Genomic DNA, 55,357 nt, shown 5'->3' with positions numbered 1-55,357 from the left:
ACCACCTGGCGGCGCTGGTGCATGAAGCAGGAGTATTTCTCCAGAGAGCTGGAGACCAGCCTGCGGCCCCATCATTATGAGGCCGTGACCGCACCGATCCGGTCATGGATCTTCACCGACGACCCCATCGCCACGCCCAGCACGGCGCGCGACCTGTTGAGCGTCTACCCCAACGCCGCGTCTGACATGAACGTCCATGCACCCGGCGATTTCGGCGCTCGCCGCATCGGCCACGAAGGCGCCTTCCGCAAGGGGATGGAGCCGTTGTGGGATCAGATTTTCCACTGGCTGGACGATGGCGGGGTCTGAGCGGGCGCCTATATCCAAGACCCCCTCCCTAACAGAGCACTCCCCATGCCCTATTCGTCATCCTTCTCCGGCCAGCCGACCGTGACCGCATCGGGCGTTGAGATTCCGTTGCTCGGCTTCGGCACCTGGCAGCTGGAGGGCGACGACGCCCGCCGCATGGTGCGCGAGGCCCTGCGCATCGGCTATCGCCACATCGACACCGCCTGGATCTACAAGAACGAGAAGGCGGTCGGCGACGGCATCGCCGACGCCGTGGCCGAAGGGATCGTCACGCGCGACGACATCTTCGTCACCACCAAGATCTGGGTCGATCATTTCTCGCACGACGCCCTGCTGCGTCAGGCCGAGGAATCGGCGATCAACCTGGGCCTGACGCCGGACCTGCTGCTGCTGCACTGGCCCAAGCCGACGCCGGCTCTGGCGGAGACCATCGGCGCCCTGAACGCGGCGCTGGCGACCGGCTTCACCAAGAACATCGGCCTGTCGAACTTCCCCTCCGCCCTGTTCCGAGAGGCCGCCGCCCTGTCGTCCGCGCCGCTGATCACCAATCAGATCGAATATCACCCCTATCTGTCGCAGAAGACGCTGATCGAGACGGCGCGCGAGCTGGACTCGTCCATCACCGCCTGGTCGCCTCTGGCCCAGGGCAAGATCGCCGACGACGCCGTGATCGGCGAGATCGCAAAGACGCACGGCAAGACCAACGGCCAGATCACCCTGCGCTGGATCATCCAGCAGGGCGTCATCGCCATTCCGCGCACGGCCAAGGAAAGCCGCGCGGCCGAGAATTTCGGCCTGTTCGACTTTGAGCTTTCCGCCGACGACATGGCGCGGATCAGCGCCCTGTCCCGCCCCGACGGCCGCATCGGCGACTGGCTGGACGAAGCGTTCCAATGGGATCAGGATGCCTGAGCCATTCGGGCGCCTGCGCACAGGAGGACGTCATGGGTTCGGTTCTTGGATTTCCGGGGGTTGATCCCGTCGACGCCGTTGTCGGCGCCCGCATCCGCCGCTGGCGCGACCAGCGCGGCGTGACCTTCGATGATCTGGCCGCCGCCATCGACCTGACGCCCGAGGCCCTGCGTCGGGTCGAGGCAGGGCGCGAGCATCTGGATTCCGCACAGTTGGACGCAGCGACCCGCGCCCTTCGCCTGCCGGTGTGGGCGCTGGTGTCCGACGCCCCGGCCTATTGATGGCGGCAAGACCTTATCGCGCGCTGTTCGCCGTGGTCGGCTGGGGCGCGCTGGGCCTGCAGTATGCGGTGCTGATGAGCGGCGGCTTTACGGCCGACCCTGCCGCCCTGACTCTGCGCTTCTTCAGCTTCTTCACCATATTGACCAACCTGCTGGCGGCGCTGGCCCTGACGGGTCCGGCGCTGGCGCCCGACAGCGCCCTGGGCCGTTGGAGCCGCAGCGAAGGCGTGCGCGCCGCCGTCGCCATGTACATCGTCGTGGTCGGCGTCGTTTATCATCTGCTGCTGGCGGGCAGCTGGAACCCGCAAGGGTGGCAGAAGATCGCCGACATCCTGTTGCACACCGTCATGCCGCTGGCCTTCGTCGGCGACTGGCTGCTGTTCACGGCCAAGGGGCGGCTGCGCTGGATCGACGCCGTCAAATGGCTGATCTTTCCGCTGCTCTACGGCGTCTGGACGCTGGCGCACGGGGCGGTGACCGGCTGGTGGCCCTATTGGTTCGTCGACATGGATCAGCTGGGCGCGGCGCGGGTGACGGCGAACCTTACGGGGCTGCTGGGCATCTTCCTGCTGCTGGGTCTGATCGTCGTGGCGATTGATCGCACGCTGGGACGGCGTGACAGACGGCGCGCAGCCGCCTAAGCGTCAGCGCATGGCCTACAAGTCCCTGCGCGATTTTCTTGCGACCCTCGAAGCCGATGGCGAACTGGTCCGCGTGTCGGAGCCCGTCTCCACCCATCTGGAGATGACCGAGATCCAGACCCGGCTGCTGCGCAACGGCGGCCCGGCGGTCCTGTTCGAGAAGCCGGTCATGCCCAACGGCACGATCAGCCCCATCCCCTGCCTCGCCAATCTGTTCGGCACGGTGAAGCGTGTCGCCATGGGCGTGACGCTTGAGGGCAAGCAGCGCACCACGGCGGGCGAGTTGCGCGAGGTCGGCGAACTGCTGGCCTTCCTGCGCAATCCGACGCCGCCGCGCGGTCTCGGCGACGCGATGGAGATGCTGCCGCTGGCCCAGACCGTCATGTCCATGCGGCCCAGGACGGTGAAGAAGGCCCCGGTGCAGGAGGTGGTGCTGAAGGGCGATCAGATCGACCTGACCGCCCTGCCCATTCAGGGCTGCTGGCCGGGCGAGCCCGCGCCGCTGATCACCTGGGGTCTGGTGGTGACCAAGGGGCCGTCGGACGAGCGCGAGGACGACTTCAACCTGGGCATCTATCGGATGCAGGTGCTGGGCAAGGACAAGGCCATCATGCGCTGGCTGGCCCACCGCGGCGGCGCCCAGCACTACGCCCGGCACAAGAAGGCGGGCAAGCGCGAGCCCCTGCCCTGCGCCGTCGTGCTCGGCGCCGATCCGGGCACCATCCTGGCCGCCGTGACGCCGGTGCCGGAGACCCTGTCGGAGTATCAGTTCGCGGGCCTGATGCGCGGCTCCAAGGCCGAGCTGGTCCCGTGCAAGACCGTGCCTCTGATGGTGCCGGCCCAGGCCGAGATCGTGCTGGAAGGCCACGTCCTGCTGGACGAGTTCGAGGACGAAGGCCCCTACGGCGACCACACCGGCTACTACAACTCGGTCGAGAAGTTCCCGGTCTTCCAGGTGACAGCCATCACCATGCGCAAGGACCCCATCTATCTGACCACCTTCACCGGCCGCCCGCCGGATGAGCCGTCGGTGCTGGGCGAGGCGCTGAACGAGGTCTTCATCCCCCTGATCCGCCAGCAGTTCCCCGAGATCACCGACTTCTGGCTGCCGCCCGAGGGGTGCAGCTACCGCATCGCCGTGGTGTCGATGAAGAAGGCCTATCCCGGCCACGCCAAGCGCGTGATGATGGGCTGCTGGAGCTATCTGCGCCAGTTCATGTACACCAAGTGGATCATCGTCGTGGACGACGACATCAACGCCCGCGACTGGAAGGACGTCATGTGGGCCGTCTCGACCAAGATGGACCCGGCGCGCGACATCACCGTCATCGAGAACACCCCCATCGACTACCTCGACTTCGCCTCTCCCGAGAGCGGGCTTGGCTCCAAGATCGGTCTGGACGCCACCGACAAGTGGGAGCCGGAAACCAGGCGCGAATGGGGCGAGGAAATCCGCATGGAGCAGGACGTCATCGAACGTATCTCCGAGAAGTGGGCCTCGCTTGGCCTGCCCGGCGACGGCGCACCGATCTGGAAGGGCTGACGCGGTTTCTGTGCACGAACAGCAAAAACTCGTCTCATGAGAGAACCCTGACGGCTGATCGGCGTTAAGAAGCCCGGCCGAAAGGAACAGCGGCGCTTGGGGCGCGCTGATCGGCTCAGGGGATTTCAGATGATTTCACGCACCAGCGCCAGCGCTGTCACGCTCATGCTCGCCGCCGCGCTCAGCCTGTCCGCCTGTGGCGACAGCAAGGGCAACGACGGCAATCCGGCGCCCAAGTCGGTCGCCCAGGCGGCCGGAAATGAGGCGACTCAGGAGAAGATGAGCCTCTACATCGACGCCTTCAACGCGCTGATCCACGATCACTGGGGCGTGTCGAAGAAGTTCGAGGAATATCAGAAGCTGAACATCCCGGCCGCCTCGGCCTCGGCGAACCTCTACTTCCCCGAGAATATCTCCCACCTTGAGCGTGCGATCGCCAAGCTGAAGGAAGGCCGGGCGCTGAACGGCGGCAATCAGGGCAAGAAGGCGGACGAAGCCGCCGACAAGCTGATCCCGCAGTTGGAGGCCCTGCTGGCCCAGTGGCAGGCGCTCGACCCCTATTTCGAATCGCGCGCCTATCGCGACGACTCCCTGGCCAAGGCCAAGGAAGCCCACCCCGCCCTGATGCAGGCCTATCAGGGCAGCGTCGCCGGGATCGAACAGCTCGACGTCGCCCTGAGCGAGTACCAGCGCGCCAGCAATGCAGCCAAGCTGGAAGTCATGCGCAAGGGCGGCCACACTGCCGAAGCCAGCCTGCTGGACGCCATGCAGAAGGCCGACCTGTTCACCAATGCGGTGATGGAAGACAACAGGGCCGAGGCCGACGCCCAGTTGCCCGCGATGGAAGCCGCCATCACCGCCCTGCGCGAAGAACAGGCCAAGCTGCCGTCGGACAACAGCAACAAGTCCTACCTGTCCAGCATCGCCGACAACCTCAGCGGCATGGTCGGCGCCTATCGCGACTTCAAGCAATCCAATTCGGAAAGCTACCGCGAGTCCGTCATCGACCGCTACAACAGCGCCATCGGCAACATGAACCGCGTGGAACTGCCCGCCTGACGACCGGGCGTCCGGCCGTCACGCGCGGCCGGACGCGCTTCTCGCGAACAGGCGCCGGCCAGTCGAAAAGGCGCGCCAGACGGGGTTGCCATACGGCAGTGATCCGATCACGAAGGGTCAGCCTTGACCGTTCGGTTACAGCCGCCGTCGCCGCCCTGCCTGTTTCGCGAGTTCCGCCATGTCGACCCTGTCCGCCTTCGCTCCCAACGCCGCACCGACATGGAACGGCGCCCGCCGCGCCCTGCTGGCGCTGGGCGGCGCCATCGCCCTTTGCACGGTCGCCCTGCCCGGCGCCTCCGCCGCCCGGACCGAGGCGCCGGCCGCCGTGTCCGCTGCGTCCAGCGTCGACATCGCCGTCGCCTCTCCGTTTGAACTGGCCGAAACGTCAAAGGCCATGTGGGCGCGCGGCGACCGGCTGCAGGCGGCCTTCTGGTTCTATGTCTTCCAGATCCGCACCGCCCCCTGGGCCGAGGCGCAACCGGACCTGCTGCCCCTGCGCGGCTCGATCAACGACAGCCTGGGCCGCACGGTCAATGAATGGCTGGCCTCGGACATCGAGGCCTGGGAAGATCTGGCCGAACGCGCCATCGCCTATGAGGCCGCGCAACCGCTGTCGAGCGAACGGCCCGAAGGTCTGAACGCCGCCGACTGGCAGGAGCGGGTCGAGCGCGGCCGCGCCACCTATGCCCGCGATTTCCGTCAGGTCTTCGCCAGTTTCGACGCCGGCGACATCGCCGCCATGCGCCGCGAGCACGACCTGCCCGTCGGCCCGCTGGACCAGCCCGGCGCCCCGCTGGACCCCAGCTGGCGCTGACGCCTCGGCTCGCGTTTCCCCGCTAAGATTCTTCTAAGACAATCGTCGTTATGTCTGGGGGAAGACGGGGGAAATTTGAGCCATGCGCGCCATTCGAAACATGTCGGTCGCCGGAAAAATGCTTCTGGCGGGCGGCGCCGTAACCGGCATTCTGCTGCTGATCGCCGCCTTTGCGGTATCTCAATATACACGGACGGTCGCGCGCGGCCTGTCGCATGACTACGCCCAGGCCCTGAGCCAGAGCGCCGTCGCCAGCGTCGACGGCCAGATCGCCGAGGCCTCCGCCGTCGCCCGCACCCTGGCCGACGCCGTGGGTCAGGCCCACGCCTCGGGCATCCGCGACCGCTCGGCCGTCATGGCCATGCTGAAACCCGCCGCCACCGCGACGCCCCTGGTCATGGGCAGCTGGTTCATGGCCTCGCCGGACGCCTTCGACGGACGCGACGCCGAAATGGCCGGGCGCACCGCCACCGGCTCGAACACCGAGGGCCGCTTCCTGCCCTATTGGGTCAATGAGGCCGGAAAGATCACCCTGCAGCCGCTGGATACCGGCTCGGACTACGATCAGGCCTATTTCACCCAACCCACCCGGACCGGCAAACCCGCCATCATCGAACCCTACGCCTACGATGTCGGCGGCAAGTCCGTGCTGATGACCTCCATCGCCTATCCGGTCATGTCGGGCGGAAAGATGATCGGCGTGGCGGGACTGGATCTGGCGCTGGACGACATCTCGACCCTGTTGGGAGGAATGAAGCCGTTCGGATCAGGCCGGACCATGCTGCTGACCAGCGCGGGGAACTGGGCGTCTCACCCCGACGCCGCCCTGCGCACCAAACCCTATGCCGAAGCCGGGGCCGAGGCTGTCCGCACGGTTCTGACCGGCGGCAAGCCGGCCCAGTTGAACGACCTGCGCGACCTGTCGGGGCAGAAGATCGAACGGCTGGTCGCTCCGGTTCCGCTAACGGGTCTGGGCGCGACCTGGGGGCTGGTGACCGACATTCCCACCGCCGCCATCAACGGCCCCTCGGACCGGCTGGCCATCGCCATGATGGTCGGCGGACTGGTGATCCTGGCCATGGTTCTGGCCTGTCTGTTCGTGGCCAGCGACCGTGTGGTGCGCCGTCCGCTGGCGCGGCTGACCGCTTCGGTCAACACCCTGAATCAGGGCCGCTATGACGTCGCCGTTCAGGGCGTGGACAGCGGCGACGAGGTCGGCGGCATCGCCCGCGCTCTGGACGGCTTCCGTCACGATCTGGCCGAAACCGTGCGCCTGCGCGCCGAACAGGAAGAAAGCCGCGCCGCCGCCGAGACGGAGCGTCAGCGCAACGACGTCATCCGCCGCACGGCCGAGGAAGAACAGCGCCTCGTCGTCGCCTCTCTGGGCGAAGGGCTGGAGCGCCTGTCGAGCGGCGATCTGACCTATCGTCTGCGCGCCGAATTCCCCGCCGACTACCGCAAGCTGCGTCAGGACTTCAACGCCGCCATGCAGCAGTTGGAAGAGACGATGACCGTCATCATCGGCAGCGCCGCCGGCATCCGCTCGACCACGTCCGAGATCAGTCAGGCGTCCGACGACCTGTCGCGCCGCACAGAGCAGCAGGCCGCCAGCCTCGAGGAAACAGCCGCCGCACTGGAGCAGGTGACGACCACCATCCGCCACGCCTCGGATGGCGCCGAGCGCGCCCGCGACATCGTCGAGACGACCCGCGGCAACGCTGAACGCAGCGGCGCCGTGGTGCAGGAAACGGTCGCCGCCATGACCGCCATCGAACAGTCGTCCAGCCAGATCGCCCAGATCACCGGCGTCATCGATGAAATCGCCTTCCAGACCAATCTTCTGGCGCTGAACGCGGGCGTCGAGGCGGCGCGCGCAGGCGACGCCGGGCGCGGCTTCGCCGTCGTGGCCTCTGAAGTGCGCGCCCTCGCCCAGCGCTCAGGCGAGGCGGCCAAGGAAATCCGCGCCCTGATCGGCGCCAGCACCGAACGGGTCAATCAAGGCGTCCGTCTGGTCGACGACACCGGCGGCGCCCTGGCGCGCATCATCAACGAAGTCACGGAAATCAGCGGTCTGGTGTCGGATATCGCCGCCTCGGCCCGCGAACAGGCGGTCGGTCTGGGCCAGATCAACGTCGCCGTCGCCCAGATGGACCAGATGACCCAGCAGAACGCCGCCATGGTCGAGGAATCCACCGCCGCCGCCCACGCCCTGGCGCAGGAAACCGCCAGCCTGGGCGAGCTGATGGCCCGTTTCCGCACCGGCGACGCCGCCGTGGCCGCGCCTGCGCCTGCGACCCGCCCAGAGGCGTCCTCCGCCCCAGTCGTGGCCCTGAAGACCGTCGGCGGACGCGGCGTCTCCAACGCCGTCGTCGCCGACGACTGGGAGGAATTCTAAACGGGGCGGGACAAAGGCCGGACAGGTGCGGGCTTGCCAGCGGGCGCTGATCGGCTCACGAAGCCTGATGCGCTCAGCCCTAGCCATCGCCGTCGCCGCGGCCCTAGTCTCGAGTCCCGCCATGTCCCAGTCGCCGTCCGCCCTGCCCAACACCGCCCCGTGGGATCAGGCCTTCCTGCCGCCCGCCCCGGCGTGGAACGGCGCCAGCCGCGCCCTGCTGCGGGGCGCCTCTGATCCGTGGGTCACGGGGTTCGAGGCCGATGCGGCGCATGACTTCTCCCCCGACTACGCCGACACCCGCGCCTGGTTCGACAAACTGGACGCCGCCAGCGATCTGATCCGCATCGAACAGTTCGGAACCTCGCCGGAAGGCCGCCCGATCTATGCGGTGATCGCGTCCAAGGACGGCGCGGCCTTCGATCCGTCCAAGCCCGTTCTGCTGGCTCAGGCGGGCATCCATCCGGGCGAGATCGACGGCAAGGACGCGGGCATGATGCTGCTGCGCGACATCGCCTTCTATGGAAAAGACAGCCTGCTGGACCGCGCCAACCTGATCCTGGTCCCGATCCTCAGCGTCGACGGGCATGAACGCGCGGGCGCCTATTCCCGTCCCAACCAGCGCGGGCCGCGCATTCAGGGCTGGCGCCACACGGCGACAAACCAGAACCTGAACCGCGACTTCATGAAGCTGGATCAGGCCGAGATGCAGGCCGTCATGGGCCTGATTCACAAGTATCAGCCGGACCTCTACGTCGACATCCACGTCACCGACGGCATCGATTATCAATACGACGTCACCTTCGGCTACAACGGCGAGGACGGCGTCTGGAGCCGCAGCCCGGCCATCGCCTCATGGCTGGACGCCGCCTTCAAGCCCGCCATGTATGAGGCGCTGGAGGCTCAGGGCCACATCCCCGGCGAACTGGTCTTCGCCATCGACGACCGCGATCCGAAGAAGGGTCTGAACGACGGCGGCCTGGGCGAGCGCTATTCCAACGGCTGGGGCTCGGCGGCCCACGTCCCGACCATCCTGATCGAGAACCACAGCCTGAAGCCGCACGAACAGCGGGTGCTGGGCACCTATGTCTTCCTCGAAGAGGCGCTGAAGCTGCTGGCCGAAAAATCGGGTGATCTGCGCGCCGCCATCGCCGCCGACCGCGCCCTGCGTCCCGCCGAACTGCCCGCCAATTTCGACAGCAACACGACGCCCTCTCACACCCGCCCCTTCAAGGGCATCCGCTATGAGACGTTCGACAGCGCCGCCTCGGGCCGCCCCGAAATCCGCTGGCTGGGCCAGCCGGACCCCGAACTGTGGCAGATGCCCTTCTACGGTTCCCACCCCACGCTGACGCTGAAGCGACCGACCGCCTATTGGGTGCCGTCCTACCGTCAGGACGTGATCGAGCGCCTGCGCGTCCACGGCGTGCAGATGGAGACGCTGAACGCCCCGCGCAGCGTCGCCGTCGACATGCTGCGTCTGGTCGATCCCAAGGTGTCGGGCCGCACCAATGAAGGCCATGTGCCGATCTCGGTCAGCGACGTCCGGCCCGAGGCCCACGACTGGACCTTCCCCATCGGCTCCGTCCGCGTGTTCACCGATCAGCCGATGGGCGACGTCGCCATCCTGCTGCTGGAGCCGCAGTCGAATGAGAGTTTCTTCGCCTGGGGCCTGTTCCCCGAGGTGCTGAACCGCGTCGAATACATCGAGGCCTACGCCATCGCGCCTCTGGCCGAAAAGATGCTGGCCGCCGATCCCGCGCTGAAGGCCGCGTTCGAGGCCAAGCTGGCCGCCGATCCCGCCTTCGCCGCCGACGGCGATGCGCGTCTGGCCTGGTTCTATGAGCGCACGCCCTTCTACGATCAGCGCTATCGCCTCTATCCGGTGGGGCGCGAAAATTGACCCTGATCCCGACCATTCAGGCCGCCGCCCTGTGGGGCGGGCTGCTGATCCTGCTGCTGATCGTCCTGTCGGGCGTGGTGGTGCGGCGGCGCCGTCAGCATCTGGTCGAGTTCGGCGACGGGGGCGTGCGCGAACTGGTCTGCGCCAGCCGCGCCTTCTCCAATGCGACCGAATACATCCCCGCCGGGATGTGCGGCCTGATCCTGCTGGCCTTCCTCGGCGCCCCGGCCATGCTGATCCATGCGGTCGGCGGGATGCTGTTCGCGGGGCGCGTGATCCATGCGCTGGGCCTGCTGTTCCAGGACGGACCGTCGCTGGGCCGGTCGATCGGCATGATCCTGACCTGGCTGTCGCTGCTGGTCGCCGCGCTGAGCCTGATCGCCTGGTCCATCCTTTAACCCTCTCCCATCAGGAGAGGGCGACAACGGTTGCAGCCAGCCCTTCCGTCCGCCATATCGGGGCATGTCCGATAAGACGCCCTCCCCCGACATCCTGAACGATCTGATCTCCGCCGCGCTGAAGGCCGGCGCCGACGCGGCCGAGGCCGTGTCCGCCCATCGCGCCTCCCTGTCCGTCGGCGTGCGCAACGGCGCGCTGGAAGACGTCGAGCGTGAAGAGGCCCGCGATCTGGGCCTGCGCGTCTTCATCGGGCGGCGTCAGGCGACGGTGTCCGCCTCCGACCTGTCCGACGCGACCCGCGCCCGTCTGGTCGAGCGCGCCGTGGCGATGGCCAAGCTGGCGCCCGAAGATCCCTATGCGTCCCTCGCGCCGCAGGACCGACTGGCCGGTGCGCCGCACGCGGACCTGGACCTCTATGACCCCGCTGAACGCTCGGCCGAGGCGCTGGAAGCCGCCGCCGCCGAAGCCGAGGGCGCCGCCCTGGCCGTATCGGGCGTGTCCAAGTCCGAAGGCGGCCACGCCTCATGGTCGGCCAGCGAGTGGCGCCTCGTCACCTCGCACGGTTTCGACGGCCGCCATCGCGGCAGCGCCTTCTCGCTGGGCGTCGGCGTCATCGCCGAGAAGGACGGCGCCATGGAGCGCGGCGGCGAAAGCCGCGCCGTGCGCCACCTGTCCGACCTGCCGGACGCCGCCTCCATCGGCCTGAAGGCGGGCGAGCGCGCCGTCGCCCGCGTCGGCCCGCGCAAGATCGCCTCGACCACCGCCCCCGTCATCTTCGAGAACCGCGTCGCGACCCAGGTGCTGTCGCCGCTGCTGGGCGCCATTTCCGGCCCGTCGATCGCGCGCGGCAGCTCCTTCCTGAAGGACAAGCTGAACAAGGCGGTCCTGCCGACCGGCGTCGACCTGATCGACGATCCCTTCCGCCCGCGCGACCTCGGCTCCACCCCCTTCGACGACGAGGGCGTGGCCGTCGAACGGCGCGAGATCGTCAGGGACGGTGTCCTGACCACCTGGCTGCTGAACACCGCCTCGGCCGCGCAGCTGGGCCTGCAGACCACCGGCCACGCCTCGCGCGGGCTGGCGGGACCGTCGGGCGTCTCGACCCACAACCTGCATCTGGCGCCGGGCGAAGGCGATCTGGACGCCCTGATGGCGCAGGCCGGGACGGGCCTGCTGATCACCTCCATGTTCGGCCCCTCGCTGAACGGCAACACCGGCGACTGGTCGGCGGGCGTGTCCGGCTTCTGGTTCGAGAACGGCCAGCGCGCCTATCCGGTCAGCGAAGTCACCGTGGCGGGCAACCTGATCGACCTCTACGCCCGCCTGCAGCGTGCGGGCGACCTGGAGTTCCGCGGATCGTTCAACAGCCCCTCCCTGCTGTTCGACAAGGTGGCGATCGCGGGCAAATGAGCGACTACAGCGCCGACCTCGACCTGATCCGCGACGCGGCGCTGGCCGCCGGTCGGCTGGCGCTCGAACACCGCGAGGCCGGGCTGAAGGTCTGGTCAAAGGACGGCGGCTCGCCCGTCACCAGCGCCGATCTGGCGGTGGACCAGCTGTTGCGCGACGCGCTGCTGACCGCCCGGCCCGACTATGGCTGGCTGTCCGAGGAGACGGCCGACAGCACGGATCGCCTGTCGAAGAAGCGCATCTTCGTCGTCGATCCGATCGACGGCACCGTCGCCTTCATGAAGAACAAGCCGTGGTGGTGCGTGCCCATCGCCGTGGTCGAGGACGGCCGCCCTGTCGCCGCCGTCATCCACGCCCCGATGATGGACGAGGTGTTCGAGGCCACGCTGGGCGGCGGCGCCCGTCTTCAGGGGCGCCCCATCAGCGCATCCGACACCGACGATCTGGAAGACGCCGAACTTCTGGCCGACGCCCGGCTGATCGAGGCGCGCGAATGGGACGAGCCCTGGCCGCCGATGCGCTTTTCCAAGCGCAACGCCCTGGCCTATCGCATGGCGCTGGTGGCGGCTGGCGCCTTCGATGCGGCCATCGCCATCAGCCCCAAATGGGACTGGGACGTCTGCGCCGGATGCCTGATCGCCGAAGAGGCTGGCGCCCGGGTCAGTGACCATATGGGCCGTCCGTGGCGCTTTAATCGCCCCGATCCGCGTCAAACCAGCCTGATATGCGCCGCACCGGCCCTTCACCCGTTGATCGTGAGGCGCACAGCGCCTATCCCGCTGGCCATCTGATATTCCTCCCGCAATGGATCCCCTCTCCATGGCCGACCTTCACGACCCCCAACTGCTTCACCTCGTCATCGGCGGCGAGATGCGCCACCCCGCCGAGCCCGTCTTCCGCGACCTGTCGCAGGTCGAGTTCGTCGGCGCCTTCGGTAGCTATGACGAAGCCAAGAAGGCGTGGAAAGCCCGCGCCCAGGCGACCGTCGACAACGCCCACATGCGCTATTTCATCCTGCACGCGCACAAGCTGATCGATCCGCGCACCGACGCCTGATCGTCCGATCACGGCATAATATATCGCCGTTCAGGAACCGCAGGGGCGGCTGATGCGCTTTCGTATCAGTCGCCTTTATCTTGAACAGGATCAGCCATGCTGCCGACGTTCATCGTCCTGCTTCTGGTGGTTGTCGCCGTCTTCGCCATCGTCTGGGTGGTGCGCAAGGGACCGACGCACGTCGCCCGCCCCGGCCATGATCGTGACGCCTCATGGCATGATCCGATGACCTCATCCGACCGGAAGCCCGGACCTTGACCCTTTTCGGCCAGACGATCGACGCCCAGCAGTTGTTCAGCCTGATCTCGCTGATCGCCATGCTGGGGCTGTGGCTGGCCGTCCTGTCGCGCCAGCGTCGCCACGCCCGCGACCTGAAACGCTGGAAACAGGAACAGGCCGCACGCGAAGCCGCCCAGTCCGCGCCTGAACCCTCCGCGCCTGAACCCGGCCCCGGAACCGGCCCCTGGGGCTGAACCGTCCTATTCGCGTTTCAGCAGCCGGTCGACGATCAGCCTGCCCCACCAGCCGGATTTGAATTCCTCACGGATCGCCCGAGGATCATAGGCGTCGCTCTCGACCCAGTCCTCAAAGCTGACGCCCGTCGGCTCGATCTCGTCGACGTATTTTTCCAGCGTATAGTCCAGCACGCCGGTCATGCCCTCGCGGCTGTGCAGGGTGCGCTTGCTCAACTCCGACATGGCCGCCGAAATCGGCTCGCCCAGATGGAAGTGGCGATAGAAGACCGCCATCATCCCCGCCCGGTCAGCCCCTGACTTGCAATGGATCAGGACCGGATACTCCATCGTCTGGAACAGGGCCTTTGCCCGGCGCACCCGGTCCTTGTCGGGCGCATCGCGTGAATCCAGCGGCGCATCGATCAGCGTCAGGCCCAGCCGCTCGCAGGCGTCCTTCTCCAGCCAGTAATAGGCCTCGTCCCTCTCGCCGCGCAGATTGACGACCGTTTTGATCCCCTGCCGCTTCCACCAGGCCAGTTGGCGCGGCGAGGGCTGATTGGTCCGCACCAGGTCCGGGCCCAGCCAGTGGGCGTTGGTGAAGGCCGTGCGCAGGAAGGCGTGATCTGTCCAGAAATAGGACCAATACGCCTTGAAACGGCCGAACGGCGTGGTCAGATCGTAACGCACCATGACGGCGGGATAGCGCCGTTTGTCCCCGGCGTCACGCGTCCGGCGCCGTCCCGGCTGCGTGGGGCCGCTTGACTTGCCGCCCCAGCCGTTCGACCGAAGACCGATGACTGTTCCCGCACTCCACGACGACGCCCGCGAGCCGCTGCGGCCCCTGCTCGCCCGCATCTGGCGGGAATATCTGTCGAGGCGCAAACCGGCCTTCTTCAGTTCCATGCTTCTGGCGGCCGTGTCAGGCGGCCTGACGGCCCTGCTGCTGAAGTTCCTGGAACCGGCCATCGACCTGTTGTTCGGCCAGCACACAGGGCCGGTGACGATCTGGAACACCGTCACCCTTCCGGCGGACAAGGTGCTGATCGCCATCCCCCTGTTCATCATCGTCGTGGCGGTGATCCGGTCGCTGGCCATGGCCGGTCAGGCGGCGCTGGTGAACCGGCTGGGCCACGGCATCGTCGGCGACATCCAGAAACAACTCTTCTCAGGCATGATCCGGGCTGACCTGTCGCGTCTGCGCAGCCAGCATTCGGGGACCTTCGTCTCCTCCGTCCTGTTCGACGCCAATCTGGTGCGCGAGGCCTTCACCTCGGGCGTGGTCAACTACACCCAGAACGCCCTGATGCTGTTGGGCGTCATCGTCGCCATGGGCTTCATCGACCTGCCGCTGACGCTGATCGTCCTTTTGGGCGTGCCGCTGGTCAGCTGGATCATCGGCCGCTTCGGCAAGAAGTCGCGCAAGGCCGCCCACGGCGCCATGGTCGAGACCGAGGCCCTGTCCAGCGCCCTGATGGAAAACCTCGACGGCGTCCGCGTCATCAAGATCGAGAACCGCGAAACGGCCGAGGAAGCCCGCGTCTCCACCGTCATCGACCGCCGCCAGCGTCACATCATCAAGGGCGCCGACAGCCGCGCCTTCGCCGGCCCGGCCAGCGACATCGTCGCCTACGCCATCGTCGCCGCCGTCATGGCCTATGCGGGCTGGAACGCCAGTCAGGGGCGGATGACGGTCGGCGCCTTCGCCTCCTTCATCGGCATGTTGCTGCTGGCCGGTCAGGCCCTGCGTCAGGTGACGAACCTGACCACGGTGCTCAGCGAGGGCTTCGCCGCTGCGCGCCGCCTGTTCGCCGCCCTGGATATCGAGCCGGAAATCCGCGAGGCCAACGACGCCGCCGTCGTCGCCCCCGGCCCCGTCACCATCGCCCTGGATCACGTCAGCTTCGCCTATCACGCGGGCGAGGACGGCGCCGCCCCGACCCTGTCGGACGTCAGCCTGCACGTCGGGCCAGGTGAGACGATCGCGCTTGTCGGCCCGTCCGGCGGCGGCAAGTCGACCATCCTCAGCCTGCTGCCGCGCTTCTATGACGTGACGGCGGGCCGGGTGACGCTGAACGGCCGCGACATCCGCGAGCTGAGCCTGCCTTCCTTACGTGACCACATCGGACTGGTGACGCAGGAGCCCTTCCTGTTCGACGACACCATCGCCGCCAACATCGCCTATGGCCGCCCCGGCGCCTCGGCCGAAGACATCGTGGCCGCCGCCCGCGCCGCCGCCGCCCATGACTTCATCGCCGCCCTGCCCGAGGGCTATGCGACCCGCGTGGGCGAGGCCGGAATGCGTCTGTCCGGCGGCCAGCGCCAGCGCATCGCCATCGCCCGCGCCTTCCTGAAGGACGCCCCCATCCTGTTGCTGGACGAAGCCACCAGCGCGCTGGACACCGAGAGCGAGGCTGTCGTGCAGGCGGCGCTGGAGCGGCTGATGGACGGCCGCGCCACCCTGATGATCGCCCACCGCCTGTCGACGGTGAAGAACGCCGACCGCATCTATGTCATCGACGGCGGCCGCGTGGTCGAGGAAGGCGCCCACGACGCCCTTGTCGCGCGCGGCGGCCTCTATGCCCGTCTGGCCCGCCAACAGTCGCTGGACGGCGATCAAGCTGGCGATCAGGCCAATGATCAGACAGCCGCCCTGCCCGGCTTCAACAGCCTGCCCCCTCTGGCCGAACTGCCCGACGAGACGGGCGCATGAGGCCCCTGCGCAATCCCGCCATCCAGAACGCCCTGGCCTGGACCCTGGCCCAGTGGATGCGCTTCTGCATCGCCACCACCCGCTGGACCCATGAGAACCAGCCCTTGGCCGAAGAAGTCTGGCGCGACGGCGGCGGGGTGCTGTGCGCCTTCTGGCACTCGCGCATCGCCCTGGCGCCGTCCTGCTGGCCGCGCGACCGCGCCCAGCCCGCCAAGGTGCTGATCTCCCTGTCCGCCGATGGAGAGTTCATCGCCAAGGCCGTCTCGCGTCAGGGCTTTCCCGCCGTGCGCGGCTCTTCGACCAACAAGGACAAGGCTGAAAAGGCCAAGGGCGGCACGCAGGCCCTGCGCGACGGCCTGAAACAGCTGAAGGTCGGCGCCCTGGCCCTGACCCCCGACGGCCCGCGCGGCCCCGCCCGCCAGATGGCCGAGGGCCTGCCCCTGATGGCGAAGATTTCCGGCGCGCCCGTGCTGCTGATCGGCATGTCGTGCAATCCGGCGATCCGGCTGAAAAGCTGGGACCGCGCCCTGCTGCCCATGCCCTTCGGCAAGGGCGCCGTGGTCTGGGACCGGGTCGACTGGCCTGAAGGCGGCGATCTGGCCGCCGTCGCCGCCGAATGGGGCGCGCGCCTGACCGCCGTCGAGGCCCGCGCCGACGCCCTTACCGGGCTGGAGCGCGTCTGAGCGTGTCCTTCAGCCCCGCCCTGATCGCCTATCAGCTGCTGACCCGCCTGCTGGAGCCGCTGGCCCCGCGCCTGCTGGACGCCCGCGTCAGGAAGGGCAAGGAAGACCCCGCCCGCGTCGACGAACGGCTGGGCCTGCCCGGCATGGCGCGCCCCGACGGGCCACTGGTCTGGATCCACGGCGTCAGCGTCGGCGAGGCCCTGTCCATCCTTCCGCTGGCCGAGCGCATCCGCAAGGATCGCACCGACGTGACGGTTCTGGTCACCACCGGCACGCTTACGTCGGCGCAGGTGCTGGCCAGCCGCCTGCCGCGCGGCGTCATCCATCAGTTCGCCCCGGTGGACGCCCCCTCGGCGGTCGCCGCCTTCCTCGACCACTGGCGGCCCAACGTCGGCGTCTTCGTCGAGAGCGAACTGTGGCCTAACCTGCTGACCACGGCCCAGAAACGCGGCGTGCCGCTGGCTCTGGTCAGCGCCCGCATCACCGACAGGACGGCGCAGGGCTGGAAGAAGGCCCCCGGCATGGCCCACGCCCTGATGAACGGCTTTTCCCACGTCTGGCCCCAGGATCAGGACAGCGCCGACCGCCTGACGGCGCTGGGCGCCCGCGTCGACGGTCAGGTGAACCTGAAGCTGTCCGGCGAGCCCCTGCCCTATGACAAGGGCGAGTTCGCCCGCCTGTCGGCCCTGATCGACGACCGCCCCGTCGTCGTCGCCGCCAGCACCCATGAGCATGAGGAAATGGCCATCGTCGGCGCGCTGGACCATCTGGCCGACCGCCTGTTCCTGATCGTCGTGCCGCGCCACCCGGAACGCGGCGACGCCATCGCCGAGGCCCTGAGCCGCGACGGCTACGGCTTTGCGCGGCGCAGTCAGGGCCAGCCGATCTGCGACCAGACCGACATCTATCTGGCCGATACGCTGGGCGAACTGGGCCTGTTCCTGCGGCTGGCCGATGTGGTGGTCATGGGCGGCTCCTTCGCCCCGGCGCTGGGCGGCGGCGCCGTCGGCGGCCACAACCCGCTGGAGCCTGCGCGTCTCGCCAAGCCCATCGTCACCGGCCCCGACGCCAGCAACTGGCAGGCCGTGACCCGGATGCTGAAACAGGCGGGCGGCCTCGTCTCCGTCCTGTCGCCCGCCGAACTGCCCTCGGTCGTCGGCCCCATGCTGGCCGACCCCGAGGCCGCCCGCGACATGGGCGAGCGCGCCCGCCGCTCTGCAGAGGCCGCCGCCGCCGGGCTGGACCGGCTGTGGCTGGCGCTTCAGACCCACCTGCCCGCCGCCCCTTCACGCAGGCGCCCATGAAACTGAACACCCCCCGCTGGTGGTACAGCCGCGACCGTCGCCACGCCCCGATGACGCGGATGATGCTGAAGCCCGCCTCATGGCTGTGGGCAGGCGTCACGGCGCGCAAGATCGCCCGCGCCACGCCGGTCGATCCGGGCGCGGCGGTCATCTCCATCGGCAATCTGACGGTCGGCGGCTCGGGCAAGACGCCCGTCGCGCGCGAGACTCTGCGTCTGCTGCGCGCTCAAGGGGTCGAGGCCGCCGCCCTGTCGCGCGGCTATGGCGGCAGGCTGGAAGGCCCCGTCCGCGTCGACCTGAACCAACACACCGCCGCCGACGTCGGCGACGAACCCTTGATGCTGGCGCAAGACGCCCCCGCGTGGATCGCGCGGGACCGCGTGGCGGGCGCCCGCGCCGCCGCGGCCGACGGCGCCTCCGCCCTCGTTCTGGACGACGGCCACCAGAACCCGGCGCTGAAGAAGACCCTCAGCCTGATCGTGGTCGATGGCGAGACGCGCGGCGACGAATGGCCGTTCGGCGACGGCTCGGTCTTCCCCTCCGGTCCGATGCGCGAGCCGCTGAAGAGCGGGCTGGCGCGCGCCGACGGCGTGATCGTAATGCTGCCGACCGACATGGACGCCGCCGATCCCGAACTGCTGGAGGTCTTCGGCGACCTGCCCGTCTTCATCGCCCGGCTGGAGCCCGCGGCCCCGCCGCCCCCCGGCCCCCAGGTCGGCTTCGCCGGCATCGCCAAGCCGTGGAAGGTCGAGCGGTCGCTGATCGCCGCAGGCTGCGACCTGAAGGATTTCGTCCCCTTCCCCGACCACGCCGCCCTGTCCGACCGCGACTTCGCCTTCCTGAACGACCGCGCCGCCGTCTACGACGCGGGCCTCGTCACCACCGAAAAGGACTGGGTGCGCCTGACGCCAGACCAGCGCGCCGCCGTCGCCGCCTGGCCCGTCGCCGCCCGGTTTGAGGACGAGGCGGGCTTCACCGCCTTCCTCATGCGCGCCGTCTGAATTTTTTGACAATCGGCCAGCCTACCCCTGCGCCTGTGCCAGACTGCCCTGTCCGCCACAGGGAATTTCAGACGATTCAGACGAATTGGACTCTCTTTTTTCCTTCTCCCCTTGAGGGAGAAGGTGGGCGCCGGAGGCGCTCGGATGAGTGGTGTCGACGCGGCATTGCAAAAAAGAGACGCGGGCTGTCGGAGCAAAAATGTCATCTGTGACGCAAACACCCCTCATCCGTCAGGCTCCGCCTGCCACCTTCTCCCACAAGGGGGAGAAGGAAACCCGCCCGCCGTCTTGACTCCCCGCCCCTCTGGACCGACACGACCCAACCATGATCACGCGCTATTCCCGCCCCGACGCCGTCGCCATCTGGTCGCAAGAGACCAAGTACAAGATCTGGTTCGAGATCGAGGCCCACGCCGCTGCCAAGATGGCCGAGCTGGGCGTGATTCCGAAGGAATCGGCCGAGGCCATCTGGGCCAAGGGCAAGGACGCGACCTTCGACGCCGACCGCATCGACGAGATCGAACGCACCACCAAGCACGACGTCATCGCCTTCCTGACCCACGTCGCCGAAATCGTCGGCGAGGAAGCCCGCTTCCTGCACCAGGGCATGACCTCCTCGGACGTGCTGGACACCTGTTTCGCGGTGCAGCTGGCGCGCTCGACCGACCTGCTGCTGGGCGGCGTCGACCGGGTTCTGGCCGCGCTGGAAACGCGCGCCAAGGAGCACAAGTACACCCCGACCGTGGGCCGCTCGCACGGCATCCACGCCGAGCCCGTGACCTTCGGCCTCAAGCTGGCCGGCTATCACGCCGAGTTCCAGCGCGCCAAGCGTCGCCTGATCACCGCCCGTGAAGAGATCGCCACCTGCGCCATCTCCGGCGCCGTCGGCACCTTCGCCAACGTCGATCCGGCCGTCGAACAATACGTCGCCGACCAGATGGGCCTCGCCGTCGAGCCGGTCTCGACCCAGGTCATCCCGCGCGATCGCCACGCCGCCTATTTCGCCGCCCTGGGCGTCGTCGCCTCCTCGGTCGAGCGTCTGGCCGTCGAGATCCGCCACCTGCAGCGCACCGAAGTCCTCGAAGCCGAAGAGTTCTTCGACAAGGGTCAGAAGGGCTCGTCGGCCATGCCGCACAAGCGCAACCCGATCCTGACCGAGAACCTGACCGGCCTGGCCCGTCTGGTTCGCTCTGCCGTGACCCCGGCGATGGAGAACGTCGCCCTGTGGCACGAGCGGGACATCAGCCATTCCTCGGTCGAGCGCGGCATCGGCCCGGACGCCACCATCCACCTGGACTTCGCCCTGCACCGTCTGGCGGGCGTGATCGAGCGCCTGAACGTCTATCCTGAGAACATGCAGAAGAACCTCGACCGCCTGGGCGGCCTGGTCTTCTCGCAACGGGTTATGCTGGCCCTGACCCAGGCGGGCGTCTCGCGCGAAGACGCCTATGCGGCGGTTCAGGAGAACGCCATGAAGGTCTGGCGCGGCGAAGGCGCCTTCATCGACTTCCTGAAGGCCGACGCCCGCGTCACCCTGCCCCACGACGAGTTGGAGGCCCTGTTCGACCTCAGCTACCACACCAAGAACGTCGACGTGATCTTCGAGCGGGTGTTCGGTCAGGGCTGACCCCATGCGCAGCGTCGGCTTCGCCCCCGTTGTCGACGCGCGCACCCGTCTGCTGATCCTCGGCAGCCTGCCGGGCGACGCCTCGCTGAAGGCGGCCCAGTATTACGCCCATCCGCGCAACGCCTTCTGGCCGCTGATCGGCGGGCTGCTGGGCGAGGATCTCCCGGCGCTGGACTATGACGCCCGGCTGGCGCGGCTCAAGGCGCGCGGCGTGGGGCTGTGGGACGTCATCGCCTCGGCGGAGCGATCCGGCAGTCTGGACGCGGCAATCCGCTCGCCCGAGGCGGCCGATCTGCTCAGTCTGGTCGACAGCCTGCCGCATCTGCGCGCCGTCGCCTTCAACGGCGGGCTGGCGGCGCGGCTGGGGCGGCGCATTCTGGGCGGAAAAAAGAAGCTTTCTCTGGTCGATTTGCCGTCCTCCAGCCCAGCGCACGCAATATCCTTGTCGGCAAAGGCGCAAAGCTGGGCCATACTGGGCGACTTCCTCCCTGACTAAGCCGACTGCCTGATGATCCTGACCCTGTCCTGCCCCGACCGCCACGGCATTGTGGCGGCCGTCTCCGCCTTCCTGCTGCAGCGGGACGCCAACATCTCCGACGCCCAGCAGTTCGGCGACGCCCAGAGCGGCCAGTTCTTCATGCGCGTGGTGTTCGAGCCGTCAGAGCGCGATTCCGAACAGGCCATCCGCGACGCCTTCGCCCCGCTGGCTGAGCCGTTCGAAATGGAGTGGACCCTGCGCGGGCCGGAACCGCGCAGGGTGATGATCCTGACCTCGCGGTTCGATCACTGTCTGGCGGACCTGCTGTATCGCTGGCGCATCGACGAACTGCCGATGCAGGTGACGGCCATCGTCTCCAACCACCCGCGCGACATGATCGGCCACGTCGATCTGGGTGACCTGCCCTTCCACCACCTGCCCATGAACGGCGACAAGCCCGCGCAGGAAGCCAAGCTGCTGTCCCTGATCGAGGAGACCGGCACGGAACTGGTGGTGCTGGCGCGCTATATGCAGATCCTGTCCGACGACCTGTCGGCGCAGCTGGCGGGCCGCTGCATCAACATCCACCACTCCTTCCTGCCGGGCTTCAAGGGCGCCAAGCCCTATCATCAGGCCCATGCGCGCGGGGTGAAGGTCATCGGCGCCACGGCCCACTATGTCACCGCCGATCTGGATGAAGGCCCGATCATCGAACAGGACGTCGAGCGCATCAGCCACCGTGACGCCCCCGAAGACCTGATCCGCAAGGGGCGCGATATCGAGCGGCGCGTGCTGGCGCGGGCCGTGTCGCACCACCTGAACGACCGCATCCTGATGCATGACGGCAAGACCATCGTCTTCGCCGACTGATCCGGCCCGCGTCGTTTAGATATCGACGGGTGCGGGCGGAAAAATCATCGGCCGCTCGCATCCTTTGCGGCGCTGAGTCGTAATTCTCTGGTTGGAAGGCCGCCCTCATGCGCGCCGCCGAAGGAGAAACAGCCATGAAGATCGCCCGCATCTTTGCATTACCGGCCGCTTCCGCCGCAGCCCTCATGACCCTGGCCGCCTGCGGACAGAATGAGCCGAAGAAGGAACCGGCGCCCATCGAGACGCCCGCCCCTTCGGTCCCGGCCGCCACGACCGAGCCCAGCATGGGCGGCGCCGCCATGAACCCGGCCGACAACATCGTGGCCAACGCCAGCAAGGCGTCGAACCTGACCACCCTGGTCAGCGCCATTCAGGCCGCCGATCTGACGACACGGCTTCAGGGTCCCGGCCCCTTCACCGTCTTCGCGCCCGACAATGCGGCCTTCGACAGGATTCCAGCGGCCACGCGTGAAGGCTGGATGCAGCCCGCGCACAAGGCCGATCTGGTCAAGGTGCTGACCTATCACGTCGTGCCGGGTCGCCTGACGGCCGCCGACATCGCCGCCCAGGCCCAGTCCAACGGCGGCAAGGCGACTTTGACCACAGTTCAGGGCGAGAAGCTGACCATCGCCGATACAGGCGGCGGCCAATGGCGGATCACCGACGCCAAGGGCGGGACCGCCACCATCAAACAGGCCGATGTGGCCCAGTCGAACGGCATGATCCACGTCATCGACACGGTTCTGACCCCTAAGTAGATCGCCAGGCGGATCGGGAACCTTTCACCGACCGGGGCATTGCGAAAACAGGGCGCGTGACGCCCGGCCGGTCCGTTCTGTTTCCCCCGGCGGAACGTCGATCGAATAAGGGCCGCAACCTTCGCAGGTCGCGGCCCTTATGTCGTTTCAGCCATAAGATTCGCCGGTCAGGCGGCGATCACTCGCCGGCGCGGATCTGCTCACGCGCGATGGATGCGAACTCATCCATCTTGGAGCGCAGCTCGCCCTCGGACACCGTCAGGCCCGAAGCCTTGAAGTCGCCCGCCACCTTGCGGAAGACGTCTTCATCGCCCGGCTGCTCGAAATCGGCGCGGACTACGGCGGCGGCGTATTGCTCGGCGCTTTCCGGCGACAGGCCCATCTTCTCGGCCGCCCACAGGCCCAGCATCTTGTTGCGACGCGCGATGGCCTTGAATTCCTGTTCCTGATCGAGGGCGAACTTGGCCTCATAGGCCCGTTCCCGATCGTCGAAGGTCGTCATGCGCGTCGTAACTCCAGTCACGGACCAAGTCGTGTCCGCAAACGGCTCTATGGCCCCCGGCGCGAGCGAACGCAACCAGACTTCGATCGTCGGCGCCGACGCAGGAAGGGTTCAGGATATTTGTGTCACAGACGCCCTTCGGTTAAAGGGCGCGTGGCCCTATATAGCCGCCATCAATTCAGGGACCGCGCCGCCCCGACCTTCGGGCCGCGCGTTTTTCGTTTTGAGGCCGTCCTTTTCCTTCCCGCCCGGGACCCGAAGATGAACACCAAGCGCAAGAAGCTCTACGAGGGCAAGGCCAAGATCCTGTACGAGGGGCCTGAGCCGGGCACGCTGATCCAGTATTTCAAGGACGACGCCACCGCCTTCAACGCGCAGAAGAAGGCGACGCTTGAGGGCAAGGGCGTCATCAACAACCGCATCAGCGAATTCATCATGTCGCGCCTGAACACGATCGGCGTGACCAACCACTTCATCAAGCGCCTGAACCTGCGTGAGCAGCTGATCCGCGAAGTCGAGATCATTCCGCTGGAAGTCGTCTGCCGCAACGTCGTCGCCGGCTCGCTGGCCCAGCGCCTGGGCCAGGAAGAGGGCACGCCCCTGCCCCGTTCGATCATCGAATTCTACTACAAGAAGGATGAGTTGAACGACCCGATGGTGACCGAAGAGCACATCACGGCGTTCAACTGGGCCACGACGCAGGAGCTGGACGACATCCTGGCCATGACGGTGCGGGTGAACGACTATCTGTGCGGCATGTTCGGCGCCGTCGGCATCACCCTGGTCGACTTCAAGATCGAGTTCGGCCGCGTGTGGGAGAACGACTTCGCCCGCGTCATCCTGGCCGATGAGATCAGCCCCGACTCGTGCCGCCTGTGGGATTCGACCACGGGCGAGAAGCTGGACAAGGACCGCTTCCGCCGCGACATGGGCGACGTCATCGAAAGCTACACCGAGGTGGCCCGCCGCCTCGGCATCATGAAGGACATGCCGACCGTGATTCAGGGAGGGCTGCATTAATGGCCAAGGTTAAAGTTCACGTCTTCCTCAAGCCCGGCGTCCTGGACGTCCAGGGCAAGGCCGTCGAAGGCGCCCTGCAGGGTCTGGGCTGGAGCGGCGTCGCGAACGCCCGCGTCGGCAAGCTGATCGAGTTCGACCTCGACGACGCCGTCGCCGACAAGGAGGCCGAGGTGAAGCGCATGTGCGAGACCCTGCTGGCCAATACGGTCATCGAGGGCTACCGGATGGAGATCGCCTGATGAAAGCCGCCCTGTTGATCGGGGCGGCTTTTTTACTGGCCGGCTGTTCGCAAGAGCAGTCGGTCCAGCAAATTGGAGGGAGTGATTTTCTCGATTGCGCCAAGAGCTTCGACGCCTTGGTTTCCGAAATCAAGAACCGCCCGGCCATCGTCGCCGAAGAATATGATCGCGGAACGTCTGCCTATCGCGACGACCGCATGTTGAATCTCTATCTCGTCACCCAGCCGGACCATCCGGCTCACCCAGCTATCTTCGTGAGGCATATCCTCCTGACGACGGAAGGCACGAGTGTCATGACGAGCGGCTGCGGGTACGGTGACAAGACGGCCCTTGAAGCAGAACTCAAGACCTACTCGGCTTTCGACTTGATGCTAAACGCGGAGTACAACTGCTACCTCTGCACGGATGATAAGCTGAACTCTCCGACGTTGAGCCGTCGCTTTCCACCGCCCCCGCCGCCAATCGTTCCATAGCTATCCTAGCCGCACAGATAGTCGCGGCTGAGCGGCACGGCCGTCTGCTTCTTCGTCAGTTGCAGCTGGAAAACCATGTGGCCCAGTTCGCGGAAGGCGACCTCGCTGGCGGCGAGGTAGAACTCCCACATCCGGCAGAAGCGCTCGTCATACATGGCCAGCGCCTCGCCGCGCCGGGCCAGGAACCGCTCGCGCCAGTGCCGCAGCGTCTCGGCGTAGTGCAGCCGCAGCACCTCCATGTCCGTGACCCACAGCCCCGCGCGCTCGATGGCGGGAAGAACCTCGGACAGGGCCGGGATATAGCCGCCGGGGAAGATGTATTTGCGCACCCACGGCTGGGTGCGGTTGGGCGGCGAGTTGCGGCCGATGGAGTGGATCACCGCCACCCCGTCGTCATCCAGCAGGCGCGCGACCGTGTCGAAATACTCCTGATAATTCGGCACGCCGACGTGCTCGAACATCCCCACCGAGATGATGCGATCGAAGGTCTGGTTCAGGTCGCGATAGTCCTGAAGCCGGAAATCGGCCCGGTCCGTGACGCCCAGCGCCGTCGCGCGCTCATTGGCCGTTCGATGCTGTTCGGTGGACAGGGTGACGCCCGTCACCTGCGCGCCCCGCTCGACCATCGACAGGCCCAGCCCGCCCCATCCGGCGCCGATGTCCAGAGCGGTATGGCCTGACCTCAACAGCAGTTTATCGATCAGGCGGCGCTTCTTGGCGACCTGCGCCTCTTCCAGACTGGCGTCCGCCCGCTCGAAGAAGGCGCAGGAATATTGCAGGTCCTCGTCCAGAAACAGGCGATAGAAGTCGACCGTCAGATCGTAGTGGTGGCTGACGTTGCTGCGGGCGTTCAGCCGGTCATTAGCCTGTTCCGCTCCACGCTTGAGCCGCCGCATCCAGGTCATCTTCGGCGATCGCGGCCGTAGCGCCAACTGGGATGTCGTCAGTTGCAGGAAGTCATAGATGCTGCCGCCCTCGATGCGGAACGTGCCGTCCATGAAGGCTTCGCCCAGCGCCAGATCGGGGTTGGCGGCGATGGCGACGGCGGTCTTCATGTCCGTCAGCACAGCCGTCAGCTCCGGTTCACCCGGCCCTGCCGTCAGTTCACGACCGTCCGGCAATCGCACCCGGATCGACCGCGTCTGAAAGGTTCGGTCCAACAGGGCTTGCAGCATCCCGTTCCTCCGCTCATCAAGACAGCTTGACCTCAAGCTAAGGACAGAATGTCGCGACGCAACACCTGCGATGCGTCTCACGTTCATTTAAAGCTGATCGAACAGCGCCAAAGAAAGAGCCAAGCCATGAGCTTCACCGTCACCTCAACCGACTTTTCCGACGGCGGCGTCCTGCCTGACGCCCAGGTCAAGGCGCTGGGAAACACCTCACCGCAACTGTCTTGGTCGGGCGCGCCGGAGGGGACGAAGAGCTTCGCCGTCACCTGCTATGACCCCGACGCTCCGACCGGCTCCGGCTTCTGGCACTGGACGGTCGCCAACATCCCGGCGGACGTCGCCGCACTGGCCGCAGGCGCGGGCGCCGTGGGCGGCGCCGACCTGCCCAAGGGCGCCGTGCAGGGCCGCACCGACTATGGCGAGGCCGGTTTCGGCGGCGCCGCCCCGCCGCCCGGCCACGGTCCGCACCGCTATATCTTCACCGTCTTCGCCGTGGACGTGGAGCGGCTGGACGTGACGGAAGACAACTCGGGCGCCGTGTTCGGCTTCAACCTGCATTTCCACACGCTGGCCAAGGCGTCGATCACCGCGACCTACGAGAACCGGGGCTGATCGCCCGATACAAAGCGTGATGACCGCTTTGACGCCGCCCCCGGTTGATGCCGCGGGCGGCGTTCCTATTTTGCAGCACAACCTTCCCTTGCTGCATCGCGACAATTCATGCCCCCTGCCGACGCTCCCTGCATCGACGATCCGCGCTGCGCCGCGCCCGCTCCTGCTGTCGAGCGCGTCGTCGAGCCGGGCAAGATGGCGCTGGTGCTGCTGGCGCTGGCCATGGGCGGCTTCGCCATCGGCGTGACCGAGTTCGCCGCCATGAGCGTCCTGCCCGACTTCGCGGCGGGCCTCGGCGTCAGCGAACCCAAGGCCGGCCATGTCATCAGCGCCTATGCCGCGGGCGTGGTGATCGGCGCGCCGATTCTGGCCGTGCTGGGCGCGCGCCTGCCGCGCTGGCTGCTGCTGATCGGCTTCATGGCCCTGTTCGCCGTCGGCAACGCCCTCAGCGCCATGGCGCCGACCTATGAGTGGATGCTGGTCTTCCGCTTCCTCAGCGGCATTCCGCACGGCGCCTACTTCGGCGTGGCGGCGCTGGTGGCGGCGTCGCTGGTGCCGTTGAGACTGAGGACGCGGGCCGTCTCGACCATATTGCTGGGCCTGACGGTCGCGACCGTCATCGGCGTGCCGGTCGCCAATGCGGTCAGCCACAGCTTCGGCTGGCGCTGGACCTTCGCCATCGTCAGCGTGCTGGCGGTGCTGACCATGGCGCTGGTCGCCCTGTTCGCGCCGCGCGATCCGGCCCATCCTGACGCCAGCCCGTGGCGTGAACTGGGCGCCCTGAAGCGGGGCCAGGTGTGGCTGACGCTGGGCGTCGGCGCCGTCGGTTTCGGCGGGATGTTCGCAGTCTACGCCTATCTGGCCTCGACGCTGAAGGCGGTGACGGGCGTGGGGCCGGAAGTCATGCCGTGGGTCTTCGCCCTGTTCGGGCTGGGGATGATGGCGGGCAATCTGCTGGGCGCGTGGGCGGCCGACCGATTCGGAATGCTGGCGGCGGGCGGTCTGTTGCTATGGAGCGCGGCGGCGCTGGCGCTGTATCCCTTTGCGGCGCCCCATCTGTGGGCGGTGATGATCGTCGTGCTGCTGATCGGCGGCGGCGGCGGGCTGGGCTCGGTGCTGCAGACCCGGCTGATGGACGTGGCCGGCGACGCCCAGACGCTGGCGGCGGCCCTGAATCACTCGGCCTTCAACACGGCCAACGCCATCGGGCCATTATTGGCGGGCATGGCCGTGGCGGCGGGCTGGGGCTGGACCTCGACCGGCTGGGTCGGCGTGGCCCTGTCGCTGGCCGGTTTCGCGGTCTGGGTCGTGGCGTGGATGACAGGGCGCGAGCCGCAGCAAAGCGACGCCTGACATTCCCGCCGAAGGGTGCTAGGAGGCCCGGCCATGAGCGCAGCTGTCATTGTATTCCCCGGTTCCAACTGCGATCGCGACTGCAAGGTCGCCGTCGAACGTTCCACTGGCGAGCAGGTCCAGATGGTCTGGCACGCCGAGACCGAACTGCCCAAGGGCCTCGATCTGATCGTGCTGCCGGGCGGTTTCTCGTACGGCGACTATCTGCGCTGCGGCGCGATGGCGGCCCAGGCCCCGATCATGCAGGCGGTCAAGAAGGCCGCTGACGACGGCGTCACCGTGGTCGGCATCTGCAACGGCTTCCAGGTCCTGTGCGAAGCCGGGATGCTGCCGGGCGCCCTGATGCGCAACAGCAGCCTGAAATACATCTGCAAGCCGATCAGCATCACCGTAGCCAACGCCCAGACCCGCTTCACCTCGGGCTATCAGGGCCAGCGTGAAGTCGTCATGACCCAGGGCAACGCCGACGGTAACTATTTCGCCGACGCCGAGACGCTGAAGCGCATCGAGGGCGAGGGCCAGGTGGTCTTCCGCTACGTCGACAACCCCAACGGCTCGGTCGGCGACATCGCGGGCCTGCAGAACGAACGCGGCAATGTGCTGGGCATGATGCCCCACCCGGACCGTGCGTTCGAGGCCGAACTGGGCAGCGCCGACGGCGCGACCCTGTTCCAGAGCATCTACGCGGCGGCCTAACCCTCTTTACGAGCCAGAACGCTGGCGCTGCGGCCGGCGCCGCTGACCTGAACGGCTTCGTTCGCAGGTTCGCCGTCTTCGTCGAGGTCGCGTTCCAGCGTGCCTTCGGCGCCGGATTCGTGAATGGCGGCCAGTTCGCGGGCGCCCACGCCCAGACCCTGTTCAAGGGCGCGGTTGGTCGCGACTTCCTCATTGATCGTCGGTTCGGCGGGGGTCTGTTTCTCGGCCATGGCGGCTTCCTTTCATCTGTCCTGAAACAGCAAGCCCGAATGCGCCCGGCCGGTTCCGCGCGCCTGCGGTGAACCTTCCGTCGCGCGGCGCGTAGATGAAGGCGAAGCTGAGCCGGAGAGACGCATGACCGCCATCGCCCGCCCCACCCCCGCCCAGCAGACGCGCCGTCTGGCCGTGCTGGCCGCCGCCGTCTTCGCCGTGGCGGTTCCGGCCGTTCAGATGCTGGGCGGCTTCGGCCTGAGCCAGGCGGAGTTCGCCGCACAGGGCGACCAGACCCTGCGGGTGGCGGGATACGCCTTTTCCATCTGGGGGCTGCTGTATCTGGGCGTGCTGACCTATGCGGTGCGGCAGGTCCTGCCGCAGACGGGCGAGAGCACCCTGATCAACCGCATGGGCTGGCCGACGGTCGTGGCCTTCTTCGGCATCGGCTTCTGGATCATCATGGCGGCGATGAACCTGATGGCGGCCAGCGTGGTGGTCATCTTCGCGTCCCTGCTGGCCCTGCTGCTGCCGATGCTGGCCAGTTTCCAGACCATCCGCGACACCGGGATGATGGAGCGGGACCGCTGGTTCCTGATCTGGCCGCTGGCTGCGCTGGCGGGGTGGCTGACGGCCGCCGCGCCGCTGAACCTGATCACGGCGGCGACCGCGTTCGACGCCCTGCCCGCCGCCCTGTCGCCGACGGGATGGGCCTTGCTGGCCGTCATCGTCACCGCGCTGGCGGGTGTGGGAATCACCTGGGCGCTGCGGACGCTGGCCTATCCCCTGCCGCTGGCCTGGGCGCTGGTCGGGGCCTTCGTGGCCGAGCAGGAGGTCAAGCCGGTTCTGGCCTTTCTGGCGCTGGCGGCGGCCTTTGTTCTGGTGGTCGCGGGCGTCATCTTCACCTTCGGCCTGAGGCGCGGCGTCGAACGCCGCTGATGGGCTGACAGACGCCGCAGAGACGGCTAGAAGGCCCGCCCATGAGCGCGCCCCAAAAAACCATCGCCCAACTGGCCGAAGAGTACGGCCTCGCCCCCAATGAATATCAGGTCCTCCTGGACCGGCTGGGCCGCGAGCCCAACCAGGTCGAGCTGGGCGTGTTCTCGGTCATGTGGTCCGAGCACTGCTCCTACAAGTCGTCCAAGAAGCAGCTGATGAAGTTCCCGGTCACGGGCGATCGCGTCATCTGCGGCCCCGGCGAGAACGCGGGCGTGATCGATATCGACGACGGCGACGCCTGCATCTTCAAGATGGAGAGCCACAACCACCCCTCCTACATCGAGCCTTATCAGGGTGCGGCGACGGGCGTGGGCGGCATCATGCGCGACGTCTTCACCATGGGCGCGCGCCCGGTGGCCCTGCTGAACGCCCTGCGCTTCGGCGATCCGTCGCACGAGAAGTCGAAGCGCCTGGTCAAGGGCGTGGTCGCGGGCATCGGCGGCTACGGCAACTGCGTCGGCGTGCCGACGGTCGCGGGCGAGACGAACTTCCACAAGGGCTACAACGGCAACATCCTGGTCAACGCCATGTGCGTGGGCCTGGCCCGCGCCGATGAGATCTATTATTCGGCCGCGCCGGAAGCGGGCCACGACGTGGTCTATTTCGGCTCCAAGACCGGCCGCGACGGCATCCACGGCGCCACCATGTCCTCGGCCGAGTTCGACGACGAGTCGGACGCCAAGCGCCCGACGGTGCAGGTCGGCGACCCCTTCGCCGAGAAACTGCTGATCGAGGCCACGCTGGAGCTGATGGCGTCTGGCGCAGTCGCCGCCATTCAGGACATGGGCGCGGCGGGTCTGACCTCTTCCTCAGTGGAAATGGCGGGCAAGGGCGGCGTCGGCGTCGAGCTGGACCTCGACAAGGTGCCCCAGCGTGAAACCGGCATGACCGCCTATGAGATGATGCTGTCGGAATCGCAGGAGCGGATGCTGGCCGTGCTGAAGCCCGGCTATGAAGACGTCGGCTATCGCATCTTCCAGAAATGGGGTCTGGACTTCGCCATCATCGGCCAGACTACGAACACCGGCCATCTGGTGCTGAAGCATCACGGCGACGTGGTCTGCGACGTGCCGCTGGCCCCGCTGTTCGACGATGCGCCCCTGTATGACCGCCCGTGGGTCCAGCCCGAGTTGCAACCGCGCCTCGACCCGGCTGAAGTGCCCGCGCCTGACAGCTGGAACGACGCCGTGCTGAAGGTCGTCGCCTGCCCCGACATGGCGTCCAAGCGCTGGATCTGGGAGCAGTACGACCGCCACGTCATGGCCGACACGCTTCAGGACTCCTCCACCGGCGCCGATGCGGGGGTGATCCGCGTCCACGGCACGGAAAAGGGCCTGGCCGTCACCAGCGACTGCACCCCGCGCTATGTTCAGGCCGACCCCTATGAGGGCGGCAAGCAGGCCGTGGCCGAGGCGTGGCGCAACCTGACCGCCGTCGGTTCGCGTCCGATCGCCATCACCGACAACCTGAACTTCGGCAACCCGCAGCGCCCCGAGATCATGGGCCAGATCGTGCGCGCCACCGACGGCATGGCCGAGGCCTGCCGCGAGCTGGACTTCCCGGTCGTGAGCGGCAACGTCAGCCTCTACAACGAGACCAACGGCGTCGCCATTCCCCCGACCCCGACGGTCGGCGCGGTCGGTCTACTGACCAACTATGACGTCACGACCGGCTTCGGCGGCGCGGCCGAGGGCGACCAGCTGGTGCTGATCGGCCAGACGACCGGCGAACTGGGCGCCTCCATCTATCTGCGCGAAGTTCTGGGCCGCGAGGACGGCGCCCCGCCGCCGGTCGACCTGAAGCTGGAACGCAAGACCGGCGACTTCGTGCGCGGCCTGATCGAGGCAGGCGAACTGACGGTCGTCCACGATCTGTCGGACGGCGGTCTGGTCGGGGCGGCGGCGGACATCGCACTGGCCTCGGACGTGGGCGTCGAACTGGACGCCTCCAGTCATGGCCACGCCCACGCCTTCCTGTTCGGCGAGGATCAGGCCCGTTATCTGGTCGCCGTTTCGGATGCCGAAGCCCTGATCGCCAAGGCCAGGGCGGCCGGGCTGCACGCCGCGGTCGTCGGCCGGGTCAAGGGCGCGGACTTCGCCGCTGCGGGCGCGGCGGGCGAACTGTTCCGCCTGCCGGTCGCCCATGTGCGTGAGTTCCACGAAGGCTGGATGCCGAACTGGATCGAAGGCTGATGAGAGCCGCCGCCCTCATCCTCGTCGTCGCGTGCGCCGCCCTGCTGTCGGCCTGCGAGTTCGAGGGCGGCGATCCCGTCCAGCACGCCCTGCGCGATGCAGCCGCCGCCCGGCAGGCCGCCGCGCTGAAAACCACCGAGGTACAGGAGGCTCAGGCGATCCGTCGCCCGACCGCCTCCGGCCCGGCCCTGCATGAGCCGGACGAACTGTCGCGCCTGATCGCCGCCCGCCGTCAGGCGGTGCAGGAAACGCGCGTCGCGCTGACCGCCATCGCCGATCCGGCGCTGAAGGCCCAGCTGACCCAAGACCTGAAGGCCGAAGAAGCCAGCCTGCGCGCGCTGGAAGCCCGCGCCGCCGCCAGAGACGCCGACTGAACCCCCGACTGACCGGAGACACGCAGGCCATGAGAACCGCCGTCGTCATGCCTGTCGGCGCGCGCTTCGACCTGCACCAGCCGAACTCGATGGAGACGGTGGCGCGCACGCTGGCGCGGGCCGACAGGGACGGGGTTCGCATCTTCTGCTGTGAAGGCGCGCATAGTCACGGCGACCTGCCGGTGCAGACCCTGCCTGCTACGAACCGGCTGAACGCCCTGCGTCAGGCGCTGGCGGACTATCGTCCCGACGTCATCGAATTCCATCAGCAGACGCAGCAGGCCGTGGCGCTCGCCTCGCATTTCCCGAACGCGGCCATCACCCTGTATCGCCACAATGCCGTGAAGCCTCCGCGCCACCTCATCGATCGCTGGCGCTATGAGCGGCGCTATAATCGCATGGATGGACTGATCTTCGTCAGCGAAGCGGCGCGGCTGGATTTCCTGAAGGACTTCCCCCGGCTGGAGGCCAAGGCCTTCGCCGTGCCCAACCCCATCGACGTGGACCTGTGGCGCGCGCCGGTCGAGGGGCGCGAGCCGCTGATCGCCTTCGCCGGACGGGCCATGCCGGAAAAGGGCGTGGACGTGATCTGCGCCGCCCTGCCCGCCGTGCTGGAGCGCCATCCCGACTGGCGCGCCGTGCTGATGCTGAACGACTGGGACCGTCATGCTGACTGGGCCGCACCCCACATTGCGCCGCTGGAACGGTTCGGCGAGCGGGTGCGTGTGCTGAAGTCGGCGCCGCTGGCGCAGGTGCGCGCCGAGATGCAGCATGCGTCCATCGCCCTGACGCCTTCTGTCTGGGCCGAGCCTCTGGGCCTGACGGCGCTGGAGGCCCATGCGGCGGGCACGGCGCTGATCTCATCGGGGCGCGGCGGCCTGCGCGAGGCCAGCGGCCCGCACGCCCTCTATGTCGACGAGGTGACGCCGCAGACGCTCGAAGACGCCATCAACCGACTGATTCAGGCGCCTGAGCTTCGGCTGGATATGGCGCGCGCGGCCCAGACCTATGTGGCCCAGACCCACACGCCGCAGCACCGCGCAGAACAGCTGGCCACCCTGCGTCAGCAACTGGTGCAGGCCAAGCGCGCCTGAACGCGCTCAGACCTGCGGGATCGCCTGGCTCAGACGGCCGCCGACGCGGATCGGCTCGACCCGCCTGGCCAGACCTGTGCGGTCGTCGGTCTCGACGAAGACGCCGCAGATGGTGGCCGGGCCGCTGGCCGGGGTGTAGCGCCCGCCCGACAGACGGGTGGTGAAGCGGCGTAGCGGCTCTTCCTTGTCGTTGCCGATGACCGAGTCGTAGTCACAGCAGCCGCCCGCGTCGGTCTGATAGGCCGTGCCGCCGGGCAGGATCTGGGCGTCGGCGGTCGGGACGTGGGTGTGGGTGCCGACCACCAGACTGGCGCGGCCGTCGCAGAAGTGGCCCATGCCCATCTTCTCGCTGGTCGCCTCGGCGTGCATGTCGACGATGACGGCGTCGGCGACCACGCCCAGAGGCGCGGCCTCCAGCTCGCGCTCCACCGCGCTGAAGGGGTCGTCCATCGGGTCCATGTGAACGCGGCCCAGCACATTGATGACCAGCACCCGGCGACCATCCGGCGTGACGAAGACGTCGGCGCCGCGCCCGGGCGCGTCCATCAGGCGCGGATAGTTGGCCGGGCGGATCAGGCGCGGCTCGCGCACGATATAGGTCAGGGCCTCGCGCTGGTCCCAGCTGTGGTTGCCCAGCGTCAGGACGTCGGCCCCGGCGTTGAAGATGTCGTTGGCCGTATTCTCGGTGATGCCGAAACCGCCCGCGGCGTTCTCTGCATTGACCACCACGAAGTCGAGCCTGAGGTCGCGCCTCAGCCCCGGCAGGTGGTCCGAAAGTCCATCGCGCCCGGACTTGCCGACCACGTCACCGAAAAACGCCAATCTCATGGGATCGCTCTATAGCCGTTCTCGGTCAAAACGCCATGCAGGCGGATGTCGTGCGGCTCCAGATCGAGGCGATCGACCGCCTGACCGGCATAGGCGAAGCCGATACGGCGCGCATCGGGCAACACGGCGAACGTCCGGTCGTAGTAGCCGCCGCCCTGCCCCAACCGCCCGCCGTGCGCGTCGAACGCCAGCAGGGGCGTCACGATCAGATCCGGCGTCACCACCTCGCCCAGCGGCAGGGGCGCGGGGCATCCGGCGGCGTCCAGCTCCAGCGGCTCGCCCGGCGCCCAGAGGCGGAAGATCATGGCGGCGTCGCGCTCCAGCACCACCGGCAGACACAGGCGACGGCCGGATTGATGCAGCGTATGGGCCAAGGCGTCCGCATCAAGCTCCGAACCCATGGCGTGATACAGGGCGACAGTCTCGCCAGGCGGCAGGGCGTCGGCGTGGCCCGCCGCGCGTTCGGCGGCCTCAGGGTCGGCTCCGGCAAGACGCTTGCGCAGGGCGCGCATGGCGGCGCGGAGTTCTTGCTTGGGGGTCATCGCCGCTCGGCCCTTCGCCAATTGCCGCCGTCATCCTCGGGCTTGACCCGAGGATCCAGCCCAACGGCGCACTGAACGCCGACAGGCCGAGCGCGTCGCCCAACTCGATCCTCGGGTCAAGCCCGAGGATGACGGCGGAAGGATGAACGGTTGGAGAAATACTCGCCGACTATGCAAGGGCGAGCGACCGCATCGCCAGCGTAGCCATGACATGCGCTCAAGCAGCAAGCCGCCGCGCGGCGAGCGATAGCGCACTAAAAAGAGAGGTTGGCGGCGCCGCGTGAGCCGTGAAGAACGTTTAAATCCTCTCGACCTGGGTAGCCAGGTGGGCTCCGTATGCCCAGGCCCTCGAGCCCGGACAGGGACAGATCCCTATGAGTGAATTAAGGTCAGAAGGATATGTTGTCTTCGACGTGAGCCGCAGCAGGACCCGCCGCTGCGCAAGATAGGCGTTCGGACGAGTTTCAACAATGGCGAACCGCGCGTTTCTCCCTCCCCATCATGGGGAGGGTGGTCGCCCTGCGACCGGGTGGGGAGGGCTTGGTGATCGGCCCTCAGCGCCTGAATAGCCTCGCCGCCCCCACCCGGCTTCGGCCTGACGGCCTCAGCCACCCTCCCCGAGACGGGGAGGGAGAGGCGTTGCGTTATATCGCCTGGACGATCTTCTCGATCCGCGCCGCCACGGCGTTCAGGGCCTCGGCCACGCCGTCGCTGGACGGGACGGGCGCCGCGACAGCGGCCGCCGCAGCCGCCGACTTGGCCCGACCCGAGTTCTGGACCGCCGCCTGACTTTTGGCGGCATGCAGTTCGTCGGCCAGCATCAGGGCGGCCATCAGGAACAGACGCACGTCGCCGACCTGTCCGACCTGATCGGCGACGCCCTGCACGCGATCATTGAACTGAGCCGCCAGATCACGCACGCGCGCTTCCTGGCCGTCGGCGCATCCCACCGCATAGGGGCGGCCGTGGACCTCTACCGTCACCGTCGCCATCAGTTCGCCTCCTGTCCGGCTTGAGGCGCCGGTTGAGCCTGTTGCTGCGCCAACACTTCGCGCACCGCATCGGCGGCGCGGGCCAGGACCTGTGCGGTTTCCTGACCGGCTGTCTCCAGTTCGGCGATGCGCGCCACGTCGGCCGCGTTCGAGGGACGCGGCGCGAACAGGTCGTCGTCCGCGATCGGCGGCGCCGAGGCGGGCCTCGCCTTCAGCTCAAGCACCTTGCGCTCCAGATCAGCCAGCGCCCGATCAATCCGCGCCTTTGCAGCCGTAACGGCGTCCATGGGGGTCCTTTCTTCCAGATTCCGTGTAGAACCTGCCGGCGCGCCGGGGTAAAGCGGCGCCGCCCCCGCTTTATCCTGTTCCTGAGGAAACGTCTCGCCGTGACCGATGCTCAAGCCGCATTCGCCAAGCCTTCGCCCAAGCAGATGGCCGACGCCATCCGGGTGCTGTCCATGGATGCCGTCGAAAAGGCCAAGAGCGGCCACCCCGGAATGCCGATGGGCATGGCGGACGTCGCCACCGTCCTCTACTCGAAATTCCTGAAGTTCGACGCCAGCCGTCCCGACTGGGCCGACCGCGACCGCTTCATCCTGTCGGCGGGCCACGGCTCGATGCTGATCTACAGCCTGCTGCACCTGACGGGCTATAAGGACGCGACGCGCGAACAGTTGGAAAACTTCCGCCAGTGGGGCTTCAAGACCGCCGGCCACCCCGAATACGGCCACATGACGGGCATCGAGACGACGACCGGCCCGCTGGGTCAGGGACTGGCCACCTCGGTCGGCTTCGCCCTGGCGGAGCGGCATCTGGCGGCGCGCTTCGGCAAGGATCTGGTCGATCACCGCACCTGGGTCATCGCCGGGGACGGCTGCCTGATGGAAGGCGTGTCGCAGGAGGCGATCGCGCTGGCGGGCCGCCTGAAGCTGAACAAGCTGTGCGTCCTGTGGGACGACAATGAAATCACCATCGACGGCAAGGTGTCGCTGTCGGACGCCACGGATCAACTGGCGCGCTTCAAGGCTTCGGGCTGGGCGGTCAAGGCCGTCGACGGCCACGACCACAAGCAGATCCAGAAGGCGCTGAACTGGGCGATCAAGCAGGACAAGCCGACGCTGATCGCGTGCAAGACCAAGATCGGCAAGGGCGCCGCCACTCTGGAAGGCAGCCACAAGACCCACGGCGCAGCGCTGGGGCCAATCGAAATCGCCGCCACCCGTCAGGGGCTGAACTGGCCGTTCGAGCCGTTTGAACTGCCCGAAGGGATCAGGACCGCCTGGGCCAAGGTCGGCAAGCAGGGCGGCAAGGCCCGCAAGGCGTGGGAAGCCCGCCTGCTGAACCACGACTACCGCGACGACTTCACCCGCGCCATGGCGGGCGACCTGCCCACCGGCGCCTTCGAGGCGTTGGACGCCAAGCTGAAGCAACTGATCGAAGACAAGCCCGCCCTGGCCACGCGCCAGTCCTCGGGCGAGGCGCTGGAGACGGTGTTCAACGCCATCCCGGAAATGGTCGGCGGCTCGGCCGACCTGACCGGCTCGAACAACACCTTCGTCAAGAACACCCAGATCATGGACGCGCCGGACTATGCCGGGCGCTACCTGAACTACGGCATCCGCGAGTTCGGCATGGCCGCCGCGATGAACGGTCTGGCGCTGCACGGCGGAGTCATCCCCTACGGCGGCACCTTCATGGCGTTCGCGGACTACAGCCGGCCGGCGATCCGTCTGGGCGCCCTGATGGGCGTGCGGGCGATCCACGTCCTGACGCACGACAGCATCGGCCTGGGCGAAGACGGCCCGACGCACCAGCCGGTCGAGCATCTGGCCGCCCTGCGCGCCATTCCGAACCTGCTGACCATGCGCCCCGCCGACACGGTCGAGGCGCTGGAGTGCTGGCAGGTCGCCCTGCAGAACAAGACCACGCCGACCGCCATGTGCCTGTCGCGCCAGAAGACCCCGGCCGTGCGCGTCACCGACGCGGGCGAGAACCTGTCCCGGAAGGGCGCCTATGAGTTGAAGGCCGCCAATGGTCCGGCGAAAGTCACCCTGTTCGGCACCGGCACCGAAGTCGCCCTGGCGCTGAAGGCCGCCGAGACGCTGGAGGCCGAAGGCGTGCCGACCCGCGTGGTGTCGGTCCCCTGCTTCGCCCTGTTCGAGCAGCAGCCCAAGGCCTATCAGGACGCCGTTATCGGTCGCGGCACGGTCCGCGTCGCCGTCGAGGCCGCGATCAAGCAGGGCTGGGAACGCTTCATCGGCGAGGACGGCGGCTTCGTCGGCATGTCGTCCTTCGGCGCCTCGGCCCCGGCGGAAATCCTCTACCGCGAGTTCGGCATCACCGCCGAGGCCGTGGTGGAAGCCGCAAAGGCCCGGCTGTAAACCTCATGCGCCGCCTCGCCCTCGTCCTGAGCTTCGGCTTGTCGATGGCAGGCGGCGCGCCTGTCTTGGCCGAGACAACCGCCCCCATGGCGATAGAGACGCCCGTCGTCATCGGCCAGTCCTACGCCCTGCCCTCGGCCGTCATGAACCAGACGCGCGAGATCAACGTCTGGCTGCCGCCCGGCTATGCTGAAAGCAATCAGACCTATCCCGTCCTCTATGTGCTTGACGGCGGTCAGGATCAGGATTTCCACCACATCTCGGGCATCGCCCAGCTGGGGACCATCGTCGGTACGACGCGCGATGTGATCGTCGTCGGCATCGCCTCGGTCGACCGTCGCAATGAGCTGGCCCTGCCGACGGAAGACGCCGAACTGATCGCCCGCTATCCGACGCAGGGGCATTCCGACCGCTTCCGTCGCTTCATCGGCGAAGAGGTTCAGCCCTTCATCGAGAGCCGCCTGCGCACCAGCGGCGAGACGGCGCTGATGGGCGAGTCTCTCGCGGGCCTGTTCGTGGTCGAGACCTTCCTGAAGGAGCCGCAGATGTTCGACGCCTATGTCGCCGTCAGCCCCAGCCTGTGGTGGGACGGCGGCCAGCTGGCCCGGCAGTCCGGCGCCCATCTGCGCGACCACTCCAACGACCCGCGCACCCTGATCCTGACGCTGGGCGACGAGGGCGAGATGATGCAGGCGCCGATGGATGTGCTGACCGCCAATCTGCGCGACCACGCCCTGCCCGGCGTCACCTGGGACTTCACCCCGCGCCCGGCTGAAAGCCACGCCACCATCTATCACGGGGCGGCGCTGGACGCGTTTCGTCGCCTCTATGCGGTTCCGGCCGAGCCGGGAACCTGAACGACTTTTCGGAGCCTGACGCCATGAAGATCGGCACGCCGCTTACCGACCACGCCACGCGCGTCATGCTGCTGGGCTCGGGCGAGCTGGGCAAGGAGGTGGCGATCGAGCTGCAGCGCCTCGGCGCCGAGGTGATCGCGGTCGACCGCTACGCCAACGCCCCGGCCATGCAGGTGGCGCACCGCAGCCACGTCATCCCGATGACCGACGCCCAGGTGCTGAACGGCGTGATCCTGGCCGAGGCGCCGCACATCATCGTGCCGGAGATCGAGGCTATCGCCACCGATGTGCTGGCGGGCATCGAGGCGGCGGGTCTGGCCCGCGTCATCCCCACCGCGCGGGCGACGCAGCTGACCATGAACCGCGAGGGCATCCGCCGTCTGGCCGCCGAGGAACTGGGCCTGCCGACCAGTCCCTACGCCTTCGCCGCCTCGGCCGAAGAACTGGCGGCGGGCGCGCAGGCCGTGGGCTTTCCGTGCTTCGTCAAGCCGGTGATGTCGTCCTCGGGCAAGGGCCAGTCCTATGTCGAGGGGCCGGAGGGCGTGGCCGACGCCTGGGCCTATGCCGAAGCCTCCGGCCGGGTCGCGGGCGGCTGCGTCATCGTCGAGGGCCGGATCGACTTCGACTATGAGATCACCCTGCTGACCGTCCGGTCGCTGCGTGACGGCGCGATCCGCACGGACTTCTGCGCCCCCATCGGCCACCGCCAGCAGAAGGGCGACTATGTCGAAAGCTGGCAGCCCCAGGCCATGAGCCCCGCCGCCCTGAAGACGGCGCAGGCCATTGCGGCCAAGGTGACGGACGCGCTGGGCGGGCTCGGCGTCTTCGGCGTCGAACTGTTCGTGAAGGGCGACGAGGTCTGGTTCTCGGAGGTGTCGCCACGTCCGCACGACACCGGTCTCGTGACGCTGGCGACGCAGGTGATGAGCGAGTTCGCCCTGCACGCCCGCGCCATCCTTGGCCTGCCGGTCGATGTGACCCTGCGCGAGCCGGGCGCCAGCGCCGTCATTTACGGCGGGATAGAGGCCGAGGGCGTGGCGTTCGAGGGCGTGGCCGAGGCCTTGTCGGTCCCGACCGCCGACCTGCGCCTGTTCGGCAAGCCCGAGGCCTTCGAGCGCCGCCGCATGGGCGTGGCCCTGGCGCGCGGCGCCGACACCGACGAGGCGCGCGCCCGTGCGACCGAGGCGGCGGGCAAGGTGCGGGTGGTCGCACCGTAATCCTTTTTCTCTCCTGCCGAGAGAGAGCTTGATCCTCCTAGAGCCAGCGCCGACCCCAAGTGCGGCGCATGGCGGCCAAAGGATGAGAATTCGCGGCTACGGACGTTTTTCTGATAGCGCCAAGGATAATGACGGCGGCCATTCCCTGTCTGAAAGCCGCAAGTCACAGGCGACCTGGCTGATCGAAAGATCACCCATGCATCCGCACGCAGTTCAGGACATCCGGGTGACAGGCGTTATTGTATGAAAACCACCGGAATGGAAAACCAGCGGCATGGATCCATCAGCGACCGCCGCCCTGTGAAGTCGGAAGAGAACGATGTCATGATCCCCGGCTTCAATTTCCTTCTCGATGGAGCATTCCAGCCAGGCGGTCGCGTCCGTCAGAAAGAGCGCCCCGCCGGAAATGGGCTGGCATTCCAGCCCCTCGAAGCGGTCATCGGCGTTCCGGGCCAGTCTACGCGCCGCAGCGGCGTGGCCATGGCCAAGGAAGGATATGCCGATACGCTCGCGCGTACGCAGTTGGCGCCAGGTCCGTGAGCCATGCCTGACGCACACGGACACCAGGGGCGGACGAAGCGAAACCGCCGTGAAGGCGCTGACGGTCATGCCGACGGGCCCATTCCGATCCACGGCGCAAAGGGCGGTGACCCCGGTCGGGAAGGAGCCGAAGAGGCGTCGCAGGTCGATCTCTTCGCTGATGTCGTTCAGAATGGGCATGGCGGCGGATATGTGTGCGGCGGAACTCATACAGACGCTGTGACGGCTGATGTCGGCTCTTCAGGGCGCAGGCTGTAACGGCGGGCCAACGCCGCGCATACCATCAGTTGCATCTGATGGAACAGCATCAGCGGCAGGACGATGAGTCCCACCGCGCTGGCCGGGAAGATGATGTTGGCCATGGGCAGGCCGCTGGCCATGCTTTTCTTCGAGCCGCAGAAGACGATGGCGATCTCATCCTCGACACCGAAGCGCAGAAAGCGGCTGACCGCGACCGTAAATCCCATCACCACGGCCAGCATGACGGCGTCCAGCACAAGGATCAGAGCCAGCCCCTGCGGCGTCACCTTGTTCCATATCCCCGCGACAACGCCTGCGCTGAACGCCGAATAGACGACCAGCAGGATGGACCCGCGATCAACCAGCATGGTGAGCGTCTTCTGACGGTTCAGCCACTGGCCGATGAAGGGCCTGGCACACTGGCCGACGATAAAGGGCAGGAGAATCTGCAGGCTGATGTCCCGTATGGAATCGAGCGAAACGCCGCCCGCATCCGCGCTCAGGAACAGCGCCGCCAACAGGGGGGTGATGACCACTCCGGCCAGATTGGACACAGAGGCGCAACACAGGGCGGCAGGAACATTACCCCGCGCAATCGAGGTGAAGGCTATCGACGACTGAACCGTGGACGGCAACAGCGACACGAACAGCAGACCCACAGCCAGACCGCTGTCGATCCGCCCGTCGACCAGCATCATGATCCCGAACCCGATCAGCGGAAAGACGATGAAGGTGACGCCGAACACCAGCCCCTGAAGCCGCCAGTTGGTGATGCCGGCCCAGATCGCCTGCGGCGATATCCGGGCGCCGTAGAGGAAGAACAGGGTAGCGATGGCGGCCGCCACCACCACATCCAGCACATCCTTGCCAGCGCCGCGCGCGGGCAACGCCGCCGCGACCGCCACCATGGCCATAATCGCGACGATATAAGGATCCAGCCGCATGCGGCTCAGAAAAGCACTCATAAAATCAGGCCGATAACTCTTTACGGATGATCTCGGCGCCCGCGCTCAGGGCTTTCAGCTTGCCGTTGGCGACCCGGCGCGACAGGGGGGCCATGCCGCAGTTGGTGGCGGGATAGAGCTTGTCGGCGTCCACGAACTGAAGCGCCTTGCGCAGGGTGTCGGCGACCTCCTCCGGAGTCTCGATCGCGTCGGTCGCCACGTCGATGGCCCCGACCATCACCTTCTTGCCCCGGATCAGTTCGATCAGATCCATCGGCACGCGGGAGTTCTGGGCCTCCAGCGAAATGATGTCGATGCTGGAGGTCTGGAGCTTGGGGAAGGCTTCCTCATACTGGCGCCATTCCGACCCCAGGGTCTTCTTCCAGTCGGTGTTGGCCTTGATGCCGTAGCCGTAGCAGATGTGGACGGCCGTTTCGCACTTCAGCCCCTCGGCCGCCTTTTCCAGCGTGGCGACGCCCCAGTCGTTGACCTCGTCAAAGAAGACGTTGAAGGCGGGCTCGTCGAACTGAATGATGTCGACGCCTGCGGCCTCAAGCTCCTTCGCCTCCTCGTTGAGGATTTTGGCGAACTCCCAGGCCAGTTTCTCGCGGCTGCCGTAGTGGTCGTCATAGAGGGTGTCGATCATCGTCATCGGCCCCGGCAGGGCCCATTTGATCGGCTGATCGGTCAAGCCTCGAAGGTATCGGGCGTCCTCGACGAAGACCGACTTCGGTCGGCTGACGGCGCCCACGACCACCGGCACGCTGGCGTCATAGCGGTTGCGGATACGCATCGTCTTGCGGTTCTCGAAGTCCACCCCGTCCAGATGCTCGATGAAGGTGGTGACGAAATGCTGGCGGGTCTGTTCGCCATCACTGACGATGTCGATGCCGGCGCGGCGTTGATCGTCCAGCGACAGGCGCAGGGCGTCCCGCTTGGCCTCGATCAATTCCTCGCCTTCCAGCTTCCAGGGCGACCAGAGGGTTTCGGGCTGGGCCAGCCAGACAGGTTTGGGCAGGCTGCCGGCGGTCGAGGTGGGCAATAGGGTGGGCATGATGGCTGACTTTTTAATGCGGGACTGATCAGGCGGCGAAGTTGGCGGACCACTGGTCGAGAAGGGCCCGGTAAGGCTTGATGAAGCGCTCCTCGACGAATTTGCCCTGTTCAACGGCCAGTCGGCTGCGCTCTTCGCGATCGTAGACGATGCGGGTCAGGGAATAGTCCTGATACTTCAGGCTGGGCTGATACTGCTCGGTCGCCGGCGAGTTGGCGTTGTAGATTTCCGGACGATAGATTTTCTGGAAGGTCTCCATCGTGCTGATGGTGCTGACCAGTTCCAGGTCGCTGTAGTCGGCCGTCAGATCGCCCACGTGGTAGAAGGCGAAGGGAGCCACGCTGCCCCTGGGCATGAAGTAGCGGACCTTCATCCCCATTTTCGCAAAATACTGATCGGTGGACGAGAACTCGTCATTCTCATATTCGAGGCCGAGCACGGGATGCTCATTGCCGGTCCGATGGTAGGTCTTGTTGCTCGACACGCTCAGACAGATGACGGGCGGCTTGTTGAAATTATCCCGATAGGCGCTCGAGTTCAGGAAGTGTTTGAACAGCTTTCCGTGCAGATCGCCGAAATCGTCCGGAGCGCCCGCGTTCGGATGGTTCTTCATGTGATCCGGCAGGACCACGCTGAAATCATAGTCACGGACGTACGATGAGAAGTTGTTCCCCACGATCCCGTCGATGCGCCGGCCGGTCTTCCTGTCGACAATCGTCGTCTGAAGAATTTCGATCAACGGGAAGACGTCGCCGTCTGCCTTTGGCGAAACATTCATCTCGACGGAGATGATCGTGAGTTCGACCGCGTAACGATCCCCTTTGGGGTTGTCCCAGTGGGCCAGTGAGTTGAACCGATTGTCGATCATCCTCAGGGTGTTGCGCAGGTTCTCCTGGCGGCTTTCCCCTCGGGCCAGATTGGCGAAGTTGGTCGTGATCCGCGTGTTTTCGGCAGGAACATAGTCCTCGTCGAGCGCGGTGCGCTTGATGCTGAAGGTGAAATCTCTGCTCGCCATGGTCTCTGTCGTTGCTGCTGTGGCGGGACAGCGGACAGGGACGCGCGACCGCCTGCGCGCGGAATCAACCCGTCGCGGCGCTCATGCGGCCTGGCCGGACACCCCGCCGGAGGACGTTATCTGTCGAGGCAGGTCTCCTGGCTCACGGGTCATAGCTTCCGGCCCGGCCTTCCCGGAGGCGGACCCCCAGTGACGCGAAATGGACCTTCGGCTCGCCGCTCACAGTTGCGGGGGCAGCGCCGGCATCGACCGAAATCTCACCGGCTTCCCTCTTAGCTCCGCACGGACCGGGAAGGACCATGCGCAGAACCACGACAGGCGCGACATTGCCACGCCAGGCTCAGGAGTCAATATCGATATAAGGATATCTTTATATGATTATGCGGTTATCGCTTCAGGCCATCGCCGCCGTCGGATAGGGGGTGGCTGCGCTGCGGTTCACGTCGATCTGCAAGGGGCGGCCGATGAAGGGGAAGGCGCGCTGCGGACAGGTCGGCCGCTCGCAGATCTTGCACCCGGCGCCGATGGGGGTTGCGGCGGCGTAATCGGACAGGTTCAGCCCCTGCGAATAGACCAGTCGCCCGGCATGGCGGATGTCGCAGCCCAGGCCGATGGCGAAGGTCTTGCCCGGCGCGCCATAGACCGGCCCGAGGCTGCCGACCGTGCGGGCGATCCACAGATAGGTGCGGCTGTCCGGCATCTGCGCCATCTGGGTCAGCACCCTGCCCGGCTGGACGAAGGCCTCATAGACGTTCCACAGCGGACACGACCCGCCGACGCGCGAGAAGTGAAAGTCCGTGGCGGACTGACGCTTTGAGATGTTGCCCGCACGATCCACGCGCACGAAGAAGAAGGGCACGCCCTGCGCGCCCGGCCGCTGCAGGGTCGACAGCCTGTGGCAGACGGTCTCAAACCCCACGCCGAAATGCCGCCCCAGCCGGTCGATGTCGTAGCCATAGGCCTCGGCCTGCCTCAGGAAGTCGCCATAGGGCAACACCAGCGCGCCCGCGAAATACTGCGCCAGACCGATGCGCAGCAGGTCACGCGTCTCGCGCTCGTCCGGCAGGGCGGCGTCGATCAGGCTTTCGATCAGGTCACCCGCCTCCAGAAAGGCCGCCTGTAGCGCCATCTGGAACGCCTGCTGCCCCTGTTTGATGAAGGCCGAGACATACAAGGTCCGGTTCGCCCCGTCATAGCGGCGCTGCGCCCCGTCCGTTTCATCGAAGATGACGCGCACGCCGTGTTTCTCGGCCAGCCAGGCGACCAGACCGGGCCGCACCTGACGCGGCGACAGGCCCGCCGCCGCATACAGCCGCTCTGCCGCCTCATCCAGTTCGGCGACATGGTTGCGGCGCGAATAGAAGAAGTCGCGCACCTGTTCAAAGGGCATCCGGGCGGGGGCCTCGCCCGCCACGTCTTCGCCCAACCGCAGGGCCATGGCTTCGGCGCGTTCGGCGCTCTGGCGCGTCTTGCGATGCAGGGCGACCAGGGCGCGCCCCACGGCGGGCATGTTGAGCGCCAGTTCACGCAGTTCGACGGTCGAGATCGGCTCATCGCCGCCGTCCGCCAGGGCGTCGCGGACATCCGAGATCAGCCGCCCCTCTTCGTCCTCCGAAAAGAACTGCACGTCGACGCCGAAGACGGCGTTCAGCTTCAGCAGCAGGGGCACCGTCAGAGGGCGCTGGTTCTGCTCGATCTGGCTCAGATAGGAGTTGGAGATGTCCAGAGCGCGCGCGACCGCCGTCTGGGTCAGGCCGCGCTCCTCGCGCAGCCGCCGCAGCCGCACCCCCATGAAGGTCTTGCTCATGTGTTTTGCAACTTTTACAGGCCGGACTGGCGTTGTTGGCAACATTTACACGATAAATCGCGCGCAATCAGCGTCTTATGTAAATATTGCAAATACCCTGACCGTGCAAGAACGGTTCAGTCCGCAGCCTCGAACGACCCGGCCGGGACCAGAACGCGGCCTTCCATCAGGCGGCGTGCGCTGCGGCTCATGATCGCCTTGGCCACCGTCCAGATACCCTCGGCCTGATGCGCCTCGGCGCCGACCGTCAGCGTTCCGGACGGGTGGCCGAAGCGGACCGAGCGGCGCTCGCCGCCCCCCGCCGCGCGGTTGACCAGCGTGCCCGGCACGGCCGCCGCCGCGCCGATGGCCACCGCCGCCGTGCCCATCATGGCGTGGTGCAGCTTTCCCATCGACAGGGCGCGGACCAGCAGGTCGATCTCGCCCGCCGCGACCGCCTTGCCGCTGGATGTCACATGGTCTGACGGCGGGGCGACGAAGGCGATCTTGGGCGTGTGCTGACGCCGCGTCGCTTCCTCGACCGAGCCGATCAGCCCCATGCGCACGGCGCCGATGGCGCGCAGGGCCTCCAGCCGCTTCAGCGCCGCCGGATCATCGTTGATCGCGCCCTGCAGTTCCGTCCCCGAATAGCCGAGGTCCGCCGCGTTGACGAAGATCGTCGGAATGCCCGCATTGATCAGGGTGGCCTTCAGCCTGCCGCCGGCGACCAGAGCCTCAGGCACGTCCAGTTCGTCGATGAGGTTGCCGGTCGGGAACATGGCGCCGCCATCCTCGCCCTCGTCGGCCGGATCAAGGAATTCCAGCACGATCTCGGCGGCGGGGAAGGTCACGCCGTCCAGTTCGAAATCGCCCGTCTCCTGCACCGCGCCGTCCGCCACCGGGACATGGGCGATGATGGTCTTGCCGATATTGGCCTGCCAGATGCGCACGGTGCGCATGCCGTCCGGCCCGACCGGGACATAGCCCGCATGGATGGCGAAGGCGCCTGCCGCCGTCGACAGGTTGCCGCAATTGCCCGACCAGTCGACGAAATCCGTATCGATCGACACCTGCCCATACAGATAGTCGACGTCGTGATCGGGCCGCGCGCTGGGCGAGATGATCACGCATTTGCTGGTGCTGGACGTGGCCCCGCCCATGCCGTCAGTGTGCTTGCCATAGGGGTCGGGACTGCCGATCACGCGCTGGAACAGGCGGTCGCGGGCGCGGCCCGGAACGCGGCACGCCTCGGGCAGGTCGTCCAGCCGGAAGAAGACCCCCTTGGAGGTGCCGCCGCGCATATAGGTGGCGGGAATGGCGATCTGGGCCTGTTGCGACATTCAGGCGGCCTCCGACTTTGCGGCGAGGAAGTCCTGTGCGAACCGCTGCAGCACGCCGCCCGCCTCATAGATCAGCACCTCCTCGGCCGTGTCGAGGCGGCAGGTGACGGGCAGTTCGACCGTCTCGCCGGTCGCGCGGTGGATTCTCAGCGTCAGGTCGGCGCCGGGGCGACGCTCGCCCGTGACGTCGAACGTCTCCGTCCCATCCAGCCCCAGCGTCAGGCGCGTCACGCCCGGCTTGAACTCCATCGGCAACACGCCCATGCCGATCAGATTGGTGCGGTGAATGCGCTCGAAGCCTTCGGCGACGATGGCCTCGACGCCCGCCAACCGCACGCCCTTGGCGGCCCAGTCGCGCGACGAGCCCTGCCCATAATCAGCGCCCGCGACGATGATCAACGGCTGGCGGCGGTCCAGATAGGTCTCGATCGCCTCCCACATCCGCATGACGGTTCCGTCCGGCTCGACGCGGGTTAGTGAACCCTTCTTCACCGCCCCGTCCACGACCGCCATCTCATTGATCAGCTGGGGGTTGGCGAAGGTGGCCCGCATGGCGGTCAGGTGATCGCCCCGATGCGTGGCGTAGGAGTTGTAGTCTTCCTCCGGCACGCCCATCCGCGTCAGATACTCCCCCGCCGCCGAGGTGGCTAAGATGGCGTTGGACGGCGACAGGTGGTCGGTGGTGATGTTGTCCGGCAGGATGGCCAGCGGCCGCATACCCGTCAGGGTGCGCGGATTGGCGGCCAGGGCGCCGACCCCTTCGGTGTCCCAGTAGGGCGGTCGGCGGATGTAGGTCGACTGCGGGCGCCAGTCATACAGGGGGCTGACGCTGACCCCGCCGCCGCGACGCGCGCCGAACATCGGCTCATAGACCGCGCGGAACTGTTCGGGCCTGACCGAGGCGGCGACCACGGCGTCGATCTCCTCGTCCGAGGGCCACAGGTCCTTCAGGCGGATCTCGCGGCCGTCGACCACGCCCAGCACGTCCTGTTCGATATCGAAGCGCACCGTCCCGGCCAGCGCATAGGCCACCACCAGCGGCGGCGAGGCGAGGAAGGCCTGTTTGGCGTAGGGGTGGATGCGGCCGTCGAAGTTGCGGTTCCCCGACAGGACGGCGGTGGAATAGAGGTCGCGGTCGATGATCTCCTGCTGGATGACCGGATCAAGGGCGCCGGACATGCCGTTGCAGGTGGTGCAGGCGAAGGCGACGATGCCGAAGCCCAGCGCCTCCAGCTCCGACAGCAGACCTGCTTCCTCCAGATAGAGGCGCGCCACCTTCGATCCCGGCGCGAAGGACGACTTGACCCACGGCTTGCGCGTCAGGCCCAGCGCATTGGCCTTCTTGGCCAGCAGGCCCGCCGCCACGACGTTGCGCGGGTTGGAGGTGTTGGTGCAGCTGGTGATAGCGGCGATGATGACCGCGCCGTCGGGCAGCAGGCCCTCGCGTTCCTCGGCCTGCGCCTCGGCCAGTCCGACGGCGACGCCTCGCTCCTTCAGGGCGGATGTGGGCAGGCGGCGGTGCGGGTTGGACGGCCCGGCCAGATTGCGCTCGACGCTGGACAGGTCGAACTCCAGCACCCGCTCATATTCGGCGGTCTTCAGCATCTCGCCCCACAGGCCGGCGGTGCGGGCATAGGTCTCGACCAGCGCCACCTGATCCGGCTCGCGCCCCGTCAGCTTCAGATAGTCGAGCGTCTGCTGGTCGATATAGAACATCGCCGCCGTCGCCCCGTATTCCGGGCACATATTCGAGATGGTCGCCCGGTCGCCGATCGACAGGCTGTCGGCGCCCTCGCCGAAGAACTCCAGCCAGGCGCCGACCACCTTCTGCCCGCGCAGGAACTCGGTCAGGGCCAGAACGATGTCGGTCGCCGTAATCCCCGGCGCGCGCCGACCGGTCAGCTTGACGCCGACGATGTCGGGCAGGCGCATCATCGAGGCGCGGCCCAGCATGACCGTCTCGGCCTCCAGCCCGCCGACGCCGATGGCGATGACGCCCAGGGCGTCCACGTGCGGCGTGTGGCTGTCGGTGCCGACGCAGGTGTCGGGGAAGGCCACGCCGTCGCGCACCTGAACCACCGGCGACATCTTCTCCAGATTGATCTGGTGCATGATGCCGTTGCCCGCCGGGATGACGTCGACGTTCTCGAAGGCGCGCTTGCTCCATTCGATGAAGTGGAAGCGGTCCTCGTTGCGGCGATCCTCGACCGCGCGGTTCTTTTCAAAGGCGTCAGGGTCGAAGCCGCCATGTTCGACCGCCAGCGAGTGATCGACGATCAACTGGGTCGGCACCACCGGATTGACCTTGGCCGGATCGCCGCCCTGCGCCGCGATGGCGTCGCGCAGGCCCGCCAGGTCGACCAGCGCCGTCTGGCCCAGAATGTCGTGACAGACCACGCGCGCGGGATACCAGGGGAAGTCCAGATCCCGCCGCCCCTCAACGATCTGGGTCAGGGCGTCGGCCAGTTGATCGGGATCGCAGCGGCGAACCAACTGCTCGGCCAGCACGCGCGACACATAGGGCAGTCGGTCATAGGCGCCCGGCTGGATGGCGTGGACGGCGGCGCGCGTGTCGAAATAATCGAAGGGCGTGCCCAGCAGCCGCCTGCGGTAATCGGTATTCATCGGCGCGGATGCCCCTGATTGCATGAGGCCGCGACAGGGAAAGGCCGGGCGCCGGACGAAACCGGGCGCCGCATCCCCATACGCAGACATGGCGGCCCTTATCCGCCCCCCGCCGCATCAGGTGAACGGCTGAAAAGGCGGAGACTTGTGAACGCCGCGATGCAAATCCGCAAAACCTGTAAAGTCGCCTGCAAACAGAGCCCAATCCCTTCACCTGAGCGGGCGGGGGCTTTGGTGCGGTGATTTGCACCTTTTACAGATTTGCATCTTCCGCTTGGCCGTTTTCCGCTTTTTCAGTCCTTAATCGGCGGGCGGAAGCGTGAATATTTCAGGGCGACGCGGATCCACCGCCGCCCTGAGGCCCCATGTCGTCGCCGACCTCGCTGCTCAATGAAGAGACCCGCTTTGCGGAGATGGTCTTCCCGGACCAGGCCAACCACTACGGCGCCCTGTTCGCGGGCGCTGGGCTGGCGCTGTTGTCCAAGGCCGCCTTCGTCGCCGCCAGCCGCAGGGCGCGCGGCGACGTCGTCATGGCCCGGTCGGAGGCGACCGACTTCCACACCCCGGTCCGTGTCGGCGAACTGCTGGACCTGTCGGCGCGCGTCGTCCGGGTCGGCCGCTCGTCCCTGACCGTTCAGGTTGAGGGCGTGGCCGAGACCCTGTCCACCGGCGCCCGGCGCCCGGCCCTCAGCGGCCGCTTTGAAATGGTCGCCGTCGACGCCGACGGCCGCCCTGTTCCCATCGAATCCCGTTCCGATCTTCACTGCTGAAGAGGCGCCCCATGTCCGAACCCGTTCTTGCTCAAGGCGTGAAGCCGAAGAAGTCCGTCGCCCTGTCCGGCGTGCTGGCGGGCAACACCAGCCTGTGCACCGTCGGCCGCTCGGGCAACGACCTGCACTATCGCGGCTATGACATCATGGACTTCGCCGAGACCAGCGAGTTCGAGGAAATCGCCCACCTGCTGATCCACGGATCGCTGCCGAACGCCGCCCAGCTGAAGGCCTATAAGGCCAAGCTGAAGGCCCTGCGCGGCCTGCCCGCGGCGGTGAAGTCGGCGCTGGAGACGGTGCCCGCCGCCGCCCACCCGATGGACGTCATGCGCACCGGCGTCTCGGCGCTGGGCTGCGCCCTGCCCGAGGCCCACGACCACAACCACCCGGCCGCGCGCGACATCGCCGACCGCCTGCTGGCCTCGCTGGGATCGATGCTGCTCTACTGGCATCACTTCAGCCAGAACGGCCGACGCATCGAGGTCGAAACGGACGATGATTCCATCGGCGGCCACTTCCTGCATCTGCTGCACGGGACGCCGCCGTCCGACGGCTGGGTGCGGGCCATGCACACCTCGCTGATCCTCTACGCCGAGCATGAGTTCAACGCCTCGACCTTCACCGCCCGCGTCATCGCCGGCACCGGCTCGGATATGTTCTCCTGCATCGCCGGGGCCATCGGCGCCCTGCGCGGACCCAAGCACGGCGGCGCCAATGAGGTCGCCTTCGAAATCCAGAAGCGTTACGCCGACGCCGACGAGGCCGAAGCCGACATCCGCCGCCGCATGGAGGCCAAGGAGGTCATCATCGGCTTCGGCCATCCGGTCTATACGATCTCGGACCCGCGCAACGTCGTCATCAAGCGCGTGGCGAAACAGCTGTCGGAAGAAGCCGGTTCGATGAAGATGTACGACATCGCCGAACGCATCGAGAGCGTCATGATGGACACCAAGAAGATGTTCCCAAACCTCGACTGGTTCTCGGCCGTCTCCTACCACATGATGGGCGTGCCCACGGCCATGTTCACCCCCCTGTTCGTGATCTCGCGCACCACCGGCTGGTCCGCCCACGTGATCGAGCAGCGCATCGACAACAAGATCATCCGCCCCTCGGCCAACTATGACGGCCCCGAGAACCTGAAGTTCGCGCCCCTGGCCGAACGCGCCTGAATCCCGAGTTCTGAGAGAGTTTCCATGCCTTATCTCGTCGCCGACGACCTGCCGACCGAATCCGCCGGGAAGCGCTTCCGCGCGGCGCTGGCTCGCCCCGGCATCTGGCAACTGCCGGGCGCCCACAACGGTCAGGCGGCGAAGCAGGCCAAGCTGGCGGGTTTTGACGGCCTGTACCTGTCGGGCGCGGCGATGACCGCCTCCATGGGCCTGCCCGATCTCGGCATCATTACCGTGGACGAGGTCGCCTTCTTCATCCGCCAGATCGCGCGTTCCAGCGGCCTGCCGCTGCTGGTAGACGGCGACACGGGCTATGGCGAGGTGCTGAACGTCATGCACATGGTCCGCACCTTCGAGGACGCGGGCGCGGGCGCCGTCCACCTTGAAGACCAGATCCTGCCCAAGAAGTGCGGCCACCTGAACGGCAAGAACCTGGTCCCGGCGCTGGACATGGCCGCCAAGGTCGCCGCCGCCAAGAAGGCCAGCCGCGACATCGTCATCATGGCGCGCACCGACGCAGCGGGCGTGGAGGGCTTCGACGCCGCCGTCGACCGGGCCAAGATGTATGTGGACGCCGGCGCCGACGCCATCTTCCCTGAAGCCCTGAACACCCGCGAGATGTTCGAGAAGTTCGCCAAGGCCCTGCCGAACGTGCCGCTGCTGGCCAATATGACCGAGTTCGGCAAGACGCCCTTCTACACCGCGAAGGAATTCGAGGAGATGGGCTATAAGATGGTGATCTGGCCTGTGTCTTCGCTGCGCGCCGCCAACAAGGCGCAGGCCGAACTCTACGCCTCGATCGCCGACAACGGCGGCACGCACAAATACGTCGACCGGATGCAGACCCGTCAGGAACTCTACGACGTCATCGGCCTGCACGACTTTGAAGAATTGGACGCCAGCATCATCAAGACCGTCGTGCCGCAGGGCATGCCGCAGATCGACTGAGTCACAGGCAGACCGTCTCCATGACCGCCCCGCCCGCAGATGAATTCGTCCGCCCCGTGCTTGTCGCGCCCGGCGGAGCGACGAAGGTGCTGCTGCATTCCTGCTGCGCGCCCTGTTCGGGCGAGGTCATGGAGGCCATGCTGGCCTCGGGCATCGACTACACGATCTTCTTCTACAATCCGAACATCCACCCGCTGAAGGAATACCTGCTGCGCAAGGACGAGAACGTCCGTTTCGCCGAAAAGCACGGCGTGCCCTTCATCGACGCCGACTACGACAAGGACAACTGGTTCGCCCGCGCCAAAGGCATGGAGTGGGAGCCCGAACGCGGCGCCCGCTGCACCATGTGCTTCGACATGCGTTTCGAGCGCACGGCGCTGTATGCCCACGAAAATGGCTTCCCGGTCATGACCTCCTGCCTCGGCATCAGCCGCTGGAAGGACATGAACCAGATCAACGACTGCGGCCGCCGGGCGGTGAAGCCCTATGACGGCCTGTCCTACTGGGACTTCAACTGGCGCAAGGGCGGCGGCGGCTCGCGCATGATCGAGATTTCCAAGCGCGAGGAATTCTACCAGCAGGAATACTGCGGCTGCGTCTATTCCCTACGCGACACCAACCTGCACCGCCGCGAAACGGGACGGAAATCCATCGAACTGGGCGTTCAGTTCTATGGCCGGGACGAACCGGCCAAGTAGCGCTAAACCTCAAGCTTTCGCCCCGCTCCGGGATCAATCCGCAGCGTCTCACGACGTAAATGGCGCTGTCCCTGCCTGATGACGACGACGCCGGCTGGAAACCTACGCAGGCGCTTTCCCGGCAGGAGAGATATGGGCCATCGGCCAAGCTTCTTCGACTTTTGTCGATTGGCGCCGCGCCCGATTAAGGTTCAAAAAAGACGGAAGGTCGCGCGCAGTCGGCCACGGAGGACCTTTCATCATGGGCAAGCTCAGGACGGCGCTGATCTTCGGCGCCATCGCCATTCTGGGGGCCGTAGCCCTCGGCGTCATCGCCCTGCATCAGGGTGAGAGCATCAGCGCCGTGTGGATCGTGGTCGCGGCGCTGTGCGTCTACGCCATCGCCTACCGCTTCTACGCCCGCTATCTGGCCGGAAAGGTGCTGGGGCTGAACGCGCGCAGGCCGACGCCCGCCGTCAGGCACAACGACGGGCTCGATTACGTCCCGACGCCGCGCAACGTGCTGTTCGGCCACCACTTCGCGGCCATCGCGGGCGCCGGGCCTCTGGTTGGGCCGGTGCTGGCGGCGCAGATGGGCTATCTGCCCGGCGTTCTGTGGATTCTGGTCGGCGCCGTGCTGGCGGGGGCGGTGCAGGACATGATCGTCCTGTTCATGTCGACCCGACGCGACGGTCGCTCGCTGGGCGACATGGTCCGCACCGAGATGGGTCCCATCCCGGGCGTCATCGCCCAGGTCGGGGTGCTGATGATCATGGTCATCATCCTGGCGGTGTTGGCGCTGGTAGTGGTCAAGGCGCTGGCCGAGAGCCCGTGGGGGACCTTCACTGTCGCCGCCACCATTCCCATCGCCATCTTCATGGGCCTGTACACGCGCTATCTGCGGCCCGGCCGCGTGGGCGAGGTGTCGGTCATCGGCGTGGTTCTGCTGGTCCTGGCCATCATCGGCGGCGGCCATATCGCGGCTGACCCGTTCTGGGGTCCGGCCTTCACCCTGTCTGGCACCACGCTGGCGCTGGCCATGATGGCCTATGGCTTCATCGCCTCGGTTATTCCCGTGTGGCTGCTGCTGGCGCCGCGAGACTATCTGTCCACCTTCCTGAAGATCGGCGCCATCGTCGCCCTGGCCATCGGCATACTGATCGTGCGGCCGCATGTGCAGATGCCCGCCATCACCCCCTTCATCGACGGGACCGGGCCGGTCTTCTCGGGCGCCCTGTTCCCCTTCCTGTTCATCACCATCGCCTGCGGGGCCGTGTCGGGCTTCCACGCCCTGATCTCGTCCGGCACCACGCCCAAGCTGCTGGAGAATGAGAACCAGATTCCGCTGATCGGCTATGGCGCCATGCTGTGCGAAAGCTTCGTGGCGATCATGGCCCTGATCGCCGCCACCGTGCTGGACCCGGCCGTCTATTTCGCCATGAACAGCCCGGTCGCCGTCATCGGCGCTGACGCCGCCTCGGCCGCCGCCGCCGTGGCGCAATGGGGCTTCCACATCACCCCGGCCGAGCTGGAGCAGTTGGCCAAGGACGTCGGCGAGCACTCGATCCTGTCGCGCGCGGGCGGCGCCCCAACGCTGGCCGTCGGCATGGCGCACATCCTGTCGGGCGTCATCGGCGGCAAGGCCATGATGGCCTTCTGGTATCATTTCGCCATCCTGTTCGAGGCCCTGTTCATCCTGACCACGGTCGATGCGGGCACCCGCGTCTGCCGCTTCATGATCCAGGATCTGCTGGGCATGGCCGTGCCGAAGATGCGCCAGACGCAATCCTGGACCGGCAACGTCGTGGCCACTGCCCTGACGGTCGGGCTGTGGGGCTATTTCCTCTATACCGGCGTGGTCGATCCCCTGGGCGGGATCAACAGCCTGTGG

General features: G+C 67.1%; 56 protein-coding genes, 1 other RNA gene and 1 riboswitch (2 of these 58 running past the window's edge). Of the genes, 41 read left to right on the top strand and 16 right to left on the bottom strand.

The window, feature by feature from the left end; all coding sequences use genetic code 11:
- The 15 genes from ACORJG_RS03235 to ACORJG_RS03165 all read left to right on the top strand — a co-directional run.
- Positions 1–309, top strand: the final stretch of a protein-coding gene (locus ACORJG_RS03235) for an alpha/beta hydrolase family protein (RefSeq protein WP_427791576.1). The gene continues 558 nt to the left of window position 1, outside the view; the window shows 309 of its 867 coding nt (coding positions 559–867); its start codon lies off the left edge, out of view; it ends in the stop codon at positions 307–309.
- A 45-nt stretch (positions 310–354) separates the two neighbouring features.
- Positions 355–1,221, top strand: a complete 867-nt coding sequence (locus ACORJG_RS03230) for an aldo/keto reductase (protein ID WP_427791575.1) — start codon at positions 355–357, stop codon at positions 1,219–1,221.
- Between the two features lie 32 nt (positions 1,222–1,253).
- Entirely contained in the window at positions 1,254–1,502 is a 249-nt protein-coding gene (locus ACORJG_RS03225; protein WP_427791574.1) for a helix-turn-helix domain-containing protein, read from the top strand.
- Positions 1,502–2,143 carry a Pr6Pr family membrane protein gene (locus tag ACORJG_RS03220; protein WP_427791573.1) on the top strand — a complete coding sequence of 214 codons (642 nt, stop codon included), beginning with the start codon at positions 1,502–1,504 and terminating at the stop codon, positions 2,141–2,143. The genes ACORJG_RS03225 and ACORJG_RS03220 overlap by 1 nt, the downstream gene beginning before the upstream one ends.
- A gap of 10 nt (positions 2,144–2,153) precedes the next feature.
- Positions 2,154–3,686: a UbiD family decarboxylase gene (locus ACORJG_RS03215; protein WP_427791572.1), complete on the top strand. Its 1,533-nt coding sequence runs from the start codon at positions 2,154–2,156 to the stop codon at positions 3,684–3,686.
- A 129-nt stretch (positions 3,687–3,815) separates the two neighbouring features.
- Positions 3,816–4,745, top strand: coding sequence for a DUF3829 domain-containing protein (locus tag ACORJG_RS03210; RefSeq protein WP_427791570.1), 930 nt, complete (start codon positions 3,816–3,818; stop codon positions 4,743–4,745).
- A 178-nt stretch (positions 4,746–4,923) separates the two neighbouring features.
- On the top strand, positions 4,924–5,559 hold the full coding sequence (locus tag ACORJG_RS03205) for a hypothetical protein (RefSeq protein ID WP_427791568.1): 636 nt from the start codon (positions 4,924–4,926) through the stop codon (positions 5,557–5,559).
- Positions 5,560–5,641: 82 nt separating this feature from the next.
- The gene (locus ACORJG_RS03200) at positions 5,642–7,954 is read left to right on the top strand and encodes a methyl-accepting chemotaxis protein (protein ID WP_427791566.1); all 2,313 of its coding nucleotides are present in this window, start codon (positions 5,642–5,644) and stop codon (positions 7,952–7,954) included.
- A 121-nt stretch (positions 7,955–8,075) separates the two neighbouring features.
- Entirely contained in the window at positions 8,076–9,854 is a 1,779-nt protein-coding gene (locus ACORJG_RS03195; RefSeq protein ID WP_427791565.1) for a M14 family metallopeptidase, read from the top strand.
- On the top strand, positions 9,851–10,252 hold the full coding sequence (locus ACORJG_RS03190) for an MAPEG family protein (RefSeq protein ID WP_427791563.1): 402 nt from the start codon (positions 9,851–9,853) through the stop codon (positions 10,250–10,252). Before ACORJG_RS03195 ends, ACORJG_RS03190 begins: the two co-directional genes overlap by 4 nt.
- Before the next feature lie 64 nt (positions 10,253–10,316).
- The gene (locus tag ACORJG_RS03185; protein WP_427791561.1) at positions 10,317–11,663 is read left to right on the top strand and encodes a TldD/PmbA family protein; all 1,347 of its coding nucleotides are present in this window, start codon (positions 10,317–10,319) and stop codon (positions 11,661–11,663) included.
- Positions 11,660–12,454, top strand: a complete 795-nt coding sequence (locus ACORJG_RS03180; RefSeq protein ID WP_427791559.1) for a 3'(2'),5'-bisphosphate nucleotidase CysQ — start codon at positions 11,660–11,662, stop codon at positions 12,452–12,454. The genes ACORJG_RS03185 and ACORJG_RS03180 overlap by 4 nt, the downstream gene beginning before the upstream one ends.
- Positions 12,455–12,467: 13 nt before the next feature.
- Positions 12,468–12,719 (top strand): DUF4170 domain-containing protein, encoded by a 252-nt coding sequence (locus ACORJG_RS03175; RefSeq protein ID WP_427791557.1) that lies wholly within the window; start codon positions 12,468–12,470, stop codon positions 12,717–12,719.
- Positions 12,720–12,815: 96 nt separating this feature from the next.
- Positions 12,816–12,977 carry a hypothetical protein gene (locus ACORJG_RS03170; protein WP_427791556.1) on the top strand — a complete coding sequence of 54 codons (162 nt, stop codon included), beginning with the start codon at positions 12,816–12,818 and terminating at the stop codon, positions 12,975–12,977.
- A complete protein-coding gene (locus ACORJG_RS03165) occupies positions 12,974–13,192 on the top strand; it encodes a hypothetical protein (RefSeq protein WP_427791555.1) in 219 nt (72 codons plus the stop codon). Before ACORJG_RS03170 ends, ACORJG_RS03165 begins: the two co-directional genes overlap by 4 nt.
- A gap of 6 nt (positions 13,193–13,198) precedes the next feature.
- On the opposite strand, the gene ACORJG_RS03160 is transcribed toward ACORJG_RS03165, so the two are convergent.
- Positions 13,199–13,864: a fused DSP-PTPase phosphatase/NAD kinase-like protein gene (locus ACORJG_RS03160; RefSeq protein ID WP_427791554.1), complete on the bottom strand. Its 666-nt coding sequence runs from the start codon at positions 13,862–13,864 to the stop codon at positions 13,199–13,201.
- Positions 13,865–13,967: 103 nt separating this feature from the next.
- Between ACORJG_RS03160 and ACORJG_RS03155 the strand changes: the two genes are divergently transcribed.
- From ACORJG_RS03155 to ACORJG_RS03120, 8 genes are all read left to right on the top strand, one after another.
- Positions 13,968–15,884: an ABC transporter ATP-binding protein gene (locus tag ACORJG_RS03155; RefSeq protein WP_427791552.1), complete on the top strand. Its 1,917-nt coding sequence runs from the start codon at positions 13,968–13,970 to the stop codon at positions 15,882–15,884.
- Complete coding sequence (locus tag ACORJG_RS03150; RefSeq protein ID WP_427791551.1) at positions 15,881–16,567, top strand: lysophospholipid acyltransferase family protein; 687 nt, start codon at positions 15,881–15,883, stop codon at positions 16,565–16,567. Before ACORJG_RS03155 ends, ACORJG_RS03150 begins: the two co-directional genes overlap by 4 nt.
- Positions 16,568–16,569: 2 nt before the next feature.
- Entirely contained in the window at positions 16,570–17,871 is a 1,302-nt protein-coding gene (locus tag ACORJG_RS03145; RefSeq protein ID WP_427791549.1) for a 3-deoxy-D-manno-octulosonic acid transferase, read from the top strand.
- The gene (gene lpxK, locus ACORJG_RS03140; protein ID WP_427791547.1) at positions 17,868–18,872 is read left to right on the top strand and encodes a tetraacyldisaccharide 4'-kinase; all 1,005 of its coding nucleotides are present in this window, start codon (positions 17,868–17,870) and stop codon (positions 18,870–18,872) included. Before ACORJG_RS03145 ends, lpxK begins: the two co-directional genes overlap by 4 nt.
- Before the next feature lie 325 nt (positions 18,873–19,197).
- Positions 19,198–20,499, top strand: coding sequence for an adenylosuccinate lyase (gene purB, locus ACORJG_RS03135; RefSeq protein WP_427791545.1), 1,302 nt, complete (start codon positions 19,198–19,200; stop codon positions 20,497–20,499).
- Between the two features lie 4 nt (positions 20,500–20,503).
- Complete coding sequence (locus ACORJG_RS03130) at positions 20,504–20,995, top strand: DNA-deoxyinosine glycosylase (RefSeq protein WP_427791543.1); 492 nt, start codon at positions 20,504–20,506, stop codon at positions 20,993–20,995.
- 12 nt (positions 20,996–21,007) lie between these two features.
- Positions 21,008–21,847 carry a formyltetrahydrofolate deformylase gene (purU, locus tag ACORJG_RS03125; protein WP_427791541.1) on the top strand — a complete coding sequence of 280 codons (840 nt, stop codon included), beginning with the start codon at positions 21,008–21,010 and terminating at the stop codon, positions 21,845–21,847.
- Positions 21,848–21,981: 134 nt separating this feature from the next.
- Entirely contained in the window at positions 21,982–22,605 is a 624-nt protein-coding gene (locus tag ACORJG_RS03120; protein WP_427791539.1) for a fasciclin domain-containing protein, read from the top strand.
- A 178-nt stretch (positions 22,606–22,783) separates the two neighbouring features.
- On the opposite strand, the gene ACORJG_RS03115 is transcribed toward ACORJG_RS03120, so the two are convergent.
- Positions 22,784–23,107 (bottom strand): DUF1476 domain-containing protein, encoded by a 324-nt coding sequence (locus ACORJG_RS03115; RefSeq protein WP_346528995.1) that lies wholly within the window; start codon positions 23,105–23,107, stop codon positions 22,784–22,786.
- A gap of 261 nt (positions 23,108–23,368) precedes the next feature.
- Here ACORJG_RS03115 and purC point away from each other — a divergent pair, with 261 nt between their 5' ends.
- The 3 genes from purC to ACORJG_RS03100 are packed head-to-tail and all read left to right on the top strand — an operon-like array spanning position 23,369 to position 24,839.
- Positions 23,369–24,127, top strand: a complete 759-nt coding sequence (gene purC, locus ACORJG_RS03110) for a phosphoribosylaminoimidazolesuccinocarboxamide synthase (RefSeq protein ID WP_427791537.1) — start codon at positions 23,369–23,371, stop codon at positions 24,125–24,127.
- Complete coding sequence (purS, locus tag ACORJG_RS03105; RefSeq protein WP_427791535.1) at positions 24,127–24,366, top strand: phosphoribosylformylglycinamidine synthase subunit PurS; 240 nt, start codon at positions 24,127–24,129, stop codon at positions 24,364–24,366. The genes purC and purS overlap by 1 nt, the downstream gene beginning before the upstream one ends.
- Positions 24,366–24,839: a hypothetical protein gene (locus ACORJG_RS03100; protein WP_427791534.1), complete on the top strand. Its 474-nt coding sequence runs from the start codon at positions 24,366–24,368 to the stop codon at positions 24,837–24,839. The genes purS and ACORJG_RS03100 overlap by 1 nt, the downstream gene beginning before the upstream one ends.
- Positions 24,840–24,844: 5 nt before the next feature.
- On the opposite strand, the gene ACORJG_RS03095 is transcribed toward ACORJG_RS03100, so the two are convergent.
- A complete protein-coding gene (locus tag ACORJG_RS03095; protein ID WP_427791532.1) occupies positions 24,845–26,014 on the bottom strand; it encodes a class I SAM-dependent methyltransferase in 1,170 nt (389 codons plus the stop codon).
- A 126-nt stretch (positions 26,015–26,140) separates the two neighbouring features.
- On the opposite strand from ACORJG_RS03095, the gene ACORJG_RS03090 reads away from it, so the two are divergent.
- The 3 genes from ACORJG_RS03090 (at position 26,141) to purQ (ending at position 28,672) form a co-directional block, all read left to right on the top strand.
- Complete coding sequence (locus ACORJG_RS03090; protein WP_427791530.1) at positions 26,141–26,623, top strand: YbhB/YbcL family Raf kinase inhibitor-like protein; 483 nt, start codon at positions 26,141–26,143, stop codon at positions 26,621–26,623.
- 108 nt (positions 26,624–26,731) lie between these two features.
- A complete protein-coding gene (locus ACORJG_RS03085) occupies positions 26,732–27,976 on the top strand; it encodes an MFS transporter (protein ID WP_427791528.1) in 1,245 nt (414 codons plus the stop codon).
- Positions 27,977–28,009: 33 nt separating this feature from the next.
- Positions 28,010–28,672, top strand: a complete 663-nt coding sequence (gene purQ / locus ACORJG_RS03080) for a phosphoribosylformylglycinamidine synthase subunit PurQ (RefSeq protein WP_087141086.1) — start codon at positions 28,010–28,012, stop codon at positions 28,670–28,672.
- On the opposite strand, the gene ACORJG_RS03075 is transcribed toward purQ, so the two are convergent.
- Positions 28,669–28,902, bottom strand: coding sequence for a hypothetical protein (locus ACORJG_RS03075; RefSeq protein WP_427791526.1), 234 nt, complete (start codon positions 28,900–28,902; stop codon positions 28,669–28,671). The two genes, purQ and ACORJG_RS03075, sit on opposite strands and share 4 nt — an antisense overlap.
- Positions 28,903–29,026: 124 nt before the next feature.
- Between ACORJG_RS03075 and ACORJG_RS03070 the strand changes: the two genes are divergently transcribed.
- The 4 genes from ACORJG_RS03070 to ACORJG_RS03055 are packed head-to-tail and all read left to right on the top strand — an operon-like array spanning position 29,027 to position 33,541.
- On the top strand, positions 29,027–29,821 hold the full coding sequence (locus ACORJG_RS03070) for a hypothetical protein (protein WP_427791524.1): 795 nt from the start codon (positions 29,027–29,029) through the stop codon (positions 29,819–29,821).
- A gap of 41 nt (positions 29,822–29,862) precedes the next feature.
- Positions 29,863–32,073, top strand: coding sequence for a phosphoribosylformylglycinamidine synthase subunit PurL (gene purL / locus ACORJG_RS03065; protein WP_427791522.1), 2,211 nt, complete (start codon positions 29,863–29,865; stop codon positions 32,071–32,073).
- Entirely contained in the window at positions 32,073–32,447 is a 375-nt protein-coding gene (locus tag ACORJG_RS03060; protein ID WP_427791520.1) for an indole-3-glycerol-phosphate synthase, read from the top strand. The genes purL and ACORJG_RS03060 overlap by 1 nt, the downstream gene beginning before the upstream one ends.
- Positions 32,448–32,476: 29 nt before the next feature.
- Positions 32,477–33,541, top strand: a complete 1,065-nt coding sequence (locus ACORJG_RS03055; protein WP_427791518.1) for a glycosyltransferase family 4 protein — start codon at positions 32,477–32,479, stop codon at positions 33,539–33,541.
- Between the two features lie 6 nt (positions 33,542–33,547).
- Here ACORJG_RS03055 and ACORJG_RS03050 read toward each other — a convergent pair whose 3' ends face one another.
- From ACORJG_RS03050 to ACORJG_RS03030, 5 genes are all read right to left on the bottom strand, one after another.
- Positions 33,548–34,369 (bottom strand): TIGR00282 family metallophosphoesterase, encoded by an 822-nt coding sequence (locus ACORJG_RS03050; RefSeq protein WP_427791516.1) that lies wholly within the window; start codon positions 34,367–34,369, stop codon positions 33,548–33,550.
- The gene (locus tag ACORJG_RS03045; protein ID WP_427791514.1) at positions 34,366–34,911 is read right to left on the bottom strand and encodes a 5-formyltetrahydrofolate cyclo-ligase; all 546 of its coding nucleotides are present in this window, start codon (positions 34,909–34,911) and stop codon (positions 34,366–34,368) included. Before ACORJG_RS03045 ends, ACORJG_RS03050 begins: the two co-directional genes overlap by 4 nt.
- 269 nt (positions 34,912–35,180) lie before the next feature.
- Positions 35,181–35,341, bottom strand: a non-coding RNA gene (ssrS, locus tag ACORJG_RS03040) — 6S RNA.
- Positions 35,342–35,555: 214 nt separating this feature from the next.
- A complete protein-coding gene (locus ACORJG_RS03035) occupies positions 35,556–35,903 on the bottom strand; it encodes a cell division protein ZapA (RefSeq protein WP_427791513.1) in 348 nt (115 codons plus the stop codon).
- Positions 35,903–36,190, bottom strand: coding sequence for a hypothetical protein (locus ACORJG_RS03030; RefSeq protein WP_427791511.1), 288 nt, complete (start codon positions 36,188–36,190; stop codon positions 35,903–35,905). The genes ACORJG_RS03035 and ACORJG_RS03030 overlap by 1 nt, the downstream gene beginning before the upstream one ends.
- A gap of 144 nt (positions 36,191–36,334) precedes the next feature.
- Here ACORJG_RS03030 and tkt point away from each other — a divergent pair, with 144 nt between their 5' ends.
- The 3 genes from tkt to purT are packed head-to-tail and all read left to right on the top strand — an operon-like array spanning position 36,335 to position 40,358.
- On the top strand, positions 36,335–38,284 hold the full coding sequence (gene tkt, locus ACORJG_RS03025) for a transketolase (RefSeq protein WP_427792950.1): 1,950 nt from the start codon (positions 36,335–36,337) through the stop codon (positions 38,282–38,284).
- Positions 38,285–38,289: 5 nt separating this feature from the next.
- Positions 38,290–39,141 carry an alpha/beta hydrolase gene (locus ACORJG_RS03020; protein WP_427791509.1) on the top strand — a complete coding sequence of 284 codons (852 nt, stop codon included), beginning with the start codon at positions 38,290–38,292 and terminating at the stop codon, positions 39,139–39,141.
- A gap of 23 nt (positions 39,142–39,164) precedes the next feature.
- A complete protein-coding gene (purT, locus tag ACORJG_RS03015) occupies positions 39,165–40,358 on the top strand; it encodes a formate-dependent phosphoribosylglycinamide formyltransferase (protein ID WP_427791507.1) in 1,194 nt (397 codons plus the stop codon).
- Positions 40,359–40,571: 213 nt separating this feature from the next.
- On the opposite strand, the gene ACORJG_RS03010 is transcribed toward purT, so the two are convergent.
- The 7 genes from ACORJG_RS03010 to acnD form a co-directional block, all read right to left on the bottom strand.
- The gene (locus ACORJG_RS03010; RefSeq protein WP_427791505.1) at positions 40,572–41,108 is read right to left on the bottom strand and encodes a flavin reductase family protein; all 537 of its coding nucleotides are present in this window, start codon (positions 41,106–41,108) and stop codon (positions 40,572–40,574) included.
- Positions 41,105–42,082: a bile acid:sodium symporter family protein gene (locus ACORJG_RS03005; RefSeq protein ID WP_427791503.1), complete on the bottom strand. Its 978-nt coding sequence runs from the start codon at positions 42,080–42,082 to the stop codon at positions 41,105–41,107. The genes ACORJG_RS03010 and ACORJG_RS03005 overlap by 4 nt, the downstream gene beginning before the upstream one ends.
- A gap of 25 nt (positions 42,083–42,107) precedes the next feature.
- Positions 42,108–43,136 (bottom strand): methionine synthase, encoded by a 1,029-nt coding sequence (locus ACORJG_RS03000; RefSeq protein ID WP_427791501.1) that lies wholly within the window; start codon positions 43,134–43,136, stop codon positions 42,108–42,110.
- Positions 43,137–43,164: 28 nt separating this feature from the next.
- Complete coding sequence (locus ACORJG_RS02995) at positions 43,165–44,151, bottom strand: DUF1852 domain-containing protein (RefSeq protein ID WP_427791499.1); 987 nt, start codon at positions 44,149–44,151, stop codon at positions 43,165–43,167.
- Between the two features lie 110 nt (positions 44,152–44,261).
- Positions 44,262–44,479, bottom strand: a riboswitch (cobalamin riboswitch).
- A 66-nt stretch (positions 44,480–44,545) separates the two neighbouring features.
- Positions 44,546–45,958 carry a short-chain fatty acyl-CoA regulator family protein gene (locus tag ACORJG_RS02990; RefSeq protein ID WP_427791497.1) on the bottom strand — a complete coding sequence of 471 codons (1,413 nt, stop codon included), beginning with the start codon at positions 45,956–45,958 and terminating at the stop codon, positions 44,546–44,548.
- A 116-nt stretch (positions 45,959–46,074) separates the two neighbouring features.
- Entirely contained in the window at positions 46,075–47,277 is a 1,203-nt protein-coding gene (prpF, locus tag ACORJG_RS02985) for a 2-methylaconitate cis-trans isomerase PrpF (RefSeq protein WP_427791495.1), read from the bottom strand.
- The gene (gene acnD, locus ACORJG_RS02980) at positions 47,278–49,902 is read right to left on the bottom strand and encodes a Fe/S-dependent 2-methylisocitrate dehydratase AcnD (RefSeq protein ID WP_427791493.1); all 2,625 of its coding nucleotides are present in this window, start codon (positions 49,900–49,902) and stop codon (positions 47,278–47,280) included. It lies immediately after the preceding gene.
- A 365-nt stretch (positions 49,903–50,267) separates the two neighbouring features.
- Here acnD and ACORJG_RS02975 point away from each other — a divergent pair, with 365 nt between their 5' ends.
- The 5 genes from ACORJG_RS02975 to ACORJG_RS02955 all read left to right on the top strand — a co-directional run.
- Entirely contained in the window at positions 50,268–50,672 is a 405-nt protein-coding gene (locus ACORJG_RS02975) for an acyl-CoA thioesterase (protein ID WP_427791492.1), read from the top strand.
- An 11-nt stretch (positions 50,673–50,683) separates the two neighbouring features.
- Positions 50,684–51,841 carry a bifunctional 2-methylcitrate synthase/citrate synthase gene (gene prpC, locus ACORJG_RS02970; RefSeq protein WP_427791490.1) on the top strand — a complete coding sequence of 386 codons (1,158 nt, stop codon included), beginning with the start codon at positions 50,684–50,686 and terminating at the stop codon, positions 51,839–51,841.
- A gap of 24 nt (positions 51,842–51,865) precedes the next feature.
- A complete protein-coding gene (gene prpB / locus ACORJG_RS02965) occupies positions 51,866–52,789 on the top strand; it encodes a methylisocitrate lyase (protein ID WP_427791488.1) in 924 nt (307 codons plus the stop codon).
- Between the two features lie 20 nt (positions 52,790–52,809).
- Positions 52,810–53,487 (top strand): epoxyqueuosine reductase QueH, encoded by a 678-nt coding sequence (locus ACORJG_RS02960; RefSeq protein WP_427791486.1) that lies wholly within the window; start codon positions 52,810–52,812, stop codon positions 53,485–53,487.
- Between the two features lie 241 nt (positions 53,488–53,728).
- Positions 53,729–55,357: the 5' portion of a carbon starvation CstA family protein gene (locus ACORJG_RS02955; protein WP_427791485.1), read on the top strand. 459 nt of this gene lie beyond the right edge of the window; only the first 1,629 of its 2,088 coding nucleotides appear in the window; it begins with the start codon at positions 53,729–53,731; its stop codon lies beyond the right edge, outside the window.

Source organism: Brevundimonas diminuta, assembly GCF_050310045.1.
In the GTDB taxonomy this organism is placed as follows: domain Bacteria; phylum Pseudomonadota; class Alphaproteobacteria; order Caulobacterales; family Caulobacteraceae; genus Brevundimonas; species Brevundimonas diminuta_F.
Note: the sequence above shows the minus strand (reverse complement) of the source record. Positions and strands in the feature narration are given on the sequence as shown.

Coding starts and splice junctions, on each gene's coding strand:
- ACORJG_RS03225 (WP_427791574.1), top strand. CDS start 1,254: ATGGGTTCGGTTCTTGGATTTCCGGGGGTTGATCCCGTCGACGCCGTT.
- prpB (WP_427791488.1), top strand. CDS start 51,866: ATGCCTTATCTCGTCGCCGACGACCTGCCGACCGAATCCGCCGGGAAG.
- ACORJG_RS03120 (WP_427791539.1), top strand. CDS start 21,982: ATGAAGATCGCCCGCATCTTTGCATTACCGGCCGCTTCCGCCGCAGCC.
- ACORJG_RS03075 (WP_427791526.1), bottom strand. CDS start 28,902: ATGGCCGAGAAACAGACCCCCGCCGAACCGACGATCAATGAGGAAGTC.
- ACORJG_RS03070 (WP_427791524.1), top strand. CDS start 29,027: ATGACCGCCATCGCCCGCCCCACCCCCGCCCAGCAGACGCGCCGTCTG.
- ACORJG_RS03030 (WP_427791511.1), bottom strand. CDS start 36,190: ATGGACGCCGTTACGGCTGCAAAGGCGCGGATTGATCGGGCGCTGGCT.
- ACORJG_RS03095 (WP_427791532.1), bottom strand. CDS start 26,014: ATGCTGCAAGCCCTGTTGGACCGAACCTTTCAGACGCGGTCGATCCGG.
- ACORJG_RS03160 (WP_427791554.1), bottom strand. CDS start 13,864: ATGGTGCGTTACGATCTGACCACGCCGTTCGGCCGTTTCAAGGCGTAT.
- acnD (WP_427791493.1), bottom strand. CDS start 49,902: ATGAATACCGATTACCGCAGGCGGCTGCTGGGCACGCCCTTCGATTAT.
- purB (WP_427791545.1), top strand. CDS start 19,198: ATGATCACGCGCTATTCCCGCCCCGACGCCGTCGCCATCTGGTCGCAA.
- ACORJG_RS03085 (WP_427791528.1), top strand. CDS start 26,732: ATGCCCCCTGCCGACGCTCCCTGCATCGACGATCCGCGCTGCGCCGCG.
- ACORJG_RS03215 (WP_427791572.1), top strand. CDS start 2,154: ATGGCCTACAAGTCCCTGCGCGATTTTCTTGCGACCCTCGAAGCCGAT.
- ACORJG_RS02990 (WP_427791497.1), bottom strand. CDS start 45,958: ATGAGCAAGACCTTCATGGGGGTGCGGCTGCGGCGGCTGCGCGAGGAG.
- prpC (WP_427791490.1), top strand. CDS start 50,684: ATGTCCGAACCCGTTCTTGCTCAAGGCGTGAAGCCGAAGAAGTCCGTC.
- ACORJG_RS03115 (WP_346528995.1), bottom strand. CDS start 23,107: ATGACGACCTTCGACGATCGGGAACGGGCCTATGAGGCCAAGTTCGCC.
- ACORJG_RS03020 (WP_427791509.1), top strand. CDS start 38,290: ATGCGCCGCCTCGCCCTCGTCCTGAGCTTCGGCTTGTCGATGGCAGGC.
- purQ (WP_087141086.1), top strand. CDS start 28,010: ATGAGCGCAGCTGTCATTGTATTCCCCGGTTCCAACTGCGATCGCGAC.
- ACORJG_RS03170 (WP_427791556.1), top strand. CDS start 12,816: ATGCTGCCGACGTTCATCGTCCTGCTTCTGGTGGTTGTCGCCGTCTTC.
- ACORJG_RS03230 (WP_427791575.1), top strand. CDS start 355: ATGCCCTATTCGTCATCCTTCTCCGGCCAGCCGACCGTGACCGCATCG.
- ACORJG_RS03000 (WP_427791501.1), bottom strand. CDS start 43,136: ATGCCCACCCTATTGCCCACCTCGACCGCCGGCAGCCTGCCCAAACCT.
- tkt (WP_427792950.1), top strand. CDS start 36,335: ATGGCCGACGCCATCCGGGTGCTGTCCATGGATGCCGTCGAAAAGGCC.
- prpF (WP_427791495.1), bottom strand. CDS start 47,277: ATGTCGCAACAGGCCCAGATCGCCATTCCCGCCACCTATATGCGCGGC.
- ACORJG_RS03055 (WP_427791518.1), top strand. CDS start 32,477: ATGAGAACCGCCGTCGTCATGCCTGTCGGCGCGCGCTTCGACCTGCAC.
- ACORJG_RS02995 (WP_427791499.1), bottom strand. CDS start 44,151: ATGGCGAGCAGAGATTTCACCTTCAGCATCAAGCGCACCGCGCTCGAC.
- purL (WP_427791522.1), top strand. CDS start 29,863: ATGAGCGCGCCCCAAAAAACCATCGCCCAACTGGCCGAAGAGTACGGC.
- ACORJG_RS03175 (WP_427791557.1), top strand. CDS start 12,468: ATGGATCCCCTCTCCATGGCCGACCTTCACGACCCCCAACTGCTTCAC.
- ACORJG_RS03050 (WP_427791516.1), bottom strand. CDS start 34,369: ATGAGATTGGCGTTTTTCGGTGACGTGGTCGGCAAGTCCGGGCGCGAT.
- ACORJG_RS03005 (WP_427791503.1), bottom strand. CDS start 42,082: ATGCGGCTGGATCCTTATATCGTCGCGATTATGGCCATGGTGGCGGTC.
- ACORJG_RS03220 (WP_427791573.1), top strand. CDS start 1,502: ATGGCGGCAAGACCTTATCGCGCGCTGTTCGCCGTGGTCGGCTGGGGC.
- purS (WP_427791535.1), top strand. CDS start 24,127: ATGGCCAAGGTTAAAGTTCACGTCTTCCTCAAGCCCGGCGTCCTGGAC.
- ACORJG_RS03180 (WP_427791559.1), top strand. CDS start 11,660: ATGAGCGACTACAGCGCCGACCTCGACCTGATCCGCGACGCGGCGCTG.
- purC (WP_427791537.1), top strand. CDS start 23,369: ATGAACACCAAGCGCAAGAAGCTCTACGAGGGCAAGGCCAAGATCCTG.
- ACORJG_RS03130 (WP_427791543.1), top strand. CDS start 20,504: ATGCGCAGCGTCGGCTTCGCCCCCGTTGTCGACGCGCGCACCCGTCTG.
- lpxK (WP_427791547.1), top strand. CDS start 17,868: ATGAAACTGAACACCCCCCGCTGGTGGTACAGCCGCGACCGTCGCCAC.
- ACORJG_RS03060 (WP_427791520.1), top strand. CDS start 32,073: ATGAGAGCCGCCGCCCTCATCCTCGTCGTCGCGTGCGCCGCCCTGCTG.
- ACORJG_RS03200 (WP_427791566.1), top strand. CDS start 5,642: ATGCGCGCCATTCGAAACATGTCGGTCGCCGGAAAAATGCTTCTGGCG.
- ACORJG_RS03150 (WP_427791551.1), top strand. CDS start 15,881: ATGAGGCCCCTGCGCAATCCCGCCATCCAGAACGCCCTGGCCTGGACC.
- purT (WP_427791507.1), top strand. CDS start 39,165: ATGAAGATCGGCACGCCGCTTACCGACCACGCCACGCGCGTCATGCTG.
- ACORJG_RS03210 (WP_427791570.1), top strand. CDS start 3,816: ATGATTTCACGCACCAGCGCCAGCGCTGTCACGCTCATGCTCGCCGCC.
- ACORJG_RS03155 (WP_427791552.1), top strand. CDS start 13,968: ATGACTGTTCCCGCACTCCACGACGACGCCCGCGAGCCGCTGCGGCCC.
- ACORJG_RS02960 (WP_427791486.1), top strand. CDS start 52,810: ATGACCGCCCCGCCCGCAGATGAATTCGTCCGCCCCGTGCTTGTCGCG.
- ACORJG_RS03035 (WP_427791513.1), bottom strand. CDS start 35,903: ATGGCGACGGTGACGGTAGAGGTCCACGGCCGCCCCTATGCGGTGGGA.
- ACORJG_RS03205 (WP_427791568.1), top strand. CDS start 4,924: ATGTCGACCCTGTCCGCCTTCGCTCCCAACGCCGCACCGACATGGAAC.
- ACORJG_RS03045 (WP_427791514.1), bottom strand. CDS start 34,911: ATGACCCCCAAGCAAGAACTCCGCGCCGCCATGCGCGCCCTGCGCAAG.
- ACORJG_RS02975 (WP_427791492.1), top strand. CDS start 50,268: ATGTCGTCGCCGACCTCGCTGCTCAATGAAGAGACCCGCTTTGCGGAG.
- ACORJG_RS03185 (WP_427791561.1), top strand. CDS start 10,317: ATGTCCGATAAGACGCCCTCCCCCGACATCCTGAACGATCTGATCTCC.
- purU (WP_427791541.1), top strand. CDS start 21,008: ATGATCCTGACCCTGTCCTGCCCCGACCGCCACGGCATTGTGGCGGCC.
- ACORJG_RS03010 (WP_427791505.1), bottom strand. CDS start 41,108: ATGAGTTCCGCCGCACACATATCCGCCGCCATGCCCATTCTGAACGAC.
- ACORJG_RS03100 (WP_427791534.1), top strand. CDS start 24,366: ATGAAAGCCGCCCTGTTGATCGGGGCGGCTTTTTTACTGGCCGGCTGT.
- ACORJG_RS03195 (WP_427791565.1), top strand. CDS start 8,076: ATGTCCCAGTCGCCGTCCGCCCTGCCCAACACCGCCCCGTGGGATCAG.
- ACORJG_RS03090 (WP_427791530.1), top strand. CDS start 26,141: ATGAGCTTCACCGTCACCTCAACCGACTTTTCCGACGGCGGCGTCCTG.